47 protein-coding genes are annotated in these 53179 nt (G+C 57.6%); 38 read left to right on the forward strand and 9 right to left on the reverse strand.

Translation table 11 applies throughout. The features are described from left to right. Positions 1-82: 82 nt before the first annotated feature. Together A7D21_RS26385 and A7D21_RS26390 are read right to left on the reverse strand one after the other, a co-directional pair. On the reverse strand, positions 83-1015 hold the full coding sequence (locus tag A7D21_RS26385; RefSeq protein ID WP_069553066.1) for a proline iminopeptidase-family hydrolase: 933 nt from the start codon (positions 1013-1015) through the stop codon (positions 83-85). Between the two features lie 93 nt (positions 1016-1108). Next, complete coding sequence (locus A7D21_RS26390; protein ID WP_053255086.1) at positions 1109-1873, reverse strand: LuxR family transcriptional regulator; 765 nt, start codon at positions 1871-1873, stop codon at positions 1109-1111. 183 nt (positions 1874-2056) lie between these two features. Between A7D21_RS26390 and A7D21_RS26395 the strand changes: the two genes are divergently transcribed. Genes A7D21_RS26395 through A7D21_RS26420 form a run of 6 tightly spaced genes read left to right on the forward strand, consistent with a single transcriptional unit; the run spans position 2057 to position 8214 of the window. Then, positions 2057-2944 (forward strand): proline iminopeptidase-family hydrolase, encoded by an 888-nt coding sequence (locus A7D21_RS26395; protein WP_069553067.1) that lies wholly within the window; start codon positions 2057-2059, stop codon positions 2942-2944. A gap of 3 nt (positions 2945-2947) precedes the next feature. After that, entirely contained in the window at positions 2948-3895 is a 948-nt protein-coding gene (locus A7D21_RS26400) for an ABC transporter permease (protein WP_053255088.1), read from the forward strand. Next, positions 3892-4749 carry an ABC transporter permease gene (locus A7D21_RS26405; protein WP_069553068.1) on the forward strand — a complete coding sequence of 286 codons (858 nt, stop codon included), beginning with the start codon at positions 3892-3894 and terminating at the stop codon, positions 4747-4749. The genes A7D21_RS26400 and A7D21_RS26405 overlap by 4 nt, the downstream gene beginning before the upstream one ends. Then, on the forward strand, positions 4746-5702 hold the full coding sequence (locus A7D21_RS26410) for an ABC transporter ATP-binding protein (protein ID WP_069553069.1): 957 nt from the start codon (positions 4746-4748) through the stop codon (positions 5700-5702). Before A7D21_RS26405 ends, A7D21_RS26410 begins: the two co-directional genes overlap by 4 nt. Beyond that, a complete protein-coding gene (locus A7D21_RS26415) occupies positions 5699-6718 on the forward strand; it encodes an ABC transporter ATP-binding protein (protein ID WP_053255091.1) in 1020 nt (339 codons plus the stop codon). Before A7D21_RS26410 ends, A7D21_RS26415 begins: the two co-directional genes overlap by 4 nt. Further along, entirely contained in the window at positions 6700-8214 is a 1515-nt protein-coding gene (locus A7D21_RS26420; RefSeq protein WP_053255092.1) for an ABC transporter substrate-binding protein, read from the forward strand. Before A7D21_RS26415 ends, A7D21_RS26420 begins: the two co-directional genes overlap by 19 nt. Positions 8215-8365: 151 nt before the next feature. Here A7D21_RS26420 and A7D21_RS26425 read toward each other — a convergent pair whose 3' ends face one another. The 4 genes from A7D21_RS26425 to A7D21_RS26440 all read right to left on the reverse strand — a co-directional run bounded on the left by A7D21_RS26425 (position 8366) and on the right by A7D21_RS26440 (position 12065). Then, positions 8366-9106 (reverse strand): YciK family oxidoreductase, encoded by a 741-nt coding sequence (locus tag A7D21_RS26425; protein ID WP_053255093.1) that lies wholly within the window; start codon positions 9104-9106, stop codon positions 8366-8368. A 189-nt stretch (positions 9107-9295) separates the two neighbouring features. Then, a complete protein-coding gene (gene mupP, locus A7D21_RS26430) occupies positions 9296-9967 on the reverse strand; it encodes an N-acetylmuramic acid 6-phosphate phosphatase MupP (RefSeq protein WP_053255094.1) in 672 nt (223 codons plus the stop codon). 4 nt (positions 9968-9971) lie between these two features. Continuing rightward, positions 9972-10670 (reverse strand): bifunctional 2-polyprenyl-6-hydroxyphenol methylase/3-demethylubiquinol 3-O-methyltransferase UbiG, encoded by a 699-nt coding sequence (ubiG, locus tag A7D21_RS26435; protein WP_003172645.1) that lies wholly within the window; start codon positions 10668-10670, stop codon positions 9972-9974. Between the two features lie 63 nt (positions 10671-10733). Next, on the reverse strand, positions 10734-12065 hold the full coding sequence (locus A7D21_RS26440) for a TRZ/ATZ family hydrolase (RefSeq protein ID WP_069553070.1): 1332 nt from the start codon (positions 12063-12065) through the stop codon (positions 10734-10736). A gap of 109 nt (positions 12066-12174) precedes the next feature. Here A7D21_RS26440 and mtnA point away from each other — a divergent pair, with 109 nt between their 5' ends. The 24 genes from mtnA to A7D21_RS26560 all read left to right on the forward strand — a co-directional run bounded on the left by mtnA (position 12175) and on the right by A7D21_RS26560 (position 40910). Beyond that, a complete protein-coding gene (gene mtnA, locus A7D21_RS26445) occupies positions 12175-13245 on the forward strand; it encodes an S-methyl-5-thioribose-1-phosphate isomerase (protein WP_069553071.1) in 1071 nt (356 codons plus the stop codon). A gap of 423 nt (positions 13246-13668) precedes the next feature. After that, positions 13669-16332 carry a DNA gyrase subunit A gene (gene gyrA, locus A7D21_RS26450; RefSeq protein ID WP_053255097.1) on the forward strand — a complete coding sequence of 888 codons (2664 nt, stop codon included), beginning with the start codon at positions 13669-13671 and terminating at the stop codon, positions 16330-16332. Positions 16333-16475: 143 nt separating this feature from the next. Further along, the gene (gene serC / locus A7D21_RS26455) at positions 16476-17561 is read left to right on the forward strand and encodes a 3-phosphoserine/phosphohydroxythreonine transaminase (RefSeq protein ID WP_053255098.1); all 1086 of its coding nucleotides are present in this window, start codon (positions 16476-16478) and stop codon (positions 17559-17561) included. Beyond that, a complete protein-coding gene (gene pheA / locus A7D21_RS26460; protein WP_003218812.1) occupies positions 17561-18655 on the forward strand; it encodes a prephenate dehydratase in 1095 nt (364 codons plus the stop codon). Before serC ends, pheA begins: the two co-directional genes overlap by 1 nt. Before the next feature lie 9 nt (positions 18656-18664). Further along, positions 18665-19777: a histidinol-phosphate transaminase gene (hisC, locus tag A7D21_RS26465; RefSeq protein ID WP_069553072.1), complete on the forward strand. Its 1113-nt coding sequence runs from the start codon at positions 18665-18667 to the stop codon at positions 19775-19777. Between the two features lie 28 nt (positions 19778-19805). Further along, positions 19806-22016: a bifunctional prephenate dehydrogenase/3-phosphoshikimate 1-carboxyvinyltransferase gene (locus A7D21_RS26470; RefSeq protein WP_069553073.1), complete on the forward strand. Its 2211-nt coding sequence runs from the start codon at positions 19806-19808 to the stop codon at positions 22014-22016. Beyond that, positions 22013-22702 (forward strand): (d)CMP kinase, encoded by a 690-nt coding sequence (cmk, locus tag A7D21_RS26475; RefSeq protein ID WP_016971485.1) that lies wholly within the window; start codon positions 22013-22015, stop codon positions 22700-22702. Before A7D21_RS26470 ends, cmk begins: the two co-directional genes overlap by 4 nt. Before the next feature lie 119 nt (positions 22703-22821). Beyond that, entirely contained in the window at positions 22822-24516 is a 1695-nt protein-coding gene (gene rpsA, locus A7D21_RS26480; protein WP_017136102.1) for a 30S ribosomal protein S1, read from the forward strand. 160 nt (positions 24517-24676) lie between these two features. Further along, the gene (locus tag A7D21_RS26485) at positions 24677-24961 is read left to right on the forward strand and encodes a hypothetical protein (protein WP_069553074.1); all 285 of its coding nucleotides are present in this window, start codon (positions 24677-24679) and stop codon (positions 24959-24961) included. 132 nt (positions 24962-25093) lie between these two features. Next, positions 25094-25390, forward strand: a complete 297-nt coding sequence (gene ihfB / locus A7D21_RS26490; protein WP_003218804.1) for an integration host factor subunit beta — start codon at positions 25094-25096, stop codon at positions 25388-25390. 24 nt (positions 25391-25414) lie between these two features. Further along, positions 25415-25660 carry a lipopolysaccharide assembly protein LapA domain-containing protein gene (locus tag A7D21_RS26495; protein WP_053255103.1) on the forward strand — a complete coding sequence of 82 codons (246 nt, stop codon included), beginning with the start codon at positions 25415-25417 and terminating at the stop codon, positions 25658-25660. Positions 25661-26743: 1083 nt separating this feature from the next. Next, entirely contained in the window at positions 26744-27874 is a 1131-nt protein-coding gene (locus tag A7D21_RS26500) for a DegT/DnrJ/EryC1/StrS aminotransferase family protein (RefSeq protein WP_053255104.1), read from the forward strand. A 2-nt stretch (positions 27875-27876) separates the two neighbouring features. Next, a complete protein-coding gene (locus tag A7D21_RS26505; protein ID WP_069553075.1) occupies positions 27877-29136 on the forward strand; it encodes an O-antigen translocase in 1260 nt (419 codons plus the stop codon). Between the two features lie 13 nt (positions 29137-29149). Beyond that, positions 29150-30598, forward strand: a complete 1449-nt coding sequence (locus A7D21_RS26510; protein ID WP_141718275.1) for a group 1 glycosyl transferase — start codon at positions 29150-29152, stop codon at positions 30596-30598. Then, entirely contained in the window at positions 30595-31830 is a 1236-nt protein-coding gene (locus tag A7D21_RS26515) for a hypothetical protein (protein WP_069553077.1), read from the forward strand. The genes A7D21_RS26510 and A7D21_RS26515 overlap by 4 nt, the downstream gene beginning before the upstream one ends. Continuing rightward, positions 31805-32680 carry a hypothetical protein gene (locus A7D21_RS26520; protein ID WP_069553078.1) on the forward strand — a complete coding sequence of 292 codons (876 nt, stop codon included), beginning with the start codon at positions 31805-31807 and terminating at the stop codon, positions 32678-32680. Before A7D21_RS26515 ends, A7D21_RS26520 begins: the two co-directional genes overlap by 26 nt. Next, the gene (locus tag A7D21_RS26525) at positions 32680-33369 is read left to right on the forward strand and encodes a DapH/DapD/GlmU-related protein (RefSeq protein WP_069553079.1); all 690 of its coding nucleotides are present in this window, start codon (positions 32680-32682) and stop codon (positions 33367-33369) included. The genes A7D21_RS26520 and A7D21_RS26525 overlap by 1 nt, the downstream gene beginning before the upstream one ends. Before the next feature lie 9 nt (positions 33370-33378). Continuing rightward, positions 33379-34473, forward strand: a complete 1095-nt coding sequence (locus tag A7D21_RS26530; RefSeq protein ID WP_069553080.1) for a glycosyltransferase family 4 protein — start codon at positions 33379-33381, stop codon at positions 34471-34473. Then, a complete protein-coding gene (locus A7D21_RS26535) occupies positions 34463-35569 on the forward strand; it encodes a DUF1972 domain-containing protein (RefSeq protein WP_069553081.1) in 1107 nt (368 codons plus the stop codon). Before A7D21_RS26530 ends, A7D21_RS26535 begins: the two co-directional genes overlap by 11 nt. Before the next feature lie 2 nt (positions 35570-35571). Beyond that, positions 35572-36582, forward strand: coding sequence for an SDR family oxidoreductase (locus A7D21_RS26540; RefSeq protein WP_069553082.1), 1011 nt, complete (start codon positions 35572-35574; stop codon positions 36580-36582). Next, positions 36575-37681 (forward strand): acyltransferase, encoded by a 1107-nt coding sequence (locus A7D21_RS26545; protein WP_053255113.1) that lies wholly within the window; start codon positions 36575-36577, stop codon positions 37679-37681. The genes A7D21_RS26540 and A7D21_RS26545 overlap by 8 nt, the downstream gene beginning before the upstream one ends. A gap of 25 nt (positions 37682-37706) precedes the next feature. Next, positions 37707-38267, forward strand: a complete 561-nt coding sequence (locus A7D21_RS26550; RefSeq protein WP_053255114.1) for a sugar transferase — start codon at positions 37707-37709, stop codon at positions 38265-38267. Positions 38268-38383: 116 nt separating this feature from the next. Then, entirely contained in the window at positions 38384-40381 is a 1998-nt protein-coding gene (locus A7D21_RS26555; RefSeq protein ID WP_171902644.1) for a nucleoside-diphosphate sugar epimerase/dehydratase, read from the forward strand. A gap of 196 nt (positions 40382-40577) precedes the next feature. Next, positions 40578-40910, forward strand: a complete 333-nt coding sequence (locus A7D21_RS26560) for a helix-hairpin-helix domain-containing protein (protein ID WP_053255115.1) — start codon at positions 40578-40580, stop codon at positions 40908-40910. A gap of 25 nt (positions 40911-40935) precedes the next feature. Here A7D21_RS26560 and A7D21_RS26565 read toward each other — a convergent pair whose 3' ends face one another. After that, positions 40936-41514, reverse strand: coding sequence for a TetR/AcrR family transcriptional regulator (locus tag A7D21_RS26565; RefSeq protein WP_053255116.1), 579 nt, complete (start codon positions 41512-41514; stop codon positions 40936-40938). A 133-nt stretch (positions 41515-41647) separates the two neighbouring features. On the opposite strand from A7D21_RS26565, the gene A7D21_RS26570 reads away from it, so the two are divergent. Together A7D21_RS26570 and A7D21_RS26575 are read left to right on the forward strand one after the other, a co-directional pair. Continuing rightward, positions 41648-42292: a GntR family transcriptional regulator gene (locus tag A7D21_RS26570; protein WP_069553083.1), complete on the forward strand. Its 645-nt coding sequence runs from the start codon at positions 41648-41650 to the stop codon at positions 42290-42292. A gap of 15 nt (positions 42293-42307) precedes the next feature. Beyond that, positions 42308-43156: a DUF1989 domain-containing protein gene (locus tag A7D21_RS26575; RefSeq protein WP_053255118.1), complete on the forward strand. Its 849-nt coding sequence runs from the start codon at positions 42308-42310 to the stop codon at positions 43154-43156. Positions 43157-43164: 8 nt separating this feature from the next. Here A7D21_RS26575 and A7D21_RS26580 read toward each other — a convergent pair whose 3' ends face one another. Together A7D21_RS26580 and eat are read right to left on the reverse strand one after the other, a co-directional pair. Then, a complete protein-coding gene (locus A7D21_RS26580) occupies positions 43165-43332 on the reverse strand; it encodes a DUF2897 family protein (RefSeq protein WP_064502997.1) in 168 nt (55 codons plus the stop codon). 111 nt (positions 43333-43443) lie between these two features. Beyond that, on the reverse strand, positions 43444-44808 hold the full coding sequence (eat, locus tag A7D21_RS26585; protein WP_053255119.1) for an ethanolamine permease: 1365 nt from the start codon (positions 44806-44808) through the stop codon (positions 43444-43446). A 393-nt stretch (positions 44809-45201) separates the two neighbouring features. Here eat and kdpF point away from each other — a divergent pair, with 393 nt between their 5' ends. The 6 genes from kdpF to A7D21_RS26615 all read left to right on the forward strand — a co-directional run bounded on the left by kdpF (position 45202) and on the right by A7D21_RS26615 (position 53128). Continuing rightward, positions 45202-45291: a K(+)-transporting ATPase subunit F gene (kdpF, locus tag A7D21_RS26590; RefSeq protein WP_003218754.1), complete on the forward strand. Its 90-nt coding sequence runs from the start codon at positions 45202-45204 to the stop codon at positions 45289-45291. A gap of 9 nt (positions 45292-45300) precedes the next feature. Then, positions 45301-46995, forward strand: coding sequence for a potassium-transporting ATPase subunit KdpA (kdpA, locus tag A7D21_RS26595; RefSeq protein ID WP_069553084.1), 1695 nt, complete (start codon positions 45301-45303; stop codon positions 46993-46995). Between the two features lie 12 nt (positions 46996-47007). Next, positions 47008-49065, forward strand: a complete 2058-nt coding sequence (gene kdpB, locus A7D21_RS26600; RefSeq protein WP_371850832.1) for a potassium-transporting ATPase subunit KdpB — start codon at positions 47008-47010, stop codon at positions 49063-49065. A 64-nt stretch (positions 49066-49129) separates the two neighbouring features. After that, positions 49130-49675: a potassium-transporting ATPase subunit KdpC gene (gene kdpC, locus A7D21_RS26605; RefSeq protein ID WP_053255122.1), complete on the forward strand. Its 546-nt coding sequence runs from the start codon at positions 49130-49132 to the stop codon at positions 49673-49675. A gap of 74 nt (positions 49676-49749) precedes the next feature. After that, the gene (locus A7D21_RS26610; protein WP_069553085.1) at positions 49750-52401 is read left to right on the forward strand and encodes a sensor histidine kinase KdpD; all 2652 of its coding nucleotides are present in this window, start codon (positions 49750-49752) and stop codon (positions 52399-52401) included. Between the two features lie 37 nt (positions 52402-52438). Continuing rightward, positions 52439-53128 carry a response regulator gene (locus tag A7D21_RS26615; RefSeq protein ID WP_053255124.1) on the forward strand — a complete coding sequence of 230 codons (690 nt, stop codon included), beginning with the start codon at positions 52439-52441 and terminating at the stop codon, positions 53126-53128. Positions 53129-53179 lie beyond the last annotated feature (51 nt).

The raw sequence follows: 53179 nt of genomic DNA on the forward strand, positions 1-53179 counted from the left end.
GACCCAAACAACGGATATGCACTCAGCGCCCCCCGACAACCCGTAAAAAAAGATAGGTAAATACAGCTCCCACGGCAGGATCTCAACCCGCTTTGAGTGCCGGGTGCGGCACCGAGCAGGCCTCATCCAGAAACTTCACCACGGTCCCCATGCACGCCTGGCGTTCTTCCACATGGGGCATGTGGCTGGAGTCTTCAAACAGCGCCCAACGCACGTCCGCGATCTCATCCAGGAACGGTTTAACCACCAATGGCGTGGCTTCGTCGTGCCGGCCGGAGATCACCAGGGTGGGCACGTTGATCGCCGACAGCCGGCCAATCACGTTCCAGTCCTTCAAGCTGCCGATCACATGGAACTCCGTCGGGCCGCTCATGGCGTGGTACACCGTCGGGTCCGAATCCACCGCCGCGAAGGTGCGCGCCACTTCTTCCGGCCACGGGATGACGCGGCACACGTGCTGGTCATAGAAAACCCGCGAGGCGGCGAGGTATTCCGGGTCTTGGTAGGTACCGGCCTGTTCGTGTTTGAGCAGGGTTTCATGCACGCCTTCAGGCAACAGTTGGCGCAGGCGGTTGGCTTCGCTGACCCAGGTACGCATGCACGTCGGCGAGTTGGCCGGGATGAATGCGCGCAGGCCTTTGGGTTGCAGAATCGCGTGCTCGCTGCCGAGCATGCCGCCCCAGGATTGCCCGAGGATCGCGTAATTGTCGCTGATCTGCAGGTGGTCCAGCAGGTTGTTCAGCTCTGCGAGGAACAGCTCGATGGTCCAGAAAGACGCATCTTTTTCCGGTAGGTGTGTGGAGCGGCCATTGCCCAGTTGGTCGTAGTGGATAACCGCATGACCGCTGGCGGCAACGTCCTTGAACGCGTCGGCATAGTCATGGGTGCAACCAGGGCCGCCGTGGATGATCACCAACGGTGTACGGCCGGTGGTCAGGTCGCCGGTGACGCGGTACCAGGTCTGGTAGGCGCCGAAGGCCGCATAGCCTTCGCGCATCTTCTCGATGAATTCCATTTCGTACCCTGCTCTGAAAAAAAGGATCAGGGCTACGATAGTCGGCACGCAACGTTTAAGTAACTAGCAAAACAGCTAGGTTTTTCCGACGGTTCAATCTTCCAGCAAGCGGTAATGGGTGGCGCGGACCACCGCCTGGACGCGGTTTTTGGCCCCCAGTTTGTGCATTGCCGAGGCCAGGTGCAGGGTGACCACCGCCAGTGAACGGCTCAATTGCGCGGCGATTTCGGCGGCGGTCAAGCCTTCGGCGGCCCATTTCAGGCATTCGCGCTCGCGTTTGGTCAGATGAATATGCGGGTAGGTCCGTAGCTCTTTGCTGAACAACGGGTAGGCCGCTTCCTGCAAGGCATGGGTAATCAGGCTGAAATCCGCCAGGGTCTGCTGGGCATCATTCAATACCGTGCTGGCGTTGCCGGTACGCAGGCCGGTCAGTGAGGCGAAACCGCCGCGCGGCAGATGGATGGGCACGCTGACCCCGCAGGTCAGTTGGCGTTCATGCAGGTAAGTGGACACCGGCGCATGGCAGGGGTCGATGATTTTTTGCAGTGCGGTCTGGGCTTTTGCTTCATAGGACCAGACAAACGGCGACACCGTGCTCAGGGCCAGGTGTTGCACCGGGTCGATCTGGTAAAACCCTTCGCGGCACCATAACGCGTGCCAGTCCGGCGGCGTGTTGCGCAGCTCCAGCACCGACGGCGTGATCAGTGAACCGTCCTGGTCGATGGGCACTGGCGTGTAGTCGTACACCAGCGCATCGAAGCCCAATTGTTGGGCGAGGATAAACGTGTTGTCCATCTGTTCCTCCAGGCTCCTGCCTGGCATCAGACGGTTATTGAAGGCGGTTAGCTTGGCCAGCATCCGTTCTGCTCCCGAATTCATTTGAATCTCGACTTGCGGCAAGTAGAATGCCACGCCCCGGCGAAGGACTGCCAGGCCAAACCTATAAGAAATACTAGGTTATGGACGCACGGCATCCTCGGTAGTGTTGGCCACATAAACGGCCGCTGACTACCCGGCCGATCCAACACAAGGAATGTAAGCATGTGGCGTGAAATTGCCCCCGACCAGCAGTACAACGTGCAAGTCGACGGCCATAACGTCGTGGCCTACAGCTTTGGCGACGGCGATGAGGTGCTCTTGTGTCTCAATGGCGGCCCAGGCTTGCCGTGTGACTACTTGCGCGACGCCCATGGCTGGCTCAAAGACCATAACCTGCGAGTGGTTGCATTCGACCAGCTTGGCACCGGCGCATCAGCCAGACCGACTGATGTTTCCTTGTGGGAAATCAGCCGTTATGTCGAAGAAGTTGAGACCGTGCGCCGTGCACTGGGCCTCGGTCGCGTGCACTTGCTGGGGCATTCCTGGGGCGGCTGGCTGGGCATCGAATACGCCATCCATTACCCCAACGCACTGAAAAGCCTGATCCTCGAAAACACCGTCGGCGACATTCCGCACCTGTCCCAGGAGCTCGAGCGCCTGCGCGGTGCCCTCGGCAGTGAAACCGTGGCCATGATGCAGCGTCATGAAGCCATGGGCACCCTGGACCATCCGCAGTACCAGGCCGCGATTACCTTGCTCAACTACCGTCACGTCTGCCGTCTGGACGAATGGCCGGAGCCGGTCAAGCGCTCCCTCGGCGACTGGAACATGGGCCCCTACGAAGCCATGCAGGGCCCCAACGAATTCCTGTATATCGGTAACCTCAAGGATTGGAACCGCATCCCCGAAATGGCTGACTTCAAGATGCCAATACTGATCACCACGGGTCAGCATGATGAACTCACGCCGGCCTGCGCCCATCGCATGAAGCTGGCCGCCAGGCATGCCGAATTACAGGTGTTTCCGAACAGCAGCCACATGCCCTTTTATGAGGAACCCCAGGCGTACTTCCCGGTGCTGCTGGACTTCCTCGCTCGCCATCGAGGCTGACGGATGAACCTGGCGCGTTACCGTTTTGTGCTGTCCCGGCCGCTGCAATTGCTGCCGGTGTTGTTTGGCATCAGCCTGATCACCTTTGTGCTGGTGCGTTCGATCCCCGGTGACCCGGCGCGGGCCTTGCTGGGTTCACGCAGTACCCCGGATGCGTTGCTGAAAATCCGCGCCCAGTACGGCCTGGATCAACCGTTGTGGCTGCAGTATTTCTACTTCCTCAAGAACCTGCTCAAGGGTGATCTCGGCCAGTCGCTGCTGTACAAGGTTGACGCTTTGAAGCTGATTGTCACGCGGATCGAACCGACCCTGGTGCTGGTGCTCGGCAGTGTGCTGCTCGCGCTGTTGATTGCGCTGCCGCTGGCGACGGTGGCGGCGCGCAATAAAGGCGGCTGGGCAGACAACCTGATCCGCGTGTTCACCACGGTTGGCCTGGGCATGCCGGCGTTCTGGCTGGGCCTGATGTTGATTTTGTTGCTGAGCGTGAAGTGGGGCCTGTTCCCGGTGTCCGGCTACGGGCGCAGCTGGCTGGATAAGGCTCACCATATGCTGCTGCCCTGTTTGACCATCGCCCTGGCGCTGTCGGCGGTGTTGGTCCGTAACCTGCGTGCGAGCATGCTGATGGAGTTGCAGGCCGACCATGTCACCGCCGCCCGGGCACGCGGGCTGCCGGAGGCCGCCGTGTTCCGTCGCCACGTGCTGCCCAACTCCCTGGTACCGGCGGTCAACCTGCTGGCGGTGAATATCGGTTGGTTGATCAGCGGCACCGTGGTCATTGAAAGCCTGTTCGCGATTCCTGGCATCGGCCAATTGCTGGTGCGCGGCATCTTCACCCGTGACTACATGGTGGTGCAGGGCGTGGCCATGGTGCTGGCGTGTGCGACGGTGGTGGTCAACTTCGTCGCCGACGTGGTCACGGTGGCCCTCGACCCACGGGTGAACATGCAATGAGCAGCCGCCCACTGATTGCCCCGTGGCGTTTGCGCCTGCGTTTTGGTTTTCGCAACGGTCGACTGACCGCTGCGTGGGGGCTGTTGATTGTGTTGGCCTGGCTTGCCCTGGCACTGTTTGCGCCGTGGGTCGCGCCGTTTGACCCGATTGCGCAAAACACCGATATCAGCTTGTTGGCCCCCAGCATGGCCCATCCGTTCGGCACGGATAACTACGGCAGGGACATCCTTTCGAGGGTGGTCTGGGGCGCGCGCATCGACTTGCAACTGGCCATCATCGGCGTGATCTTCCCGTTCATGATCGGCACCTTCGTCGGCGCCGTCTCCGGCTACATGGGCGGTCGTTTCGACAGCGTCTGCATGCGCGTGATCGATGTGATTCTCGCGTTCCCGTTCCTGGTGCTGATGCTGGCGATCATGGCCATTCTCGGCCCGGGCTTGAAGAGCTTCTATATCGCCATGGCGCTGGTGGGCTGGGTGTCGTATGCGCGGCTGATCCGCTCACAGATCCTGGTGCTCAAGGAGAGCGACTTCGCCCTGGCCGCCAAGAGCCTGGGCTTTGGCCACGGGCGCATTCTGTTCCGGCATTTACTGCCCAACGCGATGTTTGGCTCGATTGTGTTTTCCATGTCCGACGCGGTGCTGGTGCTGCTCAACGGCGCCGCCGTGAGTTATCTGGGCCTGGGTGTGCAACCGCCGACGGCCGAGTGGGGCACGATGGTGGCCGAAGGGCAGGCGTTCATCACCACCGCCTGGTGGATTTGCACCTTCCCGGGCCTGGCCATCGTCACCCTGGCCATGGGTTTCAGCCTGTTGGCCGATGGCGTGGCGCAAGTGTTGGGGGATCGATCATGAGCCTGCTTCAAGTGCAGGACCTCAGCGTGATCGCCCATAACGCCGGGCGTGATGTCACCCTGGTTGACCGGGTGTCCTTCGAGCTGGCCGAAGGCGAAATCCTCGGCCTGGTCGGCGAGAGTGGCTCGGGCAAGACCATGGCCTGTCGCGGCCTGATGCGCCTGTTGCCGTCGGCCAATCTGCGCGTACAAGGCGGTGCCGTGCGCCTGGCCGGTCGCGATCTATTGCAACTGGATGACCCCGGCATGCGCGCCGTGCGGGGCGGGCAACTGGGCATGATCTTCCAGAACCCCAGCAGCCATCTTGACCCGCTGATGCGTATCGGCGAGCAGATCGCCGAAGGTATTCGGCTGCATCAAGGCGCGTCAAAAAAAGACGCACGCCTGCTCGCCATCGAGGTGCTGCGCCAGGTCGGGATTCCCGATCCCAAGGCGCGAGTCGACAACTACCCTCACGAGTTTTCCGGCGGCATGCGTCAGCGGGCAATGATCGCCGTGGCCCTGGGCTGCAACCCGAAAGTGCTGATTGCCGACGAGCCGACCACCGCGCTGGATGTGACCGTGCAGGCGCAAATCCTGCGCCTGTTGCTGGACCTGCGCGACCAGCGTGGCCTGTCGATGATCATGATCACCCACGACCTCGGCGTCGTGGCGCAAACCTGTGACTCGATCGCGGTGATGTATGCCGGGCGCCTCTGCGAACACGGCAGCAAGCACGAGGTGCTGGCCCATCCACAGCACCCGTACACCGCCGGCCTGATCGATTGCCAGCCCGCCCACAGCGGCGGTCACGCCTTGCTGCGCACCATTGCTGGCCAGCCGCCGTTGCTGGATGCCTTGCCCGCCGGTTGCCGGTTCAACCCGCGCTGCCCGCAGGTGGGCGCCTTGTGCACCGAGCGGCTGCCGGAAGGCGCGCGGGTGGCGTGTCACTATCCCTTGGGAGGCCGCCCATGAGCCTGTTGCAGATCAAGGACCTGGAGGTGCGCTTTGCGGCGTCCGGCAGCGGTTTGTTCGGCCTGAAAAAACAGTGGGTGAGGGCGGTGAACGGGGTGTCGCTGACCCTGGCCGCCGGTGAGACCCTGGGCCTGGTGGGCGAATCCGGCAGTGGCAAAAGCACTCTGGGCCGGGCAATTTTGCACCTCAACCCGATCAGCGCCGGGCAGGTGTTGTTCGATGGCGTCGACATGGCCCATGGCAGCGCTATCGACATCGCTCGCCTGCGCCATGAAACCGCGATGATTTTCCAGGACCCTTACGCCGCCCTGAACCCGCGCCACACCCTTGGCGAAACGCTTGCCGAAGTGCTGCGGGTGCACCGCAAAGCCGCGCCAGAGCAAATTCCCCAGCGCGTGCATGAATTGCTCGAACTGGTCGGCCTGCGCCCCGAGTTGGCCAGCCGCAAACCCGGTTCACTCAGTGGTGGCCAATGCCAGCGTGTCGGTATCGCTCGGGCGCTGGCGGTGGAGCCGCGCTTGATCATCGCCGATGAGTGCGTGGCGGCATTGGATGTGTCGATTCAGGGCCAGATCATCAACCTGTTGCTGGAACTGCAACAGCGCATGAACCTGGCGATTCTGTTTATCGCCCATGACCTGGCCATCGTGCGCCGCCTGTGCGACCGCGTGGCGGTGATGTACCTGGGCAAAATCGTTGAGGAAGGGCCGGTGGAGGCGGTGTTTACCGCACCGCGCCATCCTTACACGGCGGCGCTGATCGAGGCGATTCCCGAGATTGATCCGCGTCGGCCCTTGCCGGCAGAGCCGTTGCCGGGTGAGCCGCCGAGCCCATTGAATGTGCCCGCAGGTTGCGCCTTTCACCCGCGTTGCCGCTATGCCCGGACGATGTGTTCCGTGGTGTTGCCGCCTACTCATTTCCTGCACGAGCATCGATACAGTTGCGTGCTTGAAGCACCTTTGACCCTTTCTGCCATTCATGAACAAGGAGTTATGACATGCAATCCCGCCACTTGAAGTTGCTCGCCGCGGCTACATTGACCGCGTGGTCCCTCACTGCCGGGTTGGCACACGCCGCTGGCGTGCTGACCATCGGCTGCCGTGAAGACAGCACCACCTTCGATCCGATCAAAAGCGCGCAAAACCGCGACACCTGGGTGTTCGCCAACGTCTACGACACCCTGGTGCGCGTGGATAACCTGGGCACCAAGATGGAACCGGGCCTGGCAGAAAGCTGGGAGATCTCCAAGGATGGCCTGACCTACACCTTCAAGCTGCGTGAGGCGACGTTCTCCGATGGCTCGCCGATCACCGCCGCCGACGCCGCGTTCAGCCTGTTGCGCATCCGCGATAACAAGGCCTCGCTGTGGAGCGATCCGTTCAGCCTGATCAACACGGCCAAGGCTGCCGACCCGCAAACGCTGGTGGTCACCCTGAAAACCCCGGCCGTGGCGTTCCTCTCGCAATTGGCCTCGCCGACGGTATCGATCCTGTCGGAAAAAGCCATGACCAAAATGGGCGAAGACGCCTACTCGGAAAACCCGGTGACGTCCGGCGCGTTCACCGTCGAGGAGTGGCGCAAGGGCGATCGCGTCATCCTGAAAAAGAACCCGAACTTCTGGCAGGCCAAGAACGTCAGCCTGGATGGCGTGGAGTGGGTCTCCGTGACGGACGACAACACGCGCATGCGCATGGTGCAGAACAACGAACTCGACACGGCGATCTTCGTGCCGTTCTCCCGCGTGGAAGAACTGAAGAAAGATAAAAACGTGGTGATCCACTCCGACCCGTCCACCCGCGAAGATCACCTGCTGATCAACCACGCCCACGGTCTGCTGGCCAAGCAGCCGGTGCGCGAGGCGCTGGACATGGCCATCGACAAACAATCGCTGGTGAAGACTGCGACTTACGGTCAGGGCACCGTGGCCTATTCCTACATCCCGAAAGGCTCGCTGTTCCACTATGCCAACAACCTGCAGCGCCCGTATGACCCGACCGCCGCCAAGAAACTGCTGGAGGAGGCCGGGGCCAAGGATTTGAAGCTCAACTACGTGGTCAACGCCGGCAACGAAGCGGATGAGCAGATTGCGGTGATCATCAAGGACCAGTTGGCCAAGGTCGGCGTGACCGCCAACCTGCAGAAAGTCGACCCGACGCAAAGCTGGCAGATGCTGGTGGACGGTGAGTACGACATTTCAGTGATGTACTGGACCAACGACATTCTCGACCCGGACCAGAAAACCACGTTCGTGCTCGGCCATGACACTAACCAGAACTACATGACCCGCTACAAGAATGACAAGGTCAAGGACCTGGTGGCGGCCGCGCGGATCGAGGCCGACCCGGTCAAGCGCGAGCAGATGTATGTGGAGTTGCAGAAACTGGCGAAACAGGATGTGAACTGGATTGATCTGTACTACAGCCCGTACATCAACATCTCACGCAAGAATGTGAGTAACTTCCTGCAAAACCCGCTGGGGCGCTTTACCCTTGAGGACGTGGTGAAAAACTAAACGCCCAGATACACCGCAAACCAATGTGGGAGCTGGCTTGCCTGCGATGGCATCAACTCGGTATGTCAGATACACCGCGGGGATGCCATCGCAGGCAAGCCAGCTCCCACTTAAACCCGGTTCCACCGTTTGATTTGTGCTGTGTCAGGTTTTACTGCGCATCAAACGCCTGCCCATTGATCCCGGCACTGTCCGGGCCCATCAGGTAGAGGTAAACCGGCATGATCTCTTCCGGCGCTGGCCGCTCCATCGGGTTTTCACCGGGGTACGCCTGGGCGCGCATGCTGGTGCGGGTACCGCCCGGGTTGATGCTGTTGGAGCGTACCGAGGCCACGTCTTCGAGCTCGTCGGCCAGGGTTTGCATCAGGCCTTCAGTGGCAAACTTCGACACGCCATAAGCGCCCCAGTACGCCCGGCCCTTGCGCCCGACGCTGCTGGAGGTGAACACCACTGAGGCATCCTGGGACAGCTTGAGCAGCGGCAACAGCGTGCTGGTCAGCATGAACATCGCGTTGACGTTGACGTGCATCACGCGCATGAAATTCTCACCGGACAACTGCTCGATCGGCGTGCGTGGGCCGATGATCGAGGCGTTGTGCAGCAGGCCGTCGAGGCGGCCGAATTCTTTTTCGATCATCGCGGCCAGCTCATCGTATTGATGGGGCAGGGCGGTCTCCAGGTTGAACGGAATCACCACCGGTTGCGGTTGGCCGGCGGCTTCGATCGCGTCGTACACCTCGGCCAGGTTGGCTTCGGTCTTGCCCAGCAACAGCACAGTGGCGCCATGGGCGGCGTAGGTTTTTGCCGCCGCCGCGCCAATCCCGCGACCGGCGCCGGTTACCAGGATCACGCGGCCTTTGAGCAGTTCTGGACGTGCGGAGTAATCAAACATAAATAGCCTCGACAGAGTTCAGTAGGTTTACAAACACTGAACCAAGAACAGTACACAAATCCTAATGTGGGAGGGTGCTTGCTCCCGATTGCAGAGTGTCAGGCCCTGTATCAATCACTGACCTACCGCTATCGGGCGCCAGCCCCCTCCCACATCGGGTCTTCATAGGTCAGCAGGACCGGTGAGCAATCAGCAACTGCACAGTGCGTTATCCAGCACCTTGCGCAGTTCCAACGGGTGATCCACCACGACATCGGCGCCCCAGTTGCGTGGGTTGTCGTCCGGGTGGATGTAGCCGAACGTGACTGCGGCAGTGCGCGTGCCGGCGTCACGGCCGGACTCGATATCACGCAAGTCATCGCCCACGAACAGCACGCTGGCCGGGTCCAGGTCGAGCATCTTGCACGCCAGGATCAGCGGCTCCGGGTCCGGCTTGCTGTTCTTCACGTGGTCCGGGCAGATCAGTAGCGCGGAACGCTCGGCCAGGCCCAGTTGCTGCATGATCGGTTCGGCAAAGCGCAACGGTTTGTTGGTGACCACACCCCAGACCAGCTTGGATTTCTCGATGTCTTCCAGCAACTCGGCCATGCCGTCGAACAGTTTGCTGTGGATGGCGCAGCCCTTGAGATAGCGCTCCAGAAACTCCAGGCGCAGCGCTTCAAAACCAGGGGATTCGGGGTCCATCGAGAAGGTCACGGCAACCATCGCCCGTGCCCCGCCGGAGATTTCATCGCGGATGTGCTGGTCGTTGATCGGCGCCAGGCCGCGATCGGCGCGCATGGCCTGGCAGATCGCGATGAAGTCCGGCGCGGTGTCCAGCAAGGTACCGTCCATGTCGAAGAGAACCGCTCGCAACTTCACAGGCTTACTCCTCGCGCAGGGTCTGGATCATGTAGTTGACGTCCACGTCGCTGGCCAGCTTGTAGTGCTTGGTCAGCGGGTTGTAGGTCAGGCCGATGATGTCTTTGACGGTCAGCCCGGCCTGACGGCTCCAGGCACCCAGCTCTGACGGGCGGATGAATTTCTTGAAGTCGTGGGTGCCACGCGGCAGCAGCTTCATGATGTATTCGGCGCCGATGATCGCGAACAGGTAGGCCTTGGGGTTGCGGTTGATGGTGGAGAAGAACACCTGGCCGCCCGGCTTGACCATGCGAAAGCACGCGCGAATCACCGAAGACGGGTCCGGCACGTGCTCGAGCATTTCAAGGCAGGTGACCACGTCGAACTGCTCGGGCATTTCTTCGGCCAGGGCTTCGGCGGTGATCTGGCGGTATTCCACGCTCACGCCGGATTCCAGTTGGTGCAGCTGGGCCACGGCCAGCGGGGCTTCGCCCATGTCGATGCCCATGACGGTGGCGCCGCGCTGGGCCATCGCCTCGCTGAGAATGCCGCCGCCGCAACCGACGTCGAGCACCTTCTTGCCGGCCAGGTTAACCCGTTCGTCAATCCAGTTGACCCGCAGCGGGTTGATGTCGTGCAGGGGTTTGAACTCGCTTTCGCGGTCCCACCAGCGGTGGGCAAGGGCTTCGAATTTGGCGATTTCAGCGTGGTCGACGTTGCTCATGGTAAATCCTCTAAATCTGATAAATCGGTTTGAAGGTGTTGAAGCGTAGGTTCAAACCCTGCGTTATTCGCTGTGCCCGCTGATCCGTTGGCCCCAGGCAATGGCCGTGGCGGTCAACTGTGGCTCATCCATGCGGGTCAATTGCCGGTTGTCGAGCAACTGCTTGCCGGCGACCCAAAGGTGTTTCACACAATCGCGTCCGGTGGCATATATAAGCTGTGAGACCGGATCGTAGATCGGTTGTTGCGCCAGCCCCGAAAGATCGAAGGCCACGATATCGGCAGCCTTGCCGACCTCCAGCGAGCCGATCTCGGCCTCCAGGCCCATGGATCGCGCACCGTTGAGTGTGGCCATGCGCAGGGCGCGGTGGGCATCCAGCGCGGTGGCAGAGCCGGCAACGGCCTTGGCCAGCATCGCTGCGGTACGGGTTTCGCCCAGCAAGTCCAGGTCATTGTTGCTGGCGGCACCGTCGGTGCCGATCGCCACATTCACGCCAGCCTGCCACAGACGCTCCACCGGGCAAAAGCCGCTGGCCAGTTTCAGGTTCGATTCCGGGCAATGGATGACACTGGTGTTGCTTTCTACCAGCAAAGCCAGGTCATCCTCGCTGATTTGGGTCATGTGTACGGCCTGGAAGCGCGGGCCGAGCAGGCCGAGGCGACCCAGGCGCGCCAGTGGGCGTTCACCGGTCTGCTCGACGGCCTGCTGCACTTCGAAGGCGGTTTCGTGCACGTGCATGTGGATGGACGCGTCGAGTTCTTCGGCGATCACGCGGATTTTTTCCAGGTTTTCATCGCACACGGTGTATGGCGCGTGGGGGCCGAAGGTGATCTTGATGCGCGGGTGGTGCTTGAGGTCGCCGAACAGTTCCACGCCCTGGCGAATGGCCTCATCGGCGCTGCTGGCGCCGGGAATCGGGAAGTCGAGGATCGGAATTGCGATTTGCGCGCGCATACCGCTGTTGTGCACGCAGTCGCTGGCGACCTTGGGGTAGAAGTACATGTCGGAAAAGCAGGTGATGCCACCTTTGAGCTGCTCGGCGATGGCCAGGTCGGTGCCGTCGCGCACGAAGGCTTCATCGACCCATTTGGCCTCGGCGGGCCAGATGTGCTTTTCCAGCCAGGTCATCAGCGGCAGGTCGTCGGCCAGGCCGCGAAACAGGCTCATCGCGGCGTGGCCGTGGGCATTGATCAAGCCGGGGCTGAGCAACATGCCCGGCAGCTCGCGCACCTCGCTGGCTGTCAGCTTCAAGGCCGCAGCCCGCGGGCCGATAAAGGCAATGCGCCCATCGCGGATGCCCAGGCCATGTTCCTTGAGCACCACGCCGGCAGGTTCGACAGGTACCAGCCAGGTGGGCAGCAGCAACAGGTCGAGCGGGGCGGCAGTGGAGGTCATCGCAGGCTTCTTCTCGGGCAGCTATAAAAGAAGGGCGAAGTATACCCGAGCGTCCTGGCTGGCGGATCGCTATAATCGGCGGCTTTTGTTCATGAGTGCGGGGTAAGGGATGCGCGACCGACTGTTAGCGGCAGAGAAAGTGAAGGCCATCGAATGGCGTGATGGCGCACTGCACCTGCTCGATCAGCGTGCCTTGCCGTCCCGGGAAACCTGGGTGGTCTGCGCCACCGCGGCTGAAGTGGCTGACGCCATTCGGGCCATGGTGGTGCGCGGGGCACCTGCAATCGGCATCAGCGCCGCCTATGGTCTGGTGCTCGCCGCGCGTGAACGGATCGCCGAAGGGGCTGACTGGCAGGCGGCGTGGGAAGAAGACTACGCGTTACTGGCTGATAGTCGCCCGACGGCGTCGAACCTGTTCTGGGCCTTGAAGCGCATGCGCGATCGCCTGGACCGCGTGAAGAAATCCGCCGACCCGCTGGCCGTGCTGGAAGCCGAAGCCATCGCGATTCATGAAAGCGACCGGGAAGCCAACCTCGTCATGGCTCAATTGGGCCTTGATCGGATTCGCAAGCATCAGGGCAATGCCCAGGCGATCCTGACCCATGGCAATGCCGGCGCCTTGGCCACCGGCGGTGTCGGCACGGCCCTCGGGGTGATTCGCGCGGCCTTCCTGGAGGGCTTGGTCGAGCATGTCTACGTCAATGAAACCCGCCCCTGGCTGCAAGGTTCGCGGCTGACGGCGTGGGAGTTGGCGGCAGACGGTATTGCGGTCACGGTAAATGCTGACTCGGCCGGCGCGCATATTCTCAAGACCAAGGGCGTGACCTGGGTGATTGTCGGCGCCGACTGCATTGCCGCCAACGGTGATGTGGTCGGCAAGATCGGCACTTATCAGCTGGCCGTCTGCGCCATGCACCATGGCGTACGCTTCATGGTGGTGGCGCCAAGCTCGACACTCGATTTGATGATGGCCACTGGCGATGACGTCGCCCTGGAAGAGCGTGATCCCGGCGAGTTGCTGGATGTTATGGGGCAGCGGTTGGATGTGGCTGCCCTTAATCCTGTGTTCGACGTCACCCCGGCCGATCTGATTGATGTGATCGTGACCGAAAAAGGCATTGTCGAGCGGCCGGATACGGCGAAGTTGGCCAAGTTGATGTGCCGTAAGCGGCTGCATTAAAGGCTTTGCTGTCTGTGGCGTCGCTATCACCGGCAAGCCAGTTTCCGCCTTTGATAGGTGGGCACATCCAAAATGTGGGAGCGGGCTTGCCCGCGATTGGCCTTAAAAGTCAATAAACCCCTCGGATCTGCACCGGAAAAATAGCACCACCCTATCTCTGAGCCCCTCTCGTCGCCCTCAAGCCTGTCATCCGTCAACTTACTATGCTCCATGCGCATCTGGGGGATAGGTGCGTGGCGGCGATTGTGATAACATCCGGCGGTTTCCAGGGCTGCCCCGAGGGGTTGCCTATAACGTGCAGATCCGTGTCATAACTCGTTGATTTGTCGTAAGTCGTTGTCAGGCACTCTGCCGGCAGCGGCGAGCTTCGTTCGTCCCATAGGATGTGACGAGGTTTCACCCGAAAAAGGAATCAGGCTTCTCATGGGCGAACTGGCCAAAGAAATCCTCCCGGTCAATATCGAAGACGAGCTGAAACAGTCCTACCTCGACTACGCGATGAGCGTAATTGTCGGTCGAGCACTGCCTGATGCGCGCGATGGCTTGAAGCCCGTGCACCGGCGTGTGCTGTTCGCGATGAGCGAGCTGGGTAACGACTGGAACAAGCCGTACAAGAAATCTGCCCGTGTTGTCGGTGACGTGATCGGTAAGTATCACCCTCACGGCGACACTGCGGTGTACGACACCATCGTTCGGATGGCTCAGCCGTTTTCCCTGCGCTACCTGCTGGTAGACGGCCAGGGTAACTTCGGTTCGGTCGACGGCGACAACGCTGCGGCCATGCGATACACCGAAGTGCGCATGACCAAGCTGGCGCACGAGCTGCTGGCCGACCTGCACAAAGAAACCGTGGACTGGGTGCCGAACTACGACGGCACCGAAATGATCCCGGCGGTCATGCCGACCCGTATTCCCAACCTGCTGGTCAACGGCTCCAGCGGTATCGCCGTGGGCATGGCCACCAACATTCCGCCGCACAACCTCGGTGAAGTCATCGACGGTTGCCTGGCCCTCATCGACAACCCCGAGTTGACCGTCGATGAGCTGATGCAATACATCCCCGGCCCGGACTTCCCGACCGCCGCGATCATCAACGGTCGCGCCGGTATCATCGAAGCCTACCGTACCGGTCGCGGCCGCATCTACATGCGCGCCCGCTCGATGATCGAAGACATCGACAAGGTCGGTGGCCGTCAGCAGATCGTCATCACCGAACTCCCTTACCAGCTGAACAAGGCGCGTCTGATCGAGAAGATCGCCGAGCTGGTTAAAGAGAAGAAGCTGGAAGGCATCACCGAACTGCGCGACGAGTCCGACAAAGACGGTATGCGCGTGGTGATCGAGCTGCGTCGTGGCGAAGTGCCTGAGGTGATCCTCAACAACCTCTACGCCCAGACCCAGCTGCAAAGCGTGTTTGGCATCAACGTGGTTGCACTGATCGACGGCCGCCCGCGCATCCTGAACCTCAAGGACCTGCTGGAAGCCTTCGTGCGTCACCGCCGCGAAGTGGTGACCCGCCGTACCGTGTTCGAACTGCGCAAGGCCCGCGAGCGCGGCCACATCCTGGAAGGTCAGGCGGTTGCACTGTCGAACATCGACCCGGTTATCGCGCTGATCAAGGCTTCGCCGACGCCGTCGGAAGCGAAAGAAGCCCTGATCAAGATGCCGTGGGAATCCAGCGCCGTGGTGGCGATGGTTGAACGCGCCGGTGCCGACTCCTGCCGTCCCGAGACCCTCGACCCGCAATACGGTCTGCGCGACGGCAAGTACTTCCTGTCGCCGGAGCAGGCTCAGGCCATCCTCGAGCTGCGTCTGCACCGCCTGACTGGCCTGGAGCACGAGAAGCTGCTGGCCGAGTACCAGGAGATCCTCAACCAGATCGGCGAGCTGATCCGCATCCTCAACAGTGCCGTGCGCCTGATGGAAGTGATCCGCGAAGAGCTGGAAGTGATCCGCGCCGAATACGGCGACGTGCGCCGCACCGAAATCCTTGATGCCCGTCTCGACCTGACCCTGGGTGACATGATCCCGGAAGAAGAGCGCGTTGTGACCATTTCCCACGGTGGCTACGCCAAGACTCAGCCTTTGGCTGCGTACCAGGCCCAGCGTCGTGGCGGTAAAGGCAAATCGGCGACTGGCGTGAAGGATGAGGACTACATCGCTCACCTGCTGGTTGCCAACAGTCACACCACGCTGCTGCTGTTCTCCAGCAAGGGCAAGGTGTACTGGCTGAAAACCTATGAAATCCCGGAGGCCTCGCGTGCCGCCCGTGGTCGTCCATTGGTCAACCTGCTGCCGCTGGACAGTGATGAATACATCACCACCATGCTGCCGGTCGATGAGTACACCGAAGGTCACTTCATCTTCATGGCCACCGCCAAAGGTACTGTGAAGAAGACCCCGCTGGAATCCTTCAGCCGTCAACGCAGTGTGGGCCTGATCGCCCTGGAGCTGGACGAAGGCGACGTGTTGATTTCCGCCGCGATCACCGATGGTGAGCGTGAAGTCATGCTGTTCTCCGACGGCGGCAAAGTGACGCGCTTCAAGGAATCCGACGTTCGCGCCATGGGCCGTACCGCTCGCGGTGTGCGCGGCATGCGTCTGCCGGAAGGGCAGAAGCTGATTTCGATGCTGATCCCGGAAGAAGGCAGCCAGATCCTTACCGCTTCGGCGCGTGGTTATGGCAAGCGCACCGCCATCAGCGAGTTCCCGGAGTACAAGCGTGGCGGCCAGGGCGTAATCGCCATGGTCAGCAACGATCGCAACGGCCGTCTGGTCGGCGCGGTCCAGGTGCTCGACGGCGAGGAAATCATGCTGATTTCCGACCAGGGTACTTTGGTGCGTACACGTGTGGCTGAAGTGTCGAGCCTGGGCCGTAACACCCAGGGCGTGACGCTGATCAAGCTGGCCAGCGACGAAACCCTGGTCGGCCTGGAGCGTGTCCAGGAGCCATCGGAAGTCGAAGGCGAAGAGCTGGAAGGCGAGGAAGGTGCGGTATTCGATGGCGAGGTGATCGCAGCAGGCGATGACAACGTCGACGAGCCAACCCTCGATGCTGCCGCAGACGAAGAAGAACCGCAGGAATAAGCGGACACACAGGGGGCGGATGAAGATTCGCCCCCTTGTTGTTTGTCCGTATGGAAATATCGACAGCCATGGAGATCCAGTGTGGGATCGGGTGTCGGCTGATATGTTTGCGTGACTACCACCAGATCAGAGTGAGATTGGATGTGAGCAAGAGAGCCTATAACTTCTGTGCCGGTCCCGCGGCGCTTCCTGAAGCAGTCCTGCAGCGCGCGCAGGGTGAACTCCTCGACTGGCATGGAAAAGGCCTCTCCGTGATGGAAATGAGCCATCGCAGCGATGAGTTCGTGTCCATTGCCACCAAGGCCGAGCAGGATCTGCGCGACTTGCTGGACATCCCCTCCAATTACAAAGTGCTGTTCCTGCAAGGCGGCGCCAGCCAGCAGTTCGCGCAAATCCCGCTGAACCTGTTGCCCGAACAAGGCACTGCCGACTATATCGACACCGGCATTTGGGGCCAGAAGGCGATTGAAGAAGCGTCGCGCTACGGCCACGTCAACGTGGCGGGCACTGCCAAGCCTTACGACTACTTCGCCATTCCCGGTCAGAACGAGTGGAAGTTGTCCAAGAACGCCGCCTACGTTCACTACGTCGCCAACGAAACCATTGGCGGCCTGGAGTTCGACTGGGTGCCGGAAGTGGGCGACGTGCCGTTGGTGTGTGACATGTCTTCGGACATTCTGTCGCGCCCGATCGATGTGTCCAAGTACGGCATGATCTACGCCGGTGCGCAGAAGAACATCGGCCCGAGCGGTATTCTGGTCAACATCATCCGCGAAGACCTGCTGGGGCGTGCGCGTTCGGTGTGCCCGACCATGCTCAACTACAAGGTCGCGGCCGATAACGGTTCGATGTACAACACCCCGCCGGCCTTTGCATGGTATCTCTCGGGCCTGGTGTTCGAGTGGCTGAAAGAGCAGGGCGGCGTGGCGGCCATGGGTAAGCTTAACGAAGAGAAGCAGCGCACGCTGTATGACTTCATCGACGCCAGCGGCCTCTACAGCAACCCGATCAACCTCACCGACCGCTCGTGGATGAACGTGCCGTTCCGCCTGGCTGACGACCGTCTGGACAAGCCCTTCCTGGCCGGTGCCGACGAGCGCGGCTTGCTGAACCTCAAGGGCCACCGCTCGGTAGGTGGCATGCGCGCCTCCATCTACAACGCTGTCGATATCAACGCCATCAAGGCGCTGATTTCCTACATGGCAGAGTTCGAAAAGGAACACGGCTAATGTCTGAGCAAGAACTCAAGGCCCTGCGCGTACGCATTGACAGCCTGGACGAGAAAGTCCTGGAGCTGATCAGTGAGCGCGCGCGGTGCGCCCAGGAAGTAGCACGGGTAAAAATGGCCTCACTGGCTGAAGGCGAAGTGCCGGTGTTCTACCGGCCTGAGCGCGAAGCCCAGGTGCTCAAGCGCGTGATGGAGCGCAACAAGGGCCCGTTGGGCAACGAGGAGATGGCGCGGTTGTTCCGTGAAATCATGTCGTCATGCCTGGCGCTGGAGCAGCCGCTGAAAGTGGCGTATCTCGGCCCTGAAGGCACCTTCACCCAGGCGGCGGCCATGAAGCACTTCGGCCACGCCGTGATCAGCAAGCCGATGGCGGCGATCGACGAAGTGTTCCGTGAAGTGGCGGCCGGTGCGGTGAATTTTGGCGTGGTGCCGGTGGAAAACTCCACCGAAGGCGCCGTCAACCACACGTTGGACAGCTTCCTTGAGCACGACATGGTGATCTGCGGCGAAGTCGAGCTGCGCATCCACCACCACTTGTTGGTGGGCGAGAACACCAAGACCGACAGCATCAGCCGCATCTATTCCCACGCGCAATCGTTGGCTCAATGCCGCAAGTGGCTGGACGCGCATTACCCGAATGTCGAGCGCGTGGCGGTGTCCAGCAACGCCGAAGCGGCCAAGCGGGTCAAGGGTGAGTGGAATTCGGCGGCGATTGCCGGCGACATGGCCGCTGGCCTGTATGGCCTGACGCGCCTGGCCGAGAAAATCGAGGATCGCCCGGACAACTCCACGCGCTTCCTGATGATCGGCAGCCAGGAAGTGCCGCCGACGGGCGATGACAAGACTTCAATCATCGTCTCCATGAGCAACAAGCCCGGCGCGCTGCATGAGCTGCTGGTGCCGTTCCACGATAACGGGATTGACCTGACGCGAATCGAGACACGTCCTTCGCGCAGCGGTAAATGGACGTATGTGTTCTTTATCGACTTCGTCGGCCATCACCGCGACCCACTGGTTAAAGGTGTGCTGGAGAAAATCAGTCAGGAAGCCGTGGCACTCAAGGTGCTGGGCTCTTACCCGAAAGCGGTTTTGTGAGGCTTTAACATGAGTGGCAACTTCCTCGCCCTGGCTCAGCCGGGCGTGCAACAACTGTCGCCCTACGTTCCGGGCAAGCCTGTGGACGAGCTGGCGCGTGAGTTGAACCTGGACCCGTCCAGGATCGTAAAGCTGGCCAGTAACGAAAACCCGTTGGGCCCGAGCCCCAAAGTGTTGGCGGCGATTCGTGACGAGTTGGCTGAGCTTACGCGCTATCCGGACGGTAACGGTTTTGCCCTCAAGTCGCTGCTCGCGCAAACCTGCCGGGTCGAGCTGAACCAGGTGACGTTGGGTAACGGTTCCAACGATATTCTAGAGTTGGTGGGGCGTGCCTACCTGGCGCCTGGCCTGAATGCGGTGTTCAGCGAGCACGCGTTTGCGGTGTACCCGATCGTGACTCAGGCGGTCGGTGCCGACGCGCGTGTTATTCCTGCCAAGGACTGGGGGCATGACCTGCCGGCCATGCTGGCGGCCATTGACGCGCAAACCCGCGTGGTGTTTATCGCCAACCCGAACAACCCGACCGGTACCTGGTTTGACGCTCAGGCGCTGAACGACTTCCTGCAGGATGTGCCGGAGCATGTGCTGGTCGTGCTGGACGAGGCCTACATCGAGTACGCCGAAGGCAGCGACCTGCCGGATGGCCTGGATTTCCTTGCGGCTTACCCCAACCTGCTGGTCTCGCGTACCTTCTCCAAGGCCTATGGCCTGGCGTCGCTGCGGGTCGGTTACGGCTTGTCCACCGCGGTGGTCGCCGATGTGCTGAACCGCGTGCGCCAGCCGTTCAACGTCAACAGCCTTGCCCTGGCGGCGGCCTGTGCGGCGGTGAAGGATGCCGAGTACCTGGAAGAAAGTCGTCGCATCAATGAAAGCGGCATGCTGCAACTGCAGGAAGGTTTCCGTGAGTTGGGGCTGGGCTGGATCCCTTCCAAGGGCAACTTCATTTGCGTCGACCTTGGCCAGGTGGCTGCGCCGGTGTTTCAGGGCCTGTTGCGCGAAGGCGTGATCGTGCGCCCGGTGGCCAACTACGGCATGCCGAACCACCTGCGTATCACCATTGGCTTGCCGGCAGAAAATACGCGCTTCCTGGAGGCGTTGGCCAAGGTTCTGGCCCGTGGTTGATGTCACTGCATTGCAACCTGTTGTGCCTATGATCGGTCGCCTGGTGGTGGTCGGTCTGGGGTTGATCGGCGGCTCCTTCGCCAAAGGCCTGCGTGAAAGCGGCTTGTGTGGCGAAGTGGTCGGTGTTGACCTGGACCCGCAATCGCGCAAGCTGGCGGTTGAGCTGGGCGTGGTGGATCGCTGTGAGGCGGACCTGGCGGTCGCTTGCCAGGGCGCCGATGTGATCCAGCTCGCCGTGCCAATTCTGGCGATGGAGAAGTTGCTGGCCTTGCTGGCCGCTATGGACTTGGGGCAGGCGATCCTGACGGATGTCGGCAGCGCCAAGGGCAATGTGGTGCGCGCCGCGCAACGGGCCTTTGGCGGCATGCCTGCACGCTTTGTACCGGGCCATCCGATTGCCGGCTCCGAGCAGAGCGGGGTGGAAGCCTCCAATGCGCAGCTGTTCCGTCGCCATAAGGTGATCCTGACGCCGCTTGAGCAAACCGATCCGGTAGCGCTGGCGGTGGTGGACCGTCTTTGGCGCGAGCTGGGCGCGGATGTCGAGCATATGCAGGTCGAGCGCCACGACGAAGTGCTGGCGGCGACCAGCCACTTGCCGCATTTGCTGGCGTTTGGTCTGGTGGATTCCCTGGCCAAACGTAACGAGAACCTCGATATTTTCCGCTACGCCGCCGGTGGCTTCCGTGATTTCACGCGGATTGCCGGCAGCGACCCGGTGATGTGGCACGACATCTTCCTCGCCAATCGCGAAGCGGTGTTGCGCACCCTGGACACCTTCCGCAGTGACCTTGACGCCTTGCGCGACGCGGTCGATGCCGGGGATGGCCATCAATTGTTGGGCGTATTCACCCGTGCGCGGGTGGCACGTGAGCATTTCAGCAAAATCCTGGCTCGCCGGGCTTATATGGAAACTGCAGTGAACGCCGATGAGCTGAACTTCCTCGCCAACCCGGGTGGCCGCTTGAGCGGGCAAATCCGGGTGCCGGGCGACAAGTCGATCTCGCATCGCTCGATCATGCTCGGTTCGTTGGCCGATGGCGTGACCGAGATCGAAGGTTTCCTCGAAGGTGAAGATGCGCTGGCGACGTTGCAGGCTTTTCGCGACATGGGTGTTGTGATTGAAGGGCCGCACCATGGGCGCGTGACCATTCATGGGGTAGGCCTGCATGGCTTGAAGCCGGCGCCGGGGCCGATCTACCTGGGTAACTCGGGCACGTCGATGCGCCTGTTGTCCGGCTTGCTGGCGGCGCAACGCTTCGACAGTGTGCTGACGGGTGACGCTTCGCTGTCCAAGCGCCCGATGAGCCGCGTGGCTGAGCCGTTGCGGGAGATGGGGGCGGTGATCGAGACCGGCCCGCAGGGGCGCCCGCCGTTGACTATCCGCGGTGGTCAGGCCTTGAAGGGGGTTACTTATGCGCTGCCGATGGCCAGTGCTCAGGTCAAATCCTGTCTATTGCTGGCTGGGTTGTATGCCGCGGGTAAAACCTCGGTGATCGAGCCTGCGCCGACCCGTGACCACACCGAGCGAATGCTGCGTGGGTTTGGCTGCCCGGTGGTGGTGGAAGGGGCGATGGCATCGGTGGAATCCGGGCATGCGCTGACCGCTACACATATAGAGGTGCCGGGGGATATTTCCTCTTCGGCGTTCTTCCTGGTGGCAGCGTCGATTGCCGAAGGCTCCGAGTTGCTCCTGGAACATGTTGGTATCAACCCGACGCGTACCGGGGTGATCGATATTCTGCGGTTGATGGGCGCGGACATCACCCTGGAAAACCTGCGGGAAGTTGGCGGTGAGCCGGTGGCTGACTTGCGGGTGCGTGCCGCTGCACTAAAAGGGATCGAAATTCCCGAAGCGTTGGTGCCGTTGGCTATCGATGAGTTCCCGGTGTTGTTTGTTGCGGCCGCCTGTGCCGAGGGCCGCACGGTATTGCGCGGTGCTCAAGAGCTGCGAGTCAAAGAGTCCGACCGTATCCAGGTCATGGCCGACGGTCTCCTGGCATTGGGCGTGAAGTGTGAACCGACACCTGATGGGATTATCATTGATGGTGGCCTGATGGGCGGCGGTGAAGTGCTTGCCCATGGCGATCACCGGATTGCCATGGCATTCAGCGTGGCTTCCCTGCGGGCGACGGCGCCGATTCGTATCCGTGACTGCGCCAACGTAGCTACATCTTTTCCGAATTTTCTTACACTGTGTGCCCAAGTCGGCATCCGTGTTGCCCAAGAGGCTCAATTGTGAATATCAAAGCACCGGTGATTACCATCGACGGGCCAAGTGGCTCGGGCAAAGGCACGATCGCCGGCATCCTGGCCAAGCGCCTGGGCTGGTGCCTGCTGGATTCCGGCGCGCTTTACCGCCTGCTGGCATTTGCCGCACGCAACCATGGCGTCGACCTGACCAACGAAGAATCCTTGAAGTTGCTGGCGGCGCACCTTGATGTGCAGTTCGTCGGCGCGACGGAAGGTCATCCCCAGCGCATTATCCTGGAAGGGGACGATGTGACGGATGATCTGCGTAATGAACAAGTGGGCTCCTGGGCGTCCCAGGTTGCCGCGCTGCCGGCCGTGCGTGACGCTTTGCTGCAGCGCCAGCGGGCTTTTCAGGAGCCGCCCGGCCTGGTGGCCGATGGCCGCGATATGGGCACCGTGGTGTTTCCGGATGCGCCGCTGAAGATTTTCCTGACCGCCAGCGCCGAGGAGCGGGCGCGTCGCCGCTACTTGCAGTTGAAGGGCAAAGTCGATGGTGTTAGTCTGTCGAGTCTGCTAGATGAGATCCGTGCACGCGATGAGCGTGATACCCAGCGTGCGGTAGCCCCGCTCAAGCCGGCGGCTGACGCCATACAGCTGGATTCCACGGAGTTGTCCATCGAGCAGGTGCTGGAACGCATCTTGAGTGAAATCGCCATTCGCGATATCGCCGGGTGACCAAGAAGGCTGCAGGGGACCAGTCATAGTCCTGCGGTGCTTCTTCTAATTGAAACTAACCCACACCGTCTGGGGTGTGGAGATGGGCGTATTCTTCGCCCTTATCAACAGGAATTAAAATGAGCGAAAGCTTTGCGGAACTCTTTGAAGAAAGCCTAAAAACCCTGAACCTTCAGGCAGGCTCCATCATCACCGGTGTTATCGTTGATATCGATTACCAAGCTCGCTGGGTAACCGTTCACGCTGGTCTGAAGTCTGAAGCTCTGATCCCGCTGGAACAGTTCTACAACGATGCTGGCGACCTGACTATCAATGTCGGTGACGAAGTTCACGTTGCTCTGGACTCGGTTGAAGACGGTTTCGGTGAAACCAAGCTGTCCCGTGAAAAAGCCAAGCGCGCTGAATGCTGGATTGTTCTCGAAGCAGCCTTCGCAGCTGAAGAAGTGGTCAAGGGCGTTATCAACGGTAAGGTTAAAGGCGGCTTCACTGTCGACGTTAACGGCATCCGTGCGTTCCTGCCAGGTTCTTTGGTCGACGTTCGTCCAGTGCGCGACACCACGCACCTGGAAGGCAAAGAACTCGAATTCAAGGTCATCAAACTCGACCAGAAGCGCAACAACGTTGTCGTTTCCCGTCGCAGCGTCCTGGAAGCAGAGAACTCCGCCGAGCGTGAAGCTCTGCTGGAATCCCTGCAGGAAGGCCAACAAGTCAAAGGTATCGTCAAGAACCTCACCGATTACGGCGCATTCGTCGATCTGGGTGGCGTCGATGGCCTGCTGCACATTACCGACATGGCTTGGAAGCGTATCAAGCATCCTTCCGAAATCGTCAACGTTGGCGACGAGATCGATGTCAAGGTTCTGAAGTACGATCGTGAGCGCAACCGCGTTTCTCTGGGCTTGAAGCAGCTGGGCGAAGATCCATGGGTTGCTATCAAAGCACGTTACCCAGAAAGCACTCGCGTAACCGCGCGTGTTACCAACCTGACCGACTACGGCTGCTTCGCTGAGCTGGAAGAAGGCGTGGAAGGCCTGGTACACGTTTCCGAAATGGACTGGACCAACAAAAACATCCACCCTTCGAAAGTCGTACAAGTCGGCGACGAAGTGGAAGTTATGGTTCTGGACATCGACGAAGAGCGTCGTCGTATCTCCCTGGGCATCAAGCAGTGCAAATCTAACCCATGGGAAGATTTCTCTGGCCAGTTCAACAAGGGCGATAAAATCTCCGGCACCATCAAGTCGATCACCGATTTCGGTATCTTCATTGGTCTGGACGGCGGCATCGACGGCCTGGTTCACCTGTCCGACATCTCCTGGAACGAAGTTGGCGAAGAAGCTGTTCGTCGTTTCAAGAAGGGCGACGAGCTGGACACCGTTATCCTGTCGGTTGACCCAGAGCGCGAGCGCATCTCCCTGGGTATCAAGCAACTGGAAAGCGATCCGTTCTCCGAGTACGTTCAAGAGAACGACAAAGGCGCAATCGTTAAAGGCACTGTGAAAGAAGTTGACGCCAAAGGCGCCATCATCGTTCTGGCCGACGATATCGAAGCGACTCTGAAAGCCTCCGAAATCAGCCGTGACCGCGTTGAAGACGCGCGCAACGTTCTGAAAGAAGGCCAGGAAGTAGAAGCCAAGATCATCAGCGTTGACCGCAAGAGCCGCGTGATCCAACTCTCCATCAAGTCGAAAGACGAGATCGAAGAGAAAGAAGCAATCCAGAGCCTGCGCGACAAGCCAGCGACCTCTGACATCGCTTCGGGTCCGACCACTCTGGGCGACCTGCTGCGTGCACAAATGGAAAAACAGAACTAAGTTCTGTCCGACCATTAAAAAGGGCGACTTCGGTCGCCCTTTTTTGTGCCTGAAATTCGTTGAATCAACAAATGAGAACCAAGCTGCGCAGCCGGGTGTCAGAACTGACTATAGTTCTTCATAAAAGCGCTGCAGCGTTGTTGATTCAATAAGGATTTAAATGAACAGGCTTATCATTTTGCTCGCGGTCGTAATACTTGCTGGCTGCTCTGCCACCAGTGCCAAAACACACGCCAAGCGCGGCGTTAGTGGCATTGAGATCGACTGCTCGGGCCTTGGCAGTAACTGGGATAAGTGCGAGAAACGCGCGGCTCGGGAATGCAAGATGCAGGGCTACAAGGTCGTCACCCGATCCAGTGATGCCAAGGATGAAGAGGGCGACTACCTGTTCGGCTGGAACCCCGCCGGCGCTGTTACTCGCACCATGTTGGTGATCTGCAAATGAGGCTGCCAAGCGTGGGTTGCGGGTGTCTGGCTATGCTGCAGATAAGTTGCTGGGTGGGCTGTTCAAATTCATCGAGTCATGCTAAAACCTTCGAAGCGCTTTTCCTAGCTGCTTGAAAAAGAAGGGAAAAATATGACGAAGTCGGAGTTGATCGAACGAATTGTCACCCATCAAGGGCTGCTTTCATCCAAGGATGTGGAGCTGGCTATCAAGACTATGCTCGAACAGATGTCCCAATGTCTGGCCACCGGAGACCGAATTGAGATCCGTGGGTTTGGCAGCTTCTCCTTGCACTATCGCGCACCGCGTGTAGGTCGTAACCCGAAGACCGGGCAATCCGTCAGCCTCGACGGTAAGTTTGTGCCTCACTTCAAGCCGGGCAAGGAGCTGCGTGATCGAGTGAACGAAGACGAAGAAGAAGGCGTCTGAGTCTTTTTGAAGTAGGAGAAAGTTATGCGTGGGGTTAAGCGCGCTGTCCTGGTGCTGGTGGCATTGGTTATTGCACTGGTGGTTTTAGGCTTTGTGTTGGAAAACCAACAAAGCGTCTCCCTTTCGTTTTTCGGTTGGGGCACTGCGCAGATGCCCGTAGCGGTATTTGTCGTGGCGGCGCTGATCATTGGCATGCTGATTGGTCCACTGCTCGGCGTTGGGATTTCGCGTAGCCGGCGGCAGAAATCGAGCACAACGGGACGCATCTAGTCGGGCACATTTGCGAGGGTGTCTTGATGAGTGCCGAGCCTGCTGGCTCTATGGAGTGGCAAGCCAGTCTTCTGGTGTTTTCGCCATTCCGATCGTCCTCGCTTGCAGCGACCTGCTCTTGAATGCGTATAAGTTGTGCCGCGCAAATTTGTTATAGATATCGTTTCCAGGACTCTCCAGCCATACCTGGCGCTATTCGAGCTCTGCTCCCTCCGTCTCTCCCGCCTCTGCACGCTGCCCTCATAGCGGCTCAATCAAAGAAATCCGTTGATTCCTTAGCGCAAATCGTCGCCGTGTTGCTCGGTGTTTAAAGCGATTTCAATATGTAAAACAAGTCACGTGTTGCACTGCCCAGCGACAAGTGGGCTTTAGCAATGCGCTATTACTTAATCAAGTATCGCTCAAGTTGCCGCCTGATAAAGCTTAAATAGTTGTGCTCATCTATCGTGTCTGGCGCTATCGAGCATGCGTTTTGATCGAGCCATTATCGATAATAAGTTTGTGAGCTATGCAACTAATTTTAAGCGCAGGAGATTGCTGAGTTACTTGCCGTATATGGCAGATCAGAATCATTGCGATAACCCATGAGCGCGTAAAAGCGCTTTGATCGTTCAGTTTTGTTGAATTGGAGAGTGAGCGCTGTATCATCTAGGGCCCCCGCATGTCCTTGATAGCACGGCGTAGCTGCCGACATCCGCGGGTTTCTTTTTTGTAGTAGTCGCCTAGGCGAAAACGAATCAACCACCCGGCTCGAGGGTGAGTAGCCCGTAAGGCGTGAGTCAAAGACCAGGCTGCTTGGCTCCAGCGGTTACAGCATCGAACCCTGGGTGCTGTCCCGGTAGCGTATTTTGTAGGAAAAGGTTTACGTAAAATTCCACTGGGGTGACAGGAAAAATCTGAATGGTGAAGGACGTGTTTCAGACATGATTATGTTTAAACCTAAAGCGCGTTATTCTTTCCGCCCCGTCTCTAACCGTTAGCAGTGAGGGTGTGGCAGGGAAGCTCTCCTCTACGAAAAAGTGGCGCAGAAGCCGACTTTGCCCCAGGCACCTAATAACGTAGCACCGAAGCCAGGTAATTTTGATGATTCAATTTCTCGATCTAAAATCATTGAACAAGACACTCCGTGAAGAGCTGGTGGACGCTGCCACACGTGTCATTGACTCGGGTTGGTATATTCAGGGCGAGCACCTCAAGCGGTTCGAGGAAGAGTTCGCCGCCTACACGGGCGCGAGCCGCTGTGTTGGCGTAGCCAACGGGCTGGATGCTCTGACATTGACGATTCGCGCTTGGAAAGCGCTGGGAAAGCTCAAGGATCACGATGAGGTGATTGTCCCAGCTAATACTTATATCGCGACACTGTTGGCCGTTACGGAAAATAATCTGAAACCGATTTTGGTCGAGCCTGACGAGGATACCTATAACCTTTGCCCCAAGAACGTTGAGCGCGCGCTGACAGAAAAAACTCGATTGATCCTGCCGGTCCATCTCTATGGGCAGTTGGCCGATATGCCCGCAATCAACGCAATCGCCAAGCGTGAGAATCTGCTGGTGCTGGAAGACTCTGCTCAGGCGCATGGCGCTCAGATCGAGGGTAAGTGTGCGGGTAACTGGGGGGATGCATCAGGGTTCAGCTTCTACCCAGGTAAAAACCTGGGGGCGTTGGGTGATGCCGGGGCCATTACTTCCAGTGATGCTGACTTGGTCAGCATGATTCAGGCATTACGAAACTACGGTTCACATGAAAAGTACAAAAACCTCGTCCAGGGCGTGAATAGCCGGCTGGATGAGATTCAAGCTGCCATGTTGAGCGTCAAACTCAAATACCTGGAGGCCCAGACCGAAGCGCGTCGACGTGTGGCGGCCACCTATATGGCCGGAATAAACAACCCTTCGATCAAGTTGCCCCTGGGTGGTGACGTTGACGTGATGAGCCACACCGCACATGTTTGGCACCTGTTTGTCGTGCGCTCTGAGCAGCGTGAAAAGCTGCAATCTCATCTTACTGCGTCCGGCGTTCAAACATTAATTCACTACCCGATCCCGCCTCATCAGCAACAGGCCTATGTGGGTGCTGATTTTTATAATAAATCGTTTCCCCTTACCGAGCGTATTCATCAGGAAGTCTTGAGCCTGCCGATGAGCCCGGTCATGACGGATGCCGAGATGCAGGGTGTTATTGAAGCCTGTAACAGCTTTTCTGCAGAAGCCTGAATATGACACTGCTTAAAACAAGCTTTCTCAACGGCATTGCTGTAGTGATTAAAATGCTCACTTTGTTGGGCATCAATAAAATGTTGGCCATCTATGTGGGGCCCTCTGGATACGCAGCGCTGGGCCAGTTCCAAAACGCAGTGCAGATGGTGACCACCTTCTCAACGGGCGCCATCAGTACCGGCGTGACAAAATACACCGCTGAATATCAAGACGATGAGGGCGCGCAGCACTGCGTATGGCGCACGGCGGGTACGATTGCTTGTGTTGGCTCCGTGTTGACTTCCATCCTTATTATTCTATTCAGTAAACCCCTGGCGGTATGGTGTTTTAACGACGAATCGCTCTACAGCGTTTTTATCTGGTGCGCGGCTACGCTTATCTTTTTTTCATTCAATACACTGCTGCTTGCGATCCTTAACGGCAAAAAGGAAATCAATCGATACATTCTCGCAAACATCGGAGGAAGCGTTCTTTCGCTTTTAGTCATTATCGTCATGGTGACTCAGTTTGGCTTGTACGGCGCACTGATTTCGTTGGTGTTGTATCAGTCAATCGCTTTTTTTGTGACATGCCTGCTGTGCTACAGAACACCGTGGTTTCGTTTGTCGAATCTGTTTGGAAAACTGGATAAACAAGTCGCGATAAATTTGACCAAATTTACTGCAATGGCGCTCACGACAGCGGCCTGCGTGCCGGTTAGTCATATCCTGGTGCGGAACTATCTGGGCTTGGAATTTGGCTGGGAAACAGCGGGGTACTGGGAGGCCATGTGGCGTTTAAGTACGGCTTATCTATTGCTGGTGACCACAACGCTCGGGTTGTATTTTCTACCCAGGTTGTCCGAGTTGGTCGACCCTCAGGAGATTAAGAGAGAGATTATCCAAGGCTACAAATTGATTTTGCCTGTTGCCATGGTCTGTGGTTTGGTTATCTATCTTTTAAGAGATTTCATAATCGGTCTGCTGTTCACCGGCGCGTTTAGCCCGATGAGAGATTTTTTTGCCTGGCAGATGCTCGGTGACACGCTGAAGATTGCCAGTTGGATACTTGCCTACCTGATGTTGGGCAAGGCAATGGTGAAGATGTATATCCTTACGGAAGTGTTTTTTTCACTCGGGTTCTACCTGTTGACCGTCGCACTGACGAAGGTAGGCGGCCCTGTCGGGGTGACGTGGGCACATGCGCTTAACTACGGGGTGTACTGGCTAGTCATGTATTTTCTTATTTACAGAAAATTAAATAAAAATAACGCTGGGTGAGGACGTTTTGACCATGAGTGGCTTGCTATCTTCAATCCGCGACATGATTTTAGCGCAAGAAGACGTTAACAAGAGTGTCGAATTGTCTGAGGTGTATGGGGCAATACTCTGGGCGGTTGATAAAGGTATATATGACGACCCCGAGCTTGAAGACCTGTTAACCGCGCGGTGCACGGATGTATTGCCAAACAATAGTGGTCACACACCTTCAAAAGATTGTATTCATCTGATTTCTGAGCCCTATCTGATCGGTGGTCATACTCGACTGATGGAGCAGCTTTCCACGATGCACCGGGAAAAACCGGATCTGCTGATAACTCGGCAAAGTGATGAGAAAGCGATTGAGCGTACCCGCGGGTTTTTTGACACGTGTACGGTTATAGGCGCTTATACACCTGTGGAGAAAATCGCTGCAATCGTAGAATCGCTTAAATCGTACCGTCGGATTGTTTTGCATATTCATCCGGATGACATGATTTCTGTTATTGCATGCAAAATAGTGAAGAGTTTTACGCAGGCTAAGGTCTTTTTCGTCAATCACGCAGATCACGTGTTCACCTACGGCAGTTCGGTGGCGGACGTGTACTTTGAACTTAGTACATTCGGTCGACGCCGGGATATGAAGAAGACAATCAGCGGGCAGAAGTCGTTTCTGGGGATTCCGCTGACAAGTACCCTCGTCACAAAGACTCACCGCTTGCCTGGCAAACAGGATGCGTTAAATTTTTTCAGCGCAGCATCTCCATTCAAGTTTAAGCCGGTCAAGCACTATGATCTGAGACCCGCCATCCACAGAGTGCTTTCTGAATTTAAACACTCGACATTCTGGATTGTCGGCGCCAGCCCGCTTACAAATTTCTGGTGGTGGCCGTTAAAGCTCAGGTACTGGAGCCGATTCAAGATATTATCGTCTGTGCCCTACGAAAGTTATTTAAAGCTTTTAGAGTCAGCGGATTTTTACGTTGATAGTTATCCTACCCCGGGGGGAACCGCGTTTGCGGAGCAACTCTTTAAAGGCCGTCGGTGTGTTGGGCTGCGCGCCCCCGTACAAGGTTATTCGCCTGCGGATAATTTAAAAGATGAAAGTGTCGATGATTTTATTGCGAGCATTCTACATCGCCAGAACGGTAGCGAAATTATACAGTCGGTGTTGGCCGTTAATGGTTATGAGGCAGTTAAATCCCGTTATCAAGCGTGCCTGTATGACGGCGTTATGTGTGCGAATGAGATGGAGGCGTACGTCACATGGACTGGGGATATAGCCGTCTACCAGCAGGCGGGGAAAATAACCACGGCGATTCCACCGGCGGTCGTGTCTAGATTAATTGATTTTGATAAGCGTTTTTTACCGGCATTGTTTTTTGAACTCAGTGCCACACAAAAAGTTAAGGTTGCCCTCAAATTAGCTTGTTTAAAGCTTAAGAGGCAGGGTGGCAAAGAAAATAGGCCGGGTAAAGTATGAGTGCGTTAGGCCTGCGCTTTTTTTTAATAATGCTGATGCTGTCAGATTACGTTATTTTAACGCTCCACGCTCCCAGCGTTGTGGGCGCTTGGCGTGAAGGCGCCGCACTGCTTTATATTCTATTGATGGTGTTGATTGCATTTTTTTATGCAGGTACTCGCTTTTCGCTTCCGAGTAGATATAAAACGCCGTTGCTGTTGGTTTTATTCTTTTTAGTGTTCTATTGCGTGTGCGGTGATTTTACAGAGGCGTCCTTTCGGATGTTTCGATCATTTGCTATGCCGGTGCTCTTTGCATTGGCGGTGAATGCGGTGTGTATGGGGTTAACGCTTGAGACTAAGTTGCGTGTTATATTTTCTACACTGGTGGTGATGACTTTTATTTCAGGCGGGTATGCGTTGTATCAATATCAGACGATCAGTGACCCGGAGCAGTTCTGGTACTGGCCGTTGCTGTCTGAGAAAGGATTTACATTGGAGACCTATAACTCCATGAGGGACGGCAATCCCAGGATGTCCGGATTTTTTACCGGTACTCTGGAGTTTTCAGCATTTATTTTGAATACCGCACTGTTTACGCTGTGCCTGCTTGTGCAGACGATCAGGAAAAGATCTTACGATTCAAGGTTTTTGTTATATACGGTGGTCGCAATTTTTTCGACCGTGCTGATCACTTATGGATCGGTGAGAACCTCTGCTATTGGCATGATATCGGCCGTCCTCTTCCTGGCGGTGTTACAGTTGTTTCGCCGAAAGCTATTCATCAGTTTGCTAGGGTATGGTTATTTCCTGTCGGTGACGGGTTCTATATTTTTATACCTCGCGCTGGGGTATACGGAGGATCTGTCGGCTCTTGACAGGGTTCGTCAATGGTATGTGGTTCTTGGATCCCTTAACACGATGCCGCTTGGGTTGGGGTTCGGAGCGATCGGGCCGGGGCAGTTGCACTGGTTTGATTCGCTGTGGCTGAATCTTCTCGCATCTTCGGGTTATCTGGGGGTGGCGATCATGATGGGGTTGATCTGCTTTTACAGTAAGGTCGTCGCGATCACTCAAGCGATGCGTGTTGGCGGTGATGTGTTCATGAGGGGAGTGGCCGATTACCTGGTCATCAGTTATCCATTTTTTCTGAGCAGCTTTTTTTTCCAGTCTTACACTAACAGTGTTGTGCTGTATCTTTTTGCGCTAATTATAGTGGTGGTAATGGATGAGTCTAAATATCGTGCACGCTAAGCTTTCGATATTGATTGTGCTTTATAAGAGGCATTATAAAGACTCGGCTGCTATCACGACGTTGCTGAACAATCGCGTGCGCTTTCAGGCGCACGGCATTTCTGTTGATTTTTATGTGTGGAACAATACGCCGTCTTGCTCGCCCGCATTATCGAGCGAACGTTTAACCTGGCTTGAGGGTGATAATGATGGTTTGCCACATGTCTATAATCGCGTAGCCGATATGGCCTTTACTAACGGTGCTACGCATTTCATGATTTCCGACGATGATACAGACTATGCCAGTCAGGATTATGTCGATGCACTCTCTACTGCGCTTAAATATGAGGCCACCTCAGCGCCGCACTCGTTCGGGGTTATGCTCCCTAAAATCTACTCCCGAGAAACACTGATCAGCCCAGGCCGACGCGTGTGGTTTTTCGGCCGCTTGTCCGAGCAAGTTGATAGCGGTATGAACGCCTCGGTTAACAAGCTCGCTATCAACAGTGGCGTAATATTCAACAAGTCATGCTATGAAAGAATGTCGCCGCTTTTTGATGAGCGCCTCAAGTTCTACGCGACGGACACTGCGTTTTTTGTCAGATACGAGTCCTATTATTCGCACTTCTATGTACTGGACACTGTTCTACAACACGATCTTTCCGAGCATACGTCGGACAGCGCCGAGCGGGCTGTTTTTCGTTTTCAGGAAATGATCCGCGGCTTTCGAGTGATCTTTGAGCGCAGGGGGTATCTCTTTCACTGTGTGATGGAGGTGTATTTGCTAGTGGCCTCGCTTAGAAAGAGTCTCTCGTATAAAAGTACAGGTTTTTTGCGTTCCTACATTTCGTCTTTTAGAGGAGAGAAATAATGCTGATCGAACTGGTTGAGTTTCTTTCTCTTAAAATAAGGAAGCGGGGTATCAAAATTGATACACGCATTCCGGACGGTTATCTTTTAAAATTGGTTTTTTCGAAAGTGTGCATGGCCATCAATGGTTTCTTCATCTTCAGGAGACGTTCAGTCATTCTTGTGGGAAAAAATGTTACCGTGAAAGCCCGATCAATGATTACAGCGGGTAAGGGACTCATGATCGATGACGGCTGTTTTATCGACGCGTTAGCGATCAAAGGTATCGTTTTTGGGCGAGGGGTTTCCTTAAAGAAAAATGTTACCATCGAGTGTACCGGCAGCTTGACTAAATTGGGTGAGGGGCTTTCGATTGGCAACGATGTCGGTATCGGAAGTGGTAGCTTTTTGGGCTGCGCCGGGGGCATTACTATTGGGCATGACACAATCATCGGAAACTACGTCTCCTTTCACTCGGAGAATCATAATTTTTCTGATACCACCCAGCCTATTAGACTTCAGGGCGTCAATAACGAAGGGATCCAGATCGGCAATAATTGCTGGATAGGTGCCAAGGTGACCGTGCTGGACGGTGTGGTTCTTGAGGACGGTTGTGTTGTTGCGGCAGGCGCTGTTTTGAAAGCTGGACGATATGCGGCTAACTCGATTTACGCGGGTGTTCCGGCAAAGCGCATAAAAGAACGCAGCTAAGGACGTGTCGTGAAGAAGATAATATTTTTCCATTTGCTGAATGACTATAGCGGGAGCCCGAAGGTTCTTTCGCAGGTTATTGAGACGGTTTCAAGCGAGGGCGCTGACGTCGAATTGTTTTTGGGTGGGAAGGGCGGCGATGGCTTCCTTTCTTCTGCGCCGTGTGTGCAACGACGCTATTTTTACAAACGTTTCGAAAGCAAATATTTGACGTTATTGAGTTACAGCCTTTCACAGCTGATTTTGTTTTTTAAATTAATGAGTTACCGTAAGTCTTCAACGGTTTTTTACGTCAATACACTGCTTCCGTTTGGTGCGGCGTTGGCGGGAAAGTTACTGGGTATTAAGGTTTATTATCACATTCATGAGACGTCGATCCGCCCAAAGCCGCTAAAGCTTTTCTTGCGGTGGGTGGTTGCAAAGTGCTCAAGTAAAAATATTTTCGTTTCGCATTTTCTAGCGAATGCCGAGTGTTTTCCTGCGGTAGAAAGTCAGGTGATTTATAATGCGATCCCACAGGGTATGGCACGTATTGCTGCGCATCACACGTATCATACTCAACCCAGTGAACAGTTCAGTGTGTTGATGATTTGTTCTCTAAAGGCCTATAAGGGTGTCGGTGAGTTTATACAAGTTGCAAGCATGTTGACGCATAACAAAAGACTTGAATTTACCTTGGTGCTGGGCGCAGAGGATACTGAAGTAGCTGAGTACTTTTCGGGGATAAGCTGTCCTGGAAACCTGACTATTGTTTCACGGTGTGAGGATGTCGTTCCTTATTATCAGAAGGCGAATGTTTTGCTTAGTCTTTCGAAACCGAAAGAATGGGTGGAGACATTTGGACTGACTATCCTCGAGGCGCTTTCATTTGGAGTGCCTTGTATTGTCCCTCCGGTGGGTGGGCCTGTCGAACTGGTAACGGATGGCAAGGAAGGATATTTAATGGATTCAAGTCAGGTTGAGGAAATTTCCGCTCGAGTGGAATTTCTTCAGAAGAATCCTGAAGTGTGCGTTCGCTTGTCTGAAGCTGCAAAATTAAAGTCGCTTAGTTTCTCAGTTGATAACTTTGAAAGTGGTGTGCTTGGGGTATTTAATGAGCGTTAAATTAGCAGTTATCGGTACGGTCGGTCTCCCGGCGCAGTACGGTGGATGGGAGACGTTATCAGAACAATTGATAACGTATCTGGATCAAGTGTACGACATTTCGGTGTATTGCAGCTCGACGTCGTACGCGTCCCGGCCGGCGAAATATCGTAACGCCAACTTGGTTTACGTTCCGCTGAAAGCTAACGGCGTGCAAAGTATTCCCTATGACATCATCAGTATGCTGCATGCCTATAGGAAAAATGACGTACTGGTGATACTCGGGGTTTCCGGCTGCATCGCACTTCCTTTTTTAAAGATGCTGACCAAGAAGAGAATTGTTGTCAATATTGACGGCTATGAATGGAAACGTGCCAAGTGGTCATTTCTGGCTAAGAAATTTTTGAAGTTTTCAGAAGCGGTGGCGGTTAAATATTCAGATGCCATCGTCACGGATAACAAAGTTCTTCAGGATTATGTGCGTAACGAATACGGGCGTGAGAGCACACTCATCGCCTATGGTGGCGATCAGGCCAAAACCAGCGTGCTGGCCGAGTCGGATCTGCAGCGTTACCCTTTCCTTTGTAAACCCTATGCGTTCTCCGTCTGCAGGATTGAGCCTGAAAATAATATTCATATCATCATTGAAGCCTTTAGCACCAGCGGGTTGCCGTTGGTGATCGTGGGTAATTGGAAACACAGTGAGTACGGCAAAGCGCTACAGGATAAATATTCGGGCATGACGCACCTGCACTTACTCGACCCTATTTACAACGGTGATGAGCTCAGCCCGTTGCGCAGCAATGCCACTGTGTATATTCATGGCCACAGCGCCGGTGGAACCAACCCATCGTTGGTTGAGGCGATGTGGTTGAGCTTGCCTGTCATTGCTTTCGATGTGTCGTTCAACCGCGCTTCTACCGAAGACTGCGCAAAGTTCTTTTCGTCCAGTCAGGCATTGATCGAGAGTGCCGCCAGCCTTTTCGCCAATGAAGCTGAACGTGCGCAATTGAGTGAAAAGATGCACGAGATTGCGACGCGTCGTTATCGTTGGGAAGGTGTCTCTTCTCAATATGATAAGTTGTTCAAATCGCTACTTTCAGCTGATAAGGCTTGAATATGTTGGATGATGCACGCCTCCACCCTGTTCCAGACACACCAAAAATACTGCTCACGGGGGCGACCGGCTTCGTAGGGCGTTCAGTGCTCAATGCGCTGGTCGATGGTAAGTATCCGGTTGTCAGCGTCACCCGTAAAAGGCGTGTTCCCCCCGTGCCTGGTGTGCAGGAGTTTATTGTCGGGTCGCTGACGGACGATATCGACTGGCAGGTCCCATTATTGGGAGTCGACGTCGTCATACACTCCGCAGGTCGTGCGCACGTCATGAATGAAACGCATAGCAACCCGTTGCAGGCGTTTCGTGAGGTCAATGTGGACGCGACGCTCAAGCTTGCCCAGCAGGCAGCCGATGCGGGTGTAAAACGGTTTATTTTTATCAGCTCGATCAAAGTGAACGGCGAAGAGACCCCAGCTCACACTGCGTTTACCTCGCGGGATATTCCGGCGCCGCTTGACGACTACGGTGTGTCCAAGCTGGAAGCCGAACAGGCGCTTCTGGCGCTGGCGGGGCGAACCTCGATGGACGTCGTGATAATCAGGCCTGTTCTTGTGTATGGCCCAGGTGTGAAGGCGAACTTTGAACGCATGCTTTCGATCGTGAACAAGAAACTGCCGCTGCCTTTTCGTACTATTGATAACCGTCGAAGCCTGGTTTTCATTGATAACCTGGTGGATTTGATTTGTGTGTGCATCAAGCACCCGCAAGCAGCAAATCAGGTGTTTCTGGTCAGCGACGATAATGATTTATCTATTGGGCAGATTCTAGAAAAACTGGCCATAGCCATGAATAAGTCGTCACGCGTTTTTTCATTTCCCTATTTTCTTTTAAACGCTGCGGCAACCTTGGTGGGTAAACAGGCGTTTTTGCAGCGGCTGTGCGGGTCTCTCCAAGTGGACATTACTGATACGCGCGAGCGCTTGGGTTGGGCCCCTCCCGTCAGCATTGATGAGGCATTTGCTATCACGGCCCGACATTATCTAGCCCAACAAAGTGGAACATCGCATGGGTAACCTGGCCGAACTGCTTAAGTCGAGGGATAATAATTTCAATTTTATCCGAATGGTCGCGGCGTTCTTCGTACTGGTTTCTCATTCTTACCCGCTCTCTCGTGGCGCGGCTGAAACCGAGCCGTTGATGGCGCAACTCGGGATAACGCTGGGCGGATTAGGCGTATTCACCTTTTTTTGTATTTCGGGATTTTTTATATCGCTGAGTTACGAGCGTTCAAAGACAAAGATTGACTTTGTTGTTGCGAGGTTTTTACGTTTGTATCCTGGGCTTTTAGTTGTGCTGCTGTTAAGTGCGTGGGTGGTCGGTCCCCTGTTCACTGAACTCAGTCTGCACGATTATTTCTCCGCCAAGGAGGTGCATAGGTATATTACCGGGAACTTGAAGTTGAAGGATATTCAGTTTCAGTTGCCTGGCCTGTTTCAGGATAACCCTTACCCCGGTATCAATGGTTCTCTGTGGACGTTATATTATGAAGTTTTGCTGTATGCGATGGTGTTTGCACTCGGCGTCGTCGGTTGTTTGACACGTCTGCGCCGGGTCTCGGTATTTTTTGCAGTGTATTTTTTGTTTTATGTTGTTTTTAACGTGCTGCAAAAAAACGAATACATGGTCTTCGGTTTCCAGTTGCGTAGCTGGGTGCAGTGGAGTTTCGCGTTTGTAATCGGCATGTTCTTGTACGCCTACCGATTTAAGATTCAGTTGAACATCTGGTACCTGGCGCTGGGGTGGGTGGCGGCCCTGTGTCTCTACAGGACGCCTGTGTTTGTCGAGGTGTTCGTGGTGGCGTGGAGTTACTCTGTGTTCTTCGTCGCCTTTAACACACAGTGGTTTGCACGGCAGTACAATAAACTGGGTGATTACTCGTACGGTTTGTATATCTATGCCTTTCCCACTCAAGAGATTCTGGCTCATCTCTACAAAGGGATATCCCCTGCGCAGATGATTATCCTGGCATTACCTGTTGCTCTTGTTCCTGCTGTGCTTTCTTGGCACGTGATCGAGCAACCCTGCATTTTGCGCAAGAAAGAGATTGCGTCCAGACTGTCTCAGGCCTGTGCGAAGCTGTCCGGAAAGTTTGCCAAGTATTCACCTAAATAGTTTTGAATGATAAGGTTGGTGGGAAATGAAGCGTTTTTTTGATCTTGTGCTGAGCCTGGTCGCTTTGCTCATACTGCTGATTCCGATTGTGCTTGTCACCCTGGCAGTAAAGTTGACGTCAAAAGGGCCCGCACTTTATTGGTCGGACCGGGTAGGCGTGAATAATGTACTGTTCAGGATGCCGAAGTTTCGCTCGATGCGTACAGGCACACCGGCAGTCGCTACGCATCTACTCCTGGACCCTTCCCAATACTTAACGCCTATTGGCAACTTTCTACGTAAATCCAGTTTGGACGAGTTGCCTCAACTGTGGAGTATTATTGTTGGCGATATGAGTTTTGTCGGGCCCAGGCCAGCGCTGTTTAATCAAGCGGACCTCATTGAGTTACGAACCCAGCAAGGCGTGCACCTCATTCCGCCAGGCCTCACTGGATGGGCGCAGGTTAATGGACGGGACGAACTGCCGATTCCGGTCAAGGTTGACTATGATGCTTATTACGCGAAAAATATGAGCGTTCTTTTCGATCTGAAAATCTTGTTTTTGACCGCCATGAAGGTAATCAAGCGCGACGGTGTTTCCCATTAATTGCATCGCGTTGCGTGATTGGCCTGTTTAGGTTAGCGGTGTACAGTGTGTTTTTTGTACTGCGTTTATCGCGCAGTCAAAAAATTTTGATCTAACGCATGGGCGGTAGGTGAGTCATGATAAACCGGTTGCGTGCTTGGCTATTGAAGCTACCTCGTCATCAAAAACGACTGATACAGGTATTGGCGGACGTTGTACTGGTTTCTTTAGCGCTGTGGATAGCGTTTTTAGTCCGTCTCGGAATCGACGAGATGATCAACCCGGTCAGAATGCATCTGTGGTTGTTCTTAGCCGCGCCGGTGGTTGCCATTCCGTTGTTCATTCGCTTTGGCATGTACCGTGCTGTTATGCGCTATTTTGGCAACGACGCACTCGTCGCCATTATCAAAGCCGTCAGCCTTTCGGCTTTGATTCTGGGTGTGGTCGTCTACTGGTATAGCAATCATCAGAACGTCGTGCCGCGGTCCATTATCTTTAACTACTGGTGGTTAAGCTTGATTATGGTCGGCGGTTTGCGCCTGACCATGCGTCAGTACTTCCTCGGCGATTGGTTTGCAGCGGGCCAGCACGTACCATTTACCAGCCGTGAGGATGGCCTGCCGCGGGTGGCGATTTATGGTGCGGGGTCCGCCGGCAACCAGTTGGTCGCGGCACTTCGCATGGGGCGTGTGATGCGCCCGGTTGCGTTCATTGACGACGATGACACCATCTCGGAACGCGTCATTTCCGGCCTTCAGGTTTACAAGCCCAAGCATATCCAACGGATGATCGACGCTACCGGTGCTCAAGAAATCCTCCTGGCACTGCCTTCCTCCAACCGCGGCCGGCGTCGTGAGATTCTTGGTTTTCTTGAGGGGTTTCCGTTACACGTGCGCAGCGTCCCGGGGTTTATGGACCTCGCCAGTGGACGGGTCAAGGTTGATGATATTCAGGAGGTCGATATTGCTGACTTGCTGGGTCGTGATTCGGTCCCCGCACAAGCTGATTTGCTTGAGCATTGCATCAAGGGGCAGAGCGTCCTTGTGACCGGGGCCGGTGGCTCGATAGGTTCAGAGCTCTGCCGGCAAATCCTGGAGTTGAAGCCCAAAACCCTGCTGTTGTTTGAACACAGCGAATTCAACCTCTACAGCATTCTGTCTGAGTTGGAACAGCGCATTACTCGAAAATCGTTGCCGGTAAAACTGCTGCCTATCCTGGGGTCAGTGCGTGACCCTTCAAAGCTGCTGGATGTGATGAAAGCGTGGCGGGTCGACACGGTTTACCACGCTGCTGCCTACAAGCATGTGCCGATTGTCGAGCACAATATCGCAGAGGGAGTGCTGAACAATGTCATCGGCACACTCAATGCGGCTCAGGCGGCCGTCCAGGCCGGGGCCTCGAATTTTGTGCTGATTTCCACGGATAAGGCGGTGCGTCCGACTAACGTCATGGGCAGCACCAAGCGTCTTGCCGAGTTGACGCTTCAGGCACTCAGCCGCGAACTTGCACCGGTGTTGTTCGGTGATAAGTCCAACGTTTCCCGCGTGAATAAAACCCGGTTCACGATGGTTCGATTTGGCAATGTATTGGGCTCTTCCGGCTCGGTGATTCCGCTGTTTCACAAGCAGATAAAGTCCGGTGGGCCGCTGACCGTCACGCACCCCAAAATCACCCGCTACTTCATGACCATTCCTGAAGCTGCTCAGTTGGTCATACAAGCCGGTTCAATGGGCCTGGGCGGCGACGTGTTCGTGCTGGACATGGGCGAACCGGTAAAAATAGTCGAACTCGCGGAAAAGATGATCCACTTGTCAGGGCTGAGTGTGCGTTCCGACAAGAACCCTCATGGTGACATTGCCATTGAGTTTTCCGGGTTGCGACCGGGAGAAAAGCTTTACGAGGAATTGCTGATTGGGGACAACGTCGTCGCGACGCAACATCCGATGATCATGAGTGCCAATGAAGATTATCTGCCTTGGGAGACTCTAAAGCTCAAGCTCTCCGAATTGCTTGCGGCGGTGGATCAGGACGATTTCAGCCGTGTTCGCCAGTTGTTGCGGGACACCGTCAGCGGTTACACGCCGGACGGGGAAATCGTCGATTGGATCTACCAGCAGCGCCGACTTGAGCCGTGAGATCAACGGTTACATAACCGCTGATACCGTTCAAAGCGGGCGCGCCACCAGCGCTGAGTCAGGCCCGCTGGCCGTTGAGGAATATGAAACACACTCTGTAACCCAGTCACTTTTGACTCTCTCCCAACATCACCTAAGTTAGGAAGGCAGCTTCGGAAAGCTGCTTTTCTTTTATTGATGTCATGGAGCGTCACCAATGCAAAAAACCTCTATCTCTTCCCTGATCTTTGCCTTCCTCGCGAGCATCTCCGTAGCGGCCACGGCTGCCCCGTCTGTCAAAACCGAAGCTCCCGCCCCGATCGCTGCACAGATGACCAAGGTTGAGCAATCTGCCCAGGTCAACCTGAACGCTGCCGATGCGGAAACCCTGCGCCGCGACCTGTTTGGTATTGGCGCCGCCAAGGCGAAGGCGATCATCGCGTATCGTGAAAGTAATGGCCCCTTCACGGCGGTGGATGAGTTGCTGGAAGTAAAAGGTATCGGTAAGGCGTTGCTGGAGAAGAACCGCGACAGGCTGGTGGTCAACTAAGGGACATTATTGTAAAAAAGGCCGGTCAGTGACCGGCCTTTTCTTGCTCTACAACCTGCGCTTTCAATGTGGTGCGCACCACATTCAAGATCCGGGTTGCCAACGCTGCACTTTCGACACTCCTGGCCAGTACCAGCGCGCCTACCAGTGTCGACATCAGCATCAGGCTTTGCTCATCGGCATCCGCGTTTCCCAAGGCCGCTTCGACTTGCTTCAACCGAGCCCCAAGCACCGCATCCGTGGTCGGGCTAGGCTGGCCTCTTTGGCCCAGTTCCGAAGACATGGTCGGTAGCGGGCAACCTTGCTCCGGTGAGGTCTGGTGCCATTCAGACAGGTAGCTGTCTATGAATGCATCCAGCGGCCGTTCCTGATTGAACAGCGCTTCGCAATGCGCATCCAGTTCTGCAGCAGTCGCCTGCAGGGCTTTTTCCACCAGTTCATCCTTGGATTTGAAATGCGCATAGAACCCGCCGTGCGTCAGGTTCAAAGCTTTCATCAAGGGTTGCAGCCCGGTGGCCCCAATCCCGTCGCGGCGAAAGCGTACGGAGGCTTCCTTGATGATGCGTTGGTGAGTCTGGGCTTTATGGTCTGCTGAATAACGCATAGGACTGCCTCGGGAGCGAGCGCGTATTTTAACGAAGTTGAACCTATTTACCCATCCGAACTAGGTGCATCTGCATTGGCATGAAAAGTGATTACATTTGGTTCAGTGATTGTTCAACAATCTTGAGGTGGTCATGGCGCTTAGTTTGTCTTTAGCCGATCAGATTGCGCTCGAATTGCGTGCTGACATTATGGGTGGACGCCTGTTGCCTGGAATGGCGCTGGTCGAGGTAGATCTGGTCAAGGCTTATAACGCTTCGCGTAATACGATCCGCGAAGCGCTGCACCGTTTGGGGCAGGAGGGCCTCACCCGCTATGTACGCAATAAAGGGGTGATGGTTCGGCGGCTGGAGCGCGATGAAGTGCGTGACCTGTTCGTCGTACGTCGCACCCTGGAATTACAGGCCATCGCCCACAGCCGCGCGCTGACGCACGACCAGGCCGAGCGTATGCAAAGCGCCATAGAGGCCACCACGCTGGCCCGGGAACGTGAAGACTGGCGCGCGGTGGCGACTCACAGCCTGGTGTTCCACCAGCAGATTGTCGCGCTGATGCGCAGCCCATTGTTCGATGAGTTTTTCGCCCAGGTCATTGCCCAGCTGCGCCTGGCGTTCTGCGCTGCTCCCGATGAGCAACGCTTCCAGTCACCCTGGCTGGAGCGAGACCGAGAGATTTACGCGTTATTGGTCCAAGGCGATAAACCAGCGGCAGGCATAGCGATGAGCGTGTACCTGGAGGATTCGGAACGACTGTCATTGGCCCTGTTTACCCAACCCTGATTGAGGAACCGCATCATGTACAAAGACTATCCGGCCGCTTATCAGGTCAGCAAAGGCTCGGCGCTGCAAGTGGACACAGCGTTCTACGAACGTATTCGCGAACAGGCGGATAAACGTACGCTGGTCGAGCAGTTTGAGGTGCCGATTCGCACGGGGAGGGCGTGGAAGGTGCCGGCCGGGCACGTGTTCCGTGTCACCACCCCGGTGGGCCCGCAGGTAGGCGACTTCAATGTGTGGAACGCCAATGACCCGCGCGAACGGTTATGGGCAGCGCGCACGCGGCAGTTGCAAGGTGCTCATGTCAGTACCCATGACCGGTTGTGGTCGAACCTGCCTTTTCTGCGGCCCTTGGTGACCATCACCGATGACAGCCTGGCGGGCTATGGCATTGATGAACATGGTGGGCGCCTGCACGATTTGCTCGGTACGCGCTGTGATCCGTATGTGAACCGTATGCTGACCGGCGAAGATTTCCATCACCATTGCCACTCCAACTTGACTCGAGCTGTGTTGCCCCACGGCCTGACGGAGTTCGACGTGCACGACGTGCTGAATATTTTCCAGTGCACGGGCCTCAATCATGACGACATGTACTTCATGAAAGCCTGCCCGGCGCAGAAGGGCGATTACCTGGAGTTTTTTGCCGAGATCGATTTGTTGTGTGCGCTGTCGACGTGCCCTGGCGGCGATCTGTCGTTGCCGATGTGGGGGCCGGACGCGCAAGACCCGCTGACGGTGTGTCGTCCATTGGGTGTTGAGGTTTATCGTTTGGAGGATGAGCTGCTCAAGGGCTGGCGCCAGCCCGAACGTGCGGCCTATAAAGGCCAGCACGGGTTGCAGATTGCCAAGGCGGACTGGGAGTAGCTCAGGATTCAGCGATCTTGCGCATCCTTGGCATCCGCCTGCGCGTTGCGATCGGCTACGCGTTTGCGTTGTTCGTCGGTGAGTTCCACCTTGTTGGCGCTGTCACGCAGCATCAGCAGCCCACCGACGATCGATCCGATCGCTACCACTAAAATCAACCACGCATACCACGGCATAAGGCTCTCCTTGAGACGGACTACCGTGGGAGAATTTTCCCACGGTAATAACTGCTTTGAGTAACAGGCTTTCTTAGTAGTTCATTGTAGGCCTGTTCCGTCCCGTTAACCTTAGAGCCCTGTCAGCATTGCATCCGCCGGTGCATCGGCGCGGTCTTGTGCGGTCAGCTGGAAGTAGATGAACCCTACGGCCATAAAGCCTAAAAAGATCAGTCCGATCAGTGCGTTGAACCACGCCATGGCCACCAGGCACACCATCGCCAGCACCAGCGCGATGCCCGGCACGATCGGATAACCCGGTGCGCGAAACGTGCGTTCCAGCAGCGGTTCAGTCTTACGCAGCTTGAACAGGCTGAGCATGCTCATGATGTACATCACAATGGCACCGAACACGGCCATGGTAATCATCGCTGCCGTCAGCGTCATACCGCCCAGGTTGATGAGGCCGTCGCTGTAGATGGCGGCGATACCGACCACGCCACCGGCAATGATTGCGCGGTGCGGCGTTTGAAAACGCGACAATTTGGCAAGGAAAGACGGCAGGTAACCGGCACGGGCCAGGGCAAAGAACTGGCGCGAATAACCGAGGATGATGCCGTGGAAGCTGGCGACCAGGCCGAACAGGCCGATCCACACCAGCATATGCAGCCAGCCGGAGCTGTCACCCACCACGGATTTCATGGCTTGCGGCAACGGGTCGTTGATGTTCGACAGGGTGCGCCAGTCGCCCACGCCGCCGGCGAAGAACATTACGCCCATGGCCAGGATTACCAGGGTCAGAATGCCGCTGATGTAGGCCTTGGGAATGGTGCGCTTGGGATCTTTCGCTTCCTCGGCAGCCATGGCCGCGCCTTCGATGGCGAGGAAGAACCAGATGGCGAAAGGAATGGCTGCAAACATCCCGGCAATCGCTGGAGCACCAAAGGTGTCAGAACCGGCCCAGCCATTGAGGGCGAAGTTGCTGAAGCTGAACGCCGGCGCGACCACCCCCATAAACACCAACAATTCCGCGACGGCGAGCACGCATACCACCAGTTCGAAAGTCGCCGCGAGTTTCACCCCGAGAATGTTCAGGCCCATGAACACGAGGTAAGCCCCGACCGCTGCATGTTTTGGGTCGAGTGCCGGAAACTGCACATTCAAGTAGGCGCCGATAGCCAAGGCAATGGCGGGCGGTGCGAAGACAAATTCGATCAATGTCGCGAGCCCGGCGATCAAGCCACCTTTCTCACCAAACGCGCGACGGCTGTAGGCAAACGGGCCACCCGCATGAGGAATCGCGGTAGTCAGCTCGGTAAAGCTGAATATAAAGCAGGTGTACATGGCGGCGACCATCAACGACGTCACCAGAAAGCCCAGCGTACCGGCCACGCCCCAGCCGTAGCTCCAGCCAAAGTATTCGCCGGAAATCACCAGCCCGACCGCAATACCCCACAAATGCAAGGTGCCCAAGGTGGGTTTGAGTTGTGTGTTCATCGTGTAGCGCTCCCTGAACGGTTTGGAATGATTCAGGGTGTTGCAGCGGCCATGCCATTGTGCGATGCGGTGTCGTAAAGACGCCGAACTGTCGCCGAGGAGATCGTTTGGCGTTTGAAAATTTCTGTCATTGCACCAGTTAAGGGCGGTGGTGGTTGAACTGCCGCCATCGCGGGCAAGCCCGGCTCCCACTTGGGGTTGTGGTCAACTGTGGGCGCCGGGCTTGCCTGCGATGAGGCCGCAACCGTCAAAACACGCCCCTGTAAACCGCGCATAAACCCACTCTTTACGCCGTCTTTACGGCCTGACCGTACCCTCGCTCTCGTTCCTTTACGCCACTCCTGCCGACAATTGACCCACACGCGGCAATCGCCGCAAAACGGAGAGACTTCCATGAGCGTTCTGGACGGGGTGTCACTGCTATTGGCCGTGGCACTGTTCATTTATCTGCTGGTTGCGCTGTTACGCGCGGATCGGAACTAGGAGCAGGCTATGCACAGTTATGACTATTGGCTGATCATCGCCTTCTTTGCCGTGGTACTGGTGCCGGCACCGTTCCTGGGGCGGTTCTACTACAAGGTGATGGAGGGCCAGCGCACCTGGCTGTCGCCGGTTCTCGGCCCTGTCGAGCGGGTGTGCTATCGCCTGTCGGGCGTGGACGAGCATCAGGAACAGAGCTGGCAGAAATACACGCTGGCGTTGCTGGCGTTCAACCTGGCTGGCTTTGTGTTGCTATTCGCGATCTTGCTGTTCCAGGACGTGCTCCCCCTGAACCCGCAGAAATTGCCGGGTCAGGAATGGACATTGGCCTTCAATACGGCGGTCAGTTTCATGACCAACACCAACTGGCAGAACTACAGCGGTGAAGCCTCGCTGAGCTACCTCAGCCAGATGGTCGGCCTCACCGTGCAGAACTTCGTCAGCGCGGCCACCGGTCTGGCGGTCCTTGTCGCCCTGTGCCGTGGGATCGGTCGCAAATCCACCAAGACGTTGGGCAACTTCTGGGTCGACATGACCCGCGCCACCCTCTACGGCCTGCTGCCGATGTGCCTGGTGTTCGCGCTGTTCCTGGTCTGGCAGGGCGTCCCGCAAACCTTCGCTCACTATGTGAACGCCGTGACCCTGCAAGGCGTTGACCAGGTGATCCCGCTGGGCCCTGCGGCCAGCCAGATTGCGATCAAGCAGTTGGGCACCAACGGTGGCGGCTTCTTCGGTGTCAACTCGGCACACCCGTTTGAGAACCCGACTGCCTGGGCCAACCTGTTCGAGTTGTCGGCGATCATCCTGATCCCGGTGGCACTGGTGTTCACCTTCGGCCACTACGTGAAAGACCTGCGCCAGAGCCGGGCGATTCTCGGTTGCATGCTGGCCCTGTTCCTGATCGGCGGCGCGACCTCGCTGTGGGCCGAATACCAGCCGAATCCGACCCTGAACAATCCCGCTGTGGAACAAACCGCGCCGCTGGAAGGTAAAGAAGTCCGCTTCGGCACCACCGCCACGGTGTTGTGGTCGGTCACCACCACGGCGGCGTCCAATGGTTCGGTCAACGGCATGCACGACAGCCTCAACCCGCTGAGCGGGATGGTGGCGCTGGTTAACATGATGGTCGGCGAAGTGATCTTCGGCGGCGTCGGTGCCGGTATGTACGGCATGCTGCTCAACGTGTTGATCGCCGTGTTCCTCGCCGGCCTGATGATTGGCCGCACCCCGGAATACCTCGGCAAGAAGCTCCAGGCCAAGGAAGTGCAGTTGTTGGTGGTGACCTTGCTGGTGATGCCGATCGGCACCCTGGTACTGGGCGCCATCGCCGCCAGCCTGCCGGGTCCGGCGGGGGCTATCAGTAACTCTGGCCCGCACGGTTTCAGTCAATTGTTGTATGCCTACACCTCGGCGAGTGCCAACAACGGCTCGGCGTTCGGCGGCTTCAGTGCCAACACCACGTTCCACAACCTGATGATGGGTCTGGGGATGTTGATCGGCCGCTTCGGCTACATCCTCCCGGTACTGGCCCTGGCCGGCAGCCTGGCGATGAAGAAGACCGCGCCGATTGGCCAGAACAGCTTCCCGACCCACGGCCCGCTGTTCGTGACCCTGTTGACCGTGACCATTTTGCTGGTGGGCGGCCTGACCTTCCTGCCGACGCTGGCACTGGGCCCAATTGCTGAACATCTGAGCATGGGCTTCTAAGGGGATATGAAAATGAATATGCCTGCAAAAAATGCCGCTCCCGTGAACACTCAGGAGTCGCCAAAAACCGCCATGTCAGCCCTGTGGCGCCCGGCGCTGGTCCAGGCTTTCGTCAAGCTCGACCCACGCCAACTGCAACGCTCGCCAGTGATGCTGGTGGTCGAATTGACCGCCATGCTGACCACCGTGCTGTGCTTCGTGCCTGACACCGCGGTGCCGACCTTCGTCGCCGTGCAAATCGCCGTGTGGTTGTGGTTCACCGTGCTGTTCGCCAACTTCGCCGAAGCCCTGGCCGAAGGCCGCGGCAAAGCCCGCGCCGACAGCCTTAAAGCCGGCAGCGAAGGCCTCAGTGCGCGCCGCAAGGAAGCCGACGGCAGCTTCAAGGTCGTACCGGCCACCAGCCTGCGTAAAGGCGACGTGGTACGCGTTGCCGCCGGGGAAATGATCCCCGGTGATGGCGAGGTCATCGAAGGTATCGCCGCAGTCAACGAAGCGGCAATTACCGGCGAATCCGCCCCGGTGATCCGCGAGTCCGGCGGTGACCGTTCGGCCGTCACCGGCAATACACGCCTGGTGTCGGACTGGCTGCTGGTGCGCATCACCGTCAACCCGGGCGAGTCCACACTGGACCGCATGATCGCCCTGGTGGAAGGCGCCAAGCGCCAGAAGACCCCTAACGAAGTCGCGCTGGATATCCTGCTGATCGGCCTGACGTTGATCTTCCTGCTGGTGGTGGTCACGCTGCAGCCGTTCGCCCACTTCGCCAATGGCAACCTGCCGCTGGTGTTCCTGGTCGCACTGCTGGTGACGCTGATTCCTACCACCATCGGCGGCCTGTTATCAGCCATCGGTATTGCCGGTATGGACCGCCTGGTGCGCCTCAACGTGATCGCCAAGTCCGGACGTGCGGTGGAAGCGGCAGGTGACGTGCATGTGTTGCTGTTGGACAAGACCGGCACCATCACCTTCGGTAACCGTCGCTGTGCCGCAGTAATCGCTGCGCCCGGCGTCAGTGGCCGTGAGTTGGCCGAAGGTGCGTTGCTGGCCTCCCTGGCGGATGACACGGCAGAAGGTAAATCCATCGTCGAATACCTGCGTGCCTTGCACCCTCAGGCCGAGCCGACACTGGATCAACTGACCTCTGTGCCGTTCAGTGCTGAAACGCGCCTGTCCGGTGTCGACTATCAGGGCCGGGTGTACCGTAAAGGCGCCGTCGATTCGCTGCTGGCATTTATCGGCCAGCCACGTCGCGACCTGCAACCGGCGCTGTCACGGGAAATCGACAAGATCGCCCAGAGCGGCGGTACCCCATTGCTGGTGTGCGCCGATGGCAAATTGCTCGGTGCGATCCATCTCAAAGACGTGGTCAAACCCGGCATCCGCGAACGTTTTGCCGAGCTGCGCAAACTCGGGATCCGTACCGTGATGGTGACGGGCGACAACCCGTTGACCGCTGCCGCGATTGCCGCTGAAGCCGGCGTGGATGACGTGCTGGCTGAAGCCACCCCGGAGAAAAAACTCGCACGCATTCGTCATGAGCAAAATGACGGTCGCCTGGTCGCCATGTGCGGCGACGGTGCCAACGATGCCCCGGCACTGGCCCAGGCGGACGTCGGCATGGCAATGAACGATGGCACCCAGGCGGCGCGTGAAGCGGCGAACATGGTTGACCTCGACAGCGACCCGACCAAATTGCTGGATGTGGTGCAGATCGGCAAAGAGTTGCTGGTGACGCGCGGCGCGTTGACGACCTTTTCCATCGCCAACGACGTGGCCAAATACTTCGCGATCCTGCCGGCGCTGTTCGCCTCGATCTACCCGCAACTGGGCGTGCTCAACGTGATGCACTTGCAGAGCCCGCAGAGCGCGATTCTCTCGGCCATCGTGTTCAACGCCCTGATTATCGTGGTGCTGATTCCCCTGGCGTTGCGCGGTGTGCGCGTACAGGCAGCGAGTGCGGCGGCGTTGCTGCGTCGCAACCTGCTGATCTACGGGCTGGGCGGGATCCTGGTGCCATTCGTGGGCATCAAGGCGATCGACATGCTGCTGACGGCGCTGCACCTGGTTTGACCCGATTCCTGTGGGGGCCAGGCTGGCGCCCACAGGTTGCAATGACTCACGTGAGGAATTTGAAATGTCCACCATGATCCGCCCGGCCCTGAGCCTGCTGGTACTCATGACCCTGATCACCGGCGTCGCTTACCCACTGGTCGTGACCGGTGTCGCGCAAGTCGCCTTTCCTGCTCAGGCCAACGGCAGCCTGGTGCGTGATGCCGACGGCAAAGTGCGCGGCTCAAGCCTGATTGCCCAGGACTTTACCGGTGACGGCTGGTTCCATCCGCGCCCATCGGCGGGCGCGTTCGCGACGGTTTCCAGCAGCGCGAGTAACCTCGCCCCAAGCAACCCGGCATTGGCAACGCGCATCTTTGATGATGCCAACAAACAGTTGGTGGCAGGGCAGGGGCCGGTGCCTCTTGCCTCACTAACTACCTCCGGCAGCGGTCTTGATCCACACTTGCCACCCGCGGCGATTGCCTATCAACTGGCGCGTGTGGCAGCTGCGCGGAATGTGCCGGTGGCGACCCTGCAACGCTTGCTCGATGAGCACATCGAAAGCCCGCTGGTAGGGCCGCCGGTGGTCAACGTATTGGCGCTGAACATGGCGCTGGAAAAACTCTGAATTCCGTGTGGGAGCGAGCACGCCCGCTCCCACACTGGATGTTCAGTGACTTGAATACCTGAAGGAACCCAAGCATGAGCGACTCCGGCCGCGCCGATGCCCTGTTAGCCGACCTGCCACGGGACGGCCGTGGCCGGCTCAAAGTCTTTCTCGGCGCCGCGCCGGGTGTGGGCAAGACCTACGCCATGCTTCAGGCCGCGCACACCCAACTGCGCCAGGGCGTGCGCCTGGTCGCCGGGGTGGTTGAAACCCATGGCCGTGCCGAGACCGAAGCGTTGCTCAGCGGCCTGCCGCAACAACCGTTGCTGCGCAGTGAATACCGCGGTGTGATGCTCGAAGAAATGGACCTCGACGGCCTGCTCGCGGCCAAGCCCAAACTGGTGCTGGTCGACGAACTGGCCCACAGCAACGCTCCCGGCAGCCGCCATGAAAAACGTTGGCAAGACATTCAGGAGCTGCTCGCCGCCGGCATCAACGTGTTCACCACGGTCAACGTCCAGCACCTGGAGAGCCTCAATGACCAGGTGCGCGGCATCACCGGCGTGCAAGTGCGCGAAACCCTGCCGGACTGGGTGCTGCAAGAAGCTGACGAACTGTTGCTGATCGACCTGCCATCGCGCGAGCTGCTTGAACGCCTGCGCGACGGCAAGGTGTATGTACCGGAACAGGCTCGCGCGGCCATTGATGCGTTTTTCACCCAGACCAACCTCATGGCCTTGCGCGAGTTGGCCATGCAGACCGCCGCCGCCCACGTCGATGACGATTTGGCCCAGGGTTATCGGCAACTCGGCCAGGCCGCGCCGGCGGTCCGTGGCCGCTTGCTGGTCGGGATCGATGGCGATGCGCAGGCCGAGCGCCTGGTGCGCCACGCCAGCCGTGTCGCCCAGCGTCGGCATTTGCCGTGGAGCCTGGTGCATATCGATAACGGCCGTGCGCGGGATGAGCAATCGCGCCTGCGGTTGCAAAACGCGCAGCAACTCGCCGAGCGGCTTGGCGGGGAAGTGGTGCTGCTGCGGGCGGGGGAGGTGGCGAAGACACTGATTCAACATGCTGCCGAACGCCGCGCCAGCCTGCTATTGGTCGGGCAGTCGCGTATGCGCTGGCGGCGTCGTTTGTTCGGCGGCGGGCTGGCGGCGCGCCTGCTGCGCAATGCGCGTGGCTTGGAAATCAACGTCCTCGACAGCGATGACATGCCCGCGCCCCCACGCCTGCCGGATGTGCGTGGGTTGGTGTGGTTCGACTACGGCCTGGCGGTAGTCGCGACCGTGGTGGCGGCGGCGTTGGCCTGGGCGGTCGCCAGCGTGTTGCCGTTGCCGAATATCTCCCTGGTGTTTCTCGCGGCGGTATTGCTGGTCGGTGTGCGCAGCAGCCTCGGGCCGTCGCTGGTGTGCGCGGCGCTGTCGTTCCTGACCTATGACTTTCTGTTTATCCCGCCGAGTTTCTCCTTCGCTATCCAGCGTGAAGAGGACGTGTTGACCCTGCTGTTTTTCCTGCTGATGGCCGCGTTGACCGGCAACCTGGCCGCGCGCCAGCGTCGGCAGCTACAGGCCTTGCGGGATACTCAGGAAGAAACCAGCGAGCTGCTCGACCTGTCGCGCAAACTCACCGCCGCCACCGACCGCCAGGCGGTAATCAGTGCGGCGGCCCATCATTTGGAAGGCTGGAGCGATCTGGACCTGTGCCTGGTCAATCGCGACGGCCAGGGCGGCTGGAAGGTCGAGACGGGTTCGCCGTTGAACCTCACGGAGTCCGAACGCGCCGCCGCCGACTGGGCCTGGCAGCATGATCAACCGGCCGGCATGGGCACCGGCACGTTGCCGTTTGGGCGCTGGTGGTGGTGGCCGCTGTCGGGTGAGGAGGGGCCTTTGGGCCTGCTCGGTGTGAGCCCCAAGCCGGGCCTGGAATTGAGCGGCCAACGCCGTCGCCTGCTGACGGCACTGAGCCAACCGTTGGCGCAGGCCTTGGCACGTGCGCAATTGGCACAGGAGCTGGAGTCCGCGCGCCTGCACGGCGAGACCGAGCAACTGCGCAGCGCCTTGCTGGCGTCGGTGTCCCACGATTTGCGCACACCGTTGACGTCCATGCGTGGCAGCATCGACAGCCTGTTGGCCCTCGGGGAGGCCATTCCCCTGGAAGATCGCCGCGAATTGCTCGAAGGCACGCGCGATGAAGCCGAGCGCCTGGACCGCTATATCCAGAACCTGTTGGACATGACGCGCCTGGGCCACGGCGCACTCAAGCTGGCGCGTGATTGGGTCTCGCCCGGTGATATCGTCGGCAGTGCACTGGGCCGTTTACGCGCGGTGCTGGCGCCGTTGCAGGTGAAAACCGAGGTGCCGGCGGAGTTGCCGTTGCTGTACGTGCACGCTGCGTTGATCGAGCAAGCGCTGGTCAATGTGCTGGAAAACGCCGCGCGTTTCTCTCCGCCCCAGGGACATTTGGAGGTGACTGCTGGTGTGGTGGACAACCAGCTGTTTTTTGCGGTGGCCGATGAGGGCCCCGGCATTCCCGAAGACGAGCGCGCGAAGATTTTCGATATGTTCTACACCGCCGCCCGCGGTGATCGTGGCGGGCAGGGCACCGGCCTGGGCCTGGCGATCTGCCAGGGCATGGTCGGCGCCCACGGTGGCCGTATCAGCGTCGCCGAGGGCATTGAAGGGCGGGGCACCTGCATCACTTTGTTCCTGCCATTGCCGACACAGCCTGGCCTGGAACGCGAGCCTTGAGCTACCCTCTTTTCTCCACGGATTTTGATTGGACACCATGAGCCAGACCGCGACGATTTTAGTCATTGATGACGAACCGCAGATCCGCAAATTCTTGCGGATCAGCCTGGCCTCCCAGGGCTACAAGGTGATCGAGGCCGGCACCGGCAACGAAGGCCTGGCCCAAGCGGCATTGAGCAAACCGGATTTGCTGGTGCTCGACCTTGGCTTGCCCGACATGGACGGCCAGCAAGTGTTGCGCGAGTTTCGCGAGTGGTCGACGGTGCCGGTGTTGGTGCTGTCGGTGCGCGCCAGTGAAGTGCAGAAAGTCGAAGCCCTCGATAGCGGCGCCAATGACTACGTGACTAAACCCTTCGGGATCCAGGAGTTTCTCGCCCGCGTGCGCGCATTGCTGCGTCAGGCACCGGCGGGAGAAGCCCAGGAAGCCGCCTTGAGTTTCGGCCCGTTGACGGTGGACCTGGCCTATCGCCGCGTGTTGCTGGACGGCGTCGAAGTCGCGCTGACCCGCAAGGAGTATGCGGTGCTGGCGCAATTGGCGCGGCATCCTGGGCGGGTGATTACCCAGCAGCAACTGCTCAAGGATATCTGGGGGCCGACTCACACCGAAGACAGCCACTATCTGCGCATCGTCGTCGGCCACTTGCGCCAGAAGCTCGCGGACGACCCGACTCAGCCGCGGTTTATTGTGACCGAGGCGGGTGTGGGGTATCGGTTGTTAAATGCCTGAGTTGAGCGGCGCCTGAACTGGCTCCTTCGCGAGCCAGCCCGCTCCCACATT

The organism is Pseudomonas sp. AP19 (assembly GCF_001728855.1).
In the GTDB taxonomy this organism is placed as follows: domain Bacteria; phylum Pseudomonadota; class Gammaproteobacteria; order Pseudomonadales; family Pseudomonadaceae; genus Aquipseudomonas; species Aquipseudomonas fluorescens.

Bases quoted from the DNA above. Each gene is read 5' to 3' on its own strand.
- A7D21_RS26385 (WP_069553066.1), bottom strand. From the start codon at position 1,015: ATGGAATTCATCGAGAAGATGCGCGAAGGCTATGCGGCCTTCGGCGCC.
- A7D21_RS26390 (WP_053255086.1), bottom strand. From the start codon at position 1,873: ATGCTGGCCAAGCTAACCGCCTTCAATAACCGTCTGATGCCAGGCAGG.
- A7D21_RS26395 (WP_069553067.1), top strand. From the start codon at position 2,057: ATGTGGCGTGAAATTGCCCCCGACCAGCAGTACAACGTGCAAGTCGAC.
- A7D21_RS26400 (WP_053255088.1), top strand. From the start codon at position 2,948: ATGAACCTGGCGCGTTACCGTTTTGTGCTGTCCCGGCCGCTGCAATTG.
- A7D21_RS26405 (WP_069553068.1), top strand. From the start codon at position 3,892: ATGAGCAGCCGCCCACTGATTGCCCCGTGGCGTTTGCGCCTGCGTTTT.
- A7D21_RS26410 (WP_069553069.1), top strand. From the start codon at position 4,746: ATGAGCCTGCTTCAAGTGCAGGACCTCAGCGTGATCGCCCATAACGCC.
- A7D21_RS26415 (WP_053255091.1), top strand. From the start codon at position 5,699: ATGAGCCTGTTGCAGATCAAGGACCTGGAGGTGCGCTTTGCGGCGTCC.
- A7D21_RS26420 (WP_053255092.1), top strand. From the start codon at position 6,700: ATGCAATCCCGCCACTTGAAGTTGCTCGCCGCGGCTACATTGACCGCG.
- A7D21_RS26425 (WP_053255093.1), bottom strand. From the start codon at position 9,106: ATGTTTGATTACTCCGCACGTCCAGAACTGCTCAAAGGCCGCGTGATC.
- ubiG (WP_003172645.1), bottom strand. From the start codon at position 10,670: ATGAGCAACGTCGACCACGCTGAAATCGCCAAATTCGAAGCCCTTGCC.
- A7D21_RS26440 (WP_069553070.1), bottom strand. From the start codon at position 12,065: ATGACCTCCACTGCCGCCCCGCTCGACCTGTTGCTGCTGCCCACCTGG.
- mtnA (WP_069553071.1), top strand. From the start codon at position 12,175: ATGCGCGACCGACTGTTAGCGGCAGAGAAAGTGAAGGCCATCGAATGG.
- gyrA (WP_053255097.1), top strand. From the start codon at position 13,669: ATGGGCGAACTGGCCAAAGAAATCCTCCCGGTCAATATCGAAGACGAG.
- pheA (WP_003218812.1), top strand. From the start codon at position 17,561: ATGTCTGAGCAAGAACTCAAGGCCCTGCGCGTACGCATTGACAGCCTG.
- hisC (WP_069553072.1), top strand. From the start codon at position 18,665: ATGAGTGGCAACTTCCTCGCCCTGGCTCAGCCGGGCGTGCAACAACTG.
- A7D21_RS26470 (WP_069553073.1), top strand. From the start codon at position 19,806: ATGATCGGTCGCCTGGTGGTGGTCGGTCTGGGGTTGATCGGCGGCTCC.
- rpsA (WP_017136102.1), top strand. From the start codon at position 22,822: ATGAGCGAAAGCTTTGCGGAACTCTTTGAAGAAAGCCTAAAAACCCTG.
- A7D21_RS26485 (WP_069553074.1), top strand. From the start codon at position 24,677: ATGAACAGGCTTATCATTTTGCTCGCGGTCGTAATACTTGCTGGCTGC.
- ihfB (WP_003218804.1), top strand. From the start codon at position 25,094: ATGACGAAGTCGGAGTTGATCGAACGAATTGTCACCCATCAAGGGCTG.
- A7D21_RS26495 (WP_053255103.1), top strand. From the start codon at position 25,415: ATGCGTGGGGTTAAGCGCGCTGTCCTGGTGCTGGTGGCATTGGTTATT.
- A7D21_RS26500 (WP_053255104.1), top strand. From the start codon at position 26,744: ATGATTCAATTTCTCGATCTAAAATCATTGAACAAGACACTCCGTGAA.
- A7D21_RS26505 (WP_069553075.1), top strand. From the start codon at position 27,877: ATGACACTGCTTAAAACAAGCTTTCTCAACGGCATTGCTGTAGTGATT.
- A7D21_RS26510 (WP_141718275.1), top strand. From the start codon at position 29,150: ATGAGTGGCTTGCTATCTTCAATCCGCGACATGATTTTAGCGCAAGAA.
- A7D21_RS26515 (WP_069553077.1), top strand. From the start codon at position 30,595: ATGAGTGCGTTAGGCCTGCGCTTTTTTTTAATAATGCTGATGCTGTCA.
- A7D21_RS26520 (WP_069553078.1), top strand. From the start codon at position 31,805: ATGAGTCTAAATATCGTGCACGCTAAGCTTTCGATATTGATTGTGCTT.
- A7D21_RS26525 (WP_069553079.1), top strand. From the start codon at position 32,680: ATGCTGATCGAACTGGTTGAGTTTCTTTCTCTTAAAATAAGGAAGCGG.
- A7D21_RS26535 (WP_069553081.1), top strand. From the start codon at position 34,463: ATGAGCGTTAAATTAGCAGTTATCGGTACGGTCGGTCTCCCGGCGCAG.
- A7D21_RS26540 (WP_069553082.1), top strand. From the start codon at position 35,572: ATGTTGGATGATGCACGCCTCCACCCTGTTCCAGACACACCAAAAATA.
- A7D21_RS26545 (WP_053255113.1), top strand. From the start codon at position 36,575: ATGGGTAACCTGGCCGAACTGCTTAAGTCGAGGGATAATAATTTCAAT.
- A7D21_RS26550 (WP_053255114.1), top strand. From the start codon at position 37,707: ATGAAGCGTTTTTTTGATCTTGTGCTGAGCCTGGTCGCTTTGCTCATA.
- A7D21_RS26555 (WP_171902644.1), top strand. From the start codon at position 38,384: ATGATAAACCGGTTGCGTGCTTGGCTATTGAAGCTACCTCGTCATCAA.
- A7D21_RS26560 (WP_053255115.1), top strand. From the start codon at position 40,578: ATGCAAAAAACCTCTATCTCTTCCCTGATCTTTGCCTTCCTCGCGAGC.
- A7D21_RS26565 (WP_053255116.1), bottom strand. From the start codon at position 41,514: ATGCGTTATTCAGCAGACCATAAAGCCCAGACTCACCAACGCATCATC.
- A7D21_RS26570 (WP_069553083.1), top strand. From the start codon at position 41,648: ATGGCGCTTAGTTTGTCTTTAGCCGATCAGATTGCGCTCGAATTGCGT.
- A7D21_RS26575 (WP_053255118.1), top strand. From the start codon at position 42,308: ATGTACAAAGACTATCCGGCCGCTTATCAGGTCAGCAAAGGCTCGGCG.
- A7D21_RS26580 (WP_064502997.1), bottom strand. From the start codon at position 43,332: ATGCCGTGGTATGCGTGGTTGATTTTAGTGGTAGCGATCGGATCGATC.
- eat (WP_053255119.1), bottom strand. From the start codon at position 44,808: ATGAACACACAACTCAAACCCACCTTGGGCACCTTGCATTTGTGGGGT.
- kdpF (WP_003218754.1), top strand. From the start codon at position 45,202: ATGAGCGTTCTGGACGGGGTGTCACTGCTATTGGCCGTGGCACTGTTC.
- kdpA (WP_069553084.1), top strand. From the start codon at position 45,301: ATGCACAGTTATGACTATTGGCTGATCATCGCCTTCTTTGCCGTGGTA.
- kdpB (WP_371850832.1), top strand. From the start codon at position 47,008: ATGAATATGCCTGCAAAAAATGCCGCTCCCGTGAACACTCAGGAGTCG.
- kdpC (WP_053255122.1), top strand. From the start codon at position 49,130: ATGTCCACCATGATCCGCCCGGCCCTGAGCCTGCTGGTACTCATGACC.
- A7D21_RS26610 (WP_069553085.1), top strand. From the start codon at position 49,750: ATGAGCGACTCCGGCCGCGCCGATGCCCTGTTAGCCGACCTGCCACGG.
- A7D21_RS26615 (WP_053255124.1), top strand. From the start codon at position 52,439: ATGAGCCAGACCGCGACGATTTTAGTCATTGATGACGAACCGCAGATC.